Annotated in this window: 53 protein-coding genes (2 of these 53 only partly in view); 25 read left to right on the forward strand and 28 right to left on the reverse strand. The window is 58.5% G+C overall.

What is annotated here, in order from left to right; genetic code table 11:
- A protein-coding gene (gene rpmG / locus FO268_RS05640) for a 50S ribosomal protein L33 (protein WP_007153739.1) crosses the window boundary here: on the forward strand, window positions 1-2 show a 2-nt sliver of it. 154 nt of this gene lie to the left of the window's left edge; a 2-nt sliver of its 156-nt coding sequence is all that appears in the window; its start codon lies beyond the left edge, outside the window; its stop codon straddles the left edge of the window (only 2 of its three bases are visible, at window positions 1-2).
- A 68-nt stretch (window positions 3-70) separates the two neighbouring features.
- Here rpmG and FO268_RS05645 read toward each other — a convergent pair whose 3' ends face one another.
- From FO268_RS05645 to FO268_RS05655, 3 genes are all read right to left on the reverse strand, one after another.
- Entirely contained in the window at window positions 71-931 is an 861-nt protein-coding gene (locus FO268_RS05645; RefSeq protein ID WP_150990591.1) for an endonuclease/exonuclease/phosphatase family protein, read from the reverse strand.
- Between the two features lie 61 nt (window positions 932-992).
- Window positions 993-1,631 (reverse strand): thiol:disulfide interchange protein DsbA/DsbL, encoded by a 639-nt coding sequence (locus FO268_RS05650; RefSeq protein WP_150990593.1) that lies wholly within the window; start codon window positions 1,629-1,631, stop codon window positions 993-995.
- 141 nt (window positions 1,632-1,772) lie between these two features.
- A complete protein-coding gene (locus FO268_RS05655; protein WP_150990595.1) occupies window positions 1,773-2,381 on the reverse strand; it encodes a c-type cytochrome in 609 nt (202 codons plus the stop codon).
- Between the two features lie 174 nt (window positions 2,382-2,555).
- Here FO268_RS05655 and yihA point away from each other — a divergent pair, with 174 nt between their 5' ends.
- On the forward strand, window positions 2,556-3,197 hold the full coding sequence (yihA, locus tag FO268_RS05660; protein ID WP_150990597.1) for a ribosome biogenesis GTP-binding protein YihA/YsxC: 642 nt from the start codon (window positions 2,556-2,558) through the stop codon (window positions 3,195-3,197).
- Between the two features lie 141 nt (window positions 3,198-3,338).
- Here yihA and FO268_RS05665 read toward each other — a convergent pair whose 3' ends face one another.
- On the reverse strand, window positions 3,339-4,043 hold the full coding sequence (locus FO268_RS05665) for a TetR/AcrR family transcriptional regulator (RefSeq protein WP_150990599.1): 705 nt from the start codon (window positions 4,041-4,043) through the stop codon (window positions 3,339-3,341).
- 203 nt (window positions 4,044-4,246) lie between these two features.
- On the opposite strand from FO268_RS05665, the gene FO268_RS05670 reads away from it, so the two are divergent.
- From FO268_RS05670 to coaD, 4 genes are all read left to right on the forward strand, one after another.
- The gene (locus tag FO268_RS05670) at window positions 4,247-5,692 is read left to right on the forward strand and encodes a coniferyl aldehyde dehydrogenase (RefSeq protein WP_150990601.1); all 1,446 of its coding nucleotides are present in this window, start codon (window positions 4,247-4,249) and stop codon (window positions 5,690-5,692) included.
- Window positions 5,693-5,894: 202 nt separating this feature from the next.
- The gene (locus FO268_RS05675) at window positions 5,895-6,539 is read left to right on the forward strand and encodes a hypothetical protein (RefSeq protein WP_150990603.1); all 645 of its coding nucleotides are present in this window, start codon (window positions 5,895-5,897) and stop codon (window positions 6,537-6,539) included.
- Window positions 6,540-6,567: 28 nt separating this feature from the next.
- The gene (locus FO268_RS05680) at window positions 6,568-8,160 is read left to right on the forward strand and encodes a GMC family oxidoreductase (RefSeq protein WP_150990605.1); all 1,593 of its coding nucleotides are present in this window, start codon (window positions 6,568-6,570) and stop codon (window positions 8,158-8,160) included.
- A 274-nt stretch (window positions 8,161-8,434) separates the two neighbouring features.
- Window positions 8,435-8,917, forward strand: a complete 483-nt coding sequence (coaD, locus tag FO268_RS05685; RefSeq protein WP_150990607.1) for a pantetheine-phosphate adenylyltransferase — start codon at window positions 8,435-8,437, stop codon at window positions 8,915-8,917.
- A 52-nt stretch (window positions 8,918-8,969) separates the two neighbouring features.
- Here coaD and FO268_RS05690 read toward each other — a convergent pair whose 3' ends face one another.
- From FO268_RS05690 to FO268_RS05710, 5 genes are all read right to left on the reverse strand, one after another.
- Complete coding sequence (locus FO268_RS05690; RefSeq protein WP_225316506.1) at window positions 8,970-10,262, reverse strand: DUF945 family protein; 1,293 nt, start codon at window positions 10,260-10,262, stop codon at window positions 8,970-8,972.
- A gap of 67 nt (window positions 10,263-10,329) precedes the next feature.
- On the reverse strand, window positions 10,330-12,468 hold the full coding sequence (gene ppk1, locus FO268_RS05695; protein ID WP_150990609.1) for a polyphosphate kinase 1: 2,139 nt from the start codon (window positions 12,466-12,468) through the stop codon (window positions 10,330-10,332).
- 59 nt (window positions 12,469-12,527) lie between these two features.
- Window positions 12,528-13,544, reverse strand: coding sequence for a porphobilinogen synthase (hemB, locus tag FO268_RS05700; RefSeq protein ID WP_150990611.1), 1,017 nt, complete (start codon window positions 13,542-13,544; stop codon window positions 12,528-12,530).
- A 121-nt stretch (window positions 13,545-13,665) separates the two neighbouring features.
- Entirely contained in the window at window positions 13,666-14,694 is a 1,029-nt protein-coding gene (locus tag FO268_RS05705) for a lipase secretion chaperone (RefSeq protein WP_150990613.1), read from the reverse strand.
- A 160-nt stretch (window positions 14,695-14,854) separates the two neighbouring features.
- Window positions 14,855-15,076 carry a hypothetical protein gene (locus tag FO268_RS05710; protein WP_150990615.1) on the reverse strand — a complete coding sequence of 74 codons (222 nt, stop codon included), beginning with the start codon at window positions 15,074-15,076 and terminating at the stop codon, window positions 14,855-14,857.
- Between the two features lie 269 nt (window positions 15,077-15,345).
- On the opposite strand from FO268_RS05710, the gene FO268_RS05715 reads away from it, so the two are divergent.
- The 4 genes from FO268_RS05715 (at window position 15,346) to panP (ending at window position 20,097) form a co-directional block, all read left to right on the forward strand.
- Entirely contained in the window at window positions 15,346-15,978 is a 633-nt protein-coding gene (locus FO268_RS05715) for a TetR/AcrR family transcriptional regulator (RefSeq protein ID WP_150990617.1), read from the forward strand.
- A gap of 2 nt (window positions 15,979-15,980) precedes the next feature.
- Complete coding sequence (locus FO268_RS05720; RefSeq protein WP_150990619.1) at window positions 15,981-17,684, forward strand: isovaleryl-CoA dehydrogenase; 1,704 nt, start codon at window positions 15,981-15,983, stop codon at window positions 17,682-17,684.
- 200 nt (window positions 17,685-17,884) lie between these two features.
- Window positions 17,885-18,226, forward strand: a complete 342-nt coding sequence (locus FO268_RS05725; RefSeq protein ID WP_150990621.1) for a DUF503 domain-containing protein — start codon at window positions 17,885-17,887, stop codon at window positions 18,224-18,226.
- Window positions 18,227-18,420: 194 nt separating this feature from the next.
- The gene (panP, locus tag FO268_RS05730; RefSeq protein WP_150990623.1) at window positions 18,421-20,097 is read left to right on the forward strand and encodes a pyridoxal-dependent aspartate 1-decarboxylase PanP; all 1,677 of its coding nucleotides are present in this window, start codon (window positions 18,421-18,423) and stop codon (window positions 20,095-20,097) included.
- 156 nt (window positions 20,098-20,253) lie between these two features.
- On the opposite strand, the gene FO268_RS05735 is transcribed toward panP, so the two are convergent.
- Together FO268_RS05735 and FO268_RS05740 are read right to left on the reverse strand one after the other, a co-directional pair.
- Entirely contained in the window at window positions 20,254-20,520 is a 267-nt protein-coding gene (locus tag FO268_RS05735) for a hypothetical protein (protein WP_150990625.1), read from the reverse strand.
- 104 nt (window positions 20,521-20,624) lie between these two features.
- Complete coding sequence (locus tag FO268_RS05740; RefSeq protein ID WP_150990627.1) at window positions 20,625-22,184, reverse strand: inorganic phosphate transporter; 1,560 nt, start codon at window positions 22,182-22,184, stop codon at window positions 20,625-20,627.
- A 204-nt stretch (window positions 22,185-22,388) separates the two neighbouring features.
- Here FO268_RS05740 and FO268_RS05745 point away from each other — a divergent pair, with 204 nt between their 5' ends.
- The 3 genes from FO268_RS05745 to FO268_RS05755 all read left to right on the forward strand — a co-directional run bounded on the left by FO268_RS05745 (window position 22,389) and on the right by FO268_RS05755 (window position 26,640).
- Entirely contained in the window at window positions 22,389-23,495 is a 1,107-nt protein-coding gene (locus FO268_RS05745) for a GGDEF domain-containing protein (protein WP_150990629.1), read from the forward strand.
- Window positions 23,496-23,550: 55 nt separating this feature from the next.
- Window positions 23,551-24,009, forward strand: coding sequence for a flavodoxin (locus tag FO268_RS05750; protein WP_150990630.1), 459 nt, complete (start codon window positions 23,551-23,553; stop codon window positions 24,007-24,009).
- A 105-nt stretch (window positions 24,010-24,114) separates the two neighbouring features.
- On the forward strand, window positions 24,115-26,640 hold the full coding sequence (locus tag FO268_RS05755; protein ID WP_150990632.1) for an EAL domain-containing protein: 2,526 nt from the start codon (window positions 24,115-24,117) through the stop codon (window positions 26,638-26,640).
- Here FO268_RS05755 and tesB read toward each other — a convergent pair.
- The 4 genes from tesB to FO268_RS23205 form a co-directional block, all read right to left on the reverse strand.
- Window positions 26,637-27,494: an acyl-CoA thioesterase II gene (gene tesB / locus FO268_RS05760; protein ID WP_150990634.1), complete on the reverse strand. Its 858-nt coding sequence runs from the start codon at window positions 27,492-27,494 to the stop codon at window positions 26,637-26,639. The two genes, FO268_RS05755 and tesB, sit on opposite strands and share 4 nt — an antisense overlap.
- Window positions 27,495-27,574: 80 nt before the next feature.
- The gene (locus tag FO268_RS05765) at window positions 27,575-28,729 is read right to left on the reverse strand and encodes an NAD(P)/FAD-dependent oxidoreductase (protein WP_150990636.1); all 1,155 of its coding nucleotides are present in this window, start codon (window positions 28,727-28,729) and stop codon (window positions 27,575-27,577) included.
- A 37-nt stretch (window positions 28,730-28,766) separates the two neighbouring features.
- Window positions 28,767-28,934 carry a rubredoxin gene (locus FO268_RS05770; protein WP_135803992.1) on the reverse strand — a complete coding sequence of 56 codons (168 nt, stop codon included), beginning with the start codon at window positions 28,932-28,934 and terminating at the stop codon, window positions 28,767-28,769.
- A gap of 47 nt (window positions 28,935-28,981) precedes the next feature.
- A complete protein-coding gene (locus tag FO268_RS23205; protein ID WP_263645054.1) occupies window positions 28,982-29,107 on the reverse strand; it encodes a hypothetical protein in 126 nt (41 codons plus the stop codon).
- A 90-nt stretch (window positions 29,108-29,197) separates the two neighbouring features.
- Here FO268_RS23205 and FO268_RS05775 point away from each other — a divergent pair, with 90 nt between their 5' ends.
- The 5 genes from FO268_RS05775 (at window position 29,198) to phoR (ending at window position 33,425) form a co-directional block, all read left to right on the forward strand.
- Window positions 29,198-29,755: a hypoxanthine-guanine phosphoribosyltransferase gene (locus FO268_RS05775; protein WP_150990638.1), complete on the forward strand. Its 558-nt coding sequence runs from the start codon at window positions 29,198-29,200 to the stop codon at window positions 29,753-29,755.
- Entirely contained in the window at window positions 29,736-30,278 is a 543-nt protein-coding gene (locus FO268_RS05780) for a chorismate--pyruvate lyase family protein (protein ID WP_150990640.1), read from the forward strand. The genes FO268_RS05775 and FO268_RS05780 overlap by 20 nt, the downstream gene beginning before the upstream one ends.
- A 91-nt stretch (window positions 30,279-30,369) precedes the next feature.
- Window positions 30,370-31,257: a 4-hydroxybenzoate octaprenyltransferase gene (gene ubiA / locus FO268_RS05785; protein ID WP_150990642.1), complete on the forward strand. Its 888-nt coding sequence runs from the start codon at window positions 30,370-30,372 to the stop codon at window positions 31,255-31,257.
- Between the two features lie 101 nt (window positions 31,258-31,358).
- Window positions 31,359-32,051, forward strand: coding sequence for a phosphate regulon transcriptional regulator PhoB (phoB, locus tag FO268_RS05790; protein ID WP_150990644.1), 693 nt, complete (start codon window positions 31,359-31,361; stop codon window positions 32,049-32,051).
- Window positions 32,052-32,108: 57 nt separating this feature from the next.
- On the forward strand, window positions 32,109-33,425 hold the full coding sequence (gene phoR / locus FO268_RS05795; RefSeq protein ID WP_150990646.1) for a phosphate regulon sensor histidine kinase PhoR: 1,317 nt from the start codon (window positions 32,109-32,111) through the stop codon (window positions 33,423-33,425).
- A 17-nt stretch (window positions 33,426-33,442) separates the two neighbouring features.
- On the opposite strand, the gene FO268_RS05800 is transcribed toward phoR, so the two are convergent.
- Window positions 33,443-34,294 (reverse strand): response regulator, encoded by an 852-nt coding sequence (locus tag FO268_RS05800; RefSeq protein WP_150990648.1) that lies wholly within the window; start codon window positions 34,292-34,294, stop codon window positions 33,443-33,445.
- Window positions 34,295-34,522: 228 nt separating this feature from the next.
- Here FO268_RS05800 and FO268_RS05805 point away from each other — a divergent pair, with 228 nt between their 5' ends.
- From FO268_RS05805 to FO268_RS05820, 4 genes are all read left to right on the forward strand, one after another.
- Complete coding sequence (locus FO268_RS05805; RefSeq protein ID WP_202336570.1) at window positions 34,523-35,749, forward strand: lytic murein transglycosylase; 1,227 nt, start codon at window positions 34,523-34,525, stop codon at window positions 35,747-35,749.
- Between the two features lie 164 nt (window positions 35,750-35,913).
- Window positions 35,914-36,624 (forward strand): THxN family PEP-CTERM protein, encoded by a 711-nt coding sequence (locus tag FO268_RS22810; protein WP_191966849.1) that lies wholly within the window; start codon window positions 35,914-35,916, stop codon window positions 36,622-36,624.
- A gap of 84 nt (window positions 36,625-36,708) precedes the next feature.
- Entirely contained in the window at window positions 36,709-37,740 is a 1,032-nt protein-coding gene (locus FO268_RS05815; protein ID WP_150990651.1) for a metal-dependent hydrolase, read from the forward strand.
- A gap of 2 nt (window positions 37,741-37,742) precedes the next feature.
- Complete coding sequence (locus tag FO268_RS05820) at window positions 37,743-38,435, forward strand: pseudouridine synthase (RefSeq protein WP_150990653.1); 693 nt, start codon at window positions 37,743-37,745, stop codon at window positions 38,433-38,435.
- Here FO268_RS05820 and FO268_RS05825 read toward each other — a convergent pair whose 3' ends face one another.
- Both FO268_RS05825 and pbpG read right to left on the reverse strand, forming a co-directional pair.
- Window positions 38,436-38,915 (reverse strand): asparaginase domain-containing protein, encoded by a 480-nt coding sequence (locus tag FO268_RS05825; protein ID WP_150990655.1) that lies wholly within the window; start codon window positions 38,913-38,915, stop codon window positions 38,436-38,438. It lies immediately after the preceding gene.
- 26 nt (window positions 38,916-38,941) lie between these two features.
- Entirely contained in the window at window positions 38,942-39,859 is a 918-nt protein-coding gene (gene pbpG, locus FO268_RS05830; protein WP_225316507.1) for a D-alanyl-D-alanine endopeptidase, read from the reverse strand.
- A gap of 252 nt (window positions 39,860-40,111) precedes the next feature.
- On the opposite strand from pbpG, the gene FO268_RS05835 reads away from it, so the two are divergent.
- Window positions 40,112-41,740, forward strand: a complete 1,629-nt coding sequence (locus FO268_RS05835) for a putative bifunctional diguanylate cyclase/phosphodiesterase (protein ID WP_225316508.1) — start codon at window positions 40,112-40,114, stop codon at window positions 41,738-41,740.
- Between the two features lie 5 nt (window positions 41,741-41,745).
- Here FO268_RS05835 and ilvD read toward each other — a convergent pair whose 3' ends face one another.
- Window positions 41,746-43,422: a dihydroxy-acid dehydratase gene (gene ilvD, locus FO268_RS05840; RefSeq protein WP_150990658.1), complete on the reverse strand. Its 1,677-nt coding sequence runs from the start codon at window positions 43,420-43,422 to the stop codon at window positions 41,746-41,748.
- 210 nt (window positions 43,423-43,632) lie between these two features.
- Here ilvD and FO268_RS05845 point away from each other — a divergent pair, with 210 nt between their 5' ends.
- On the forward strand, window positions 43,633-44,028 hold the full coding sequence (locus FO268_RS05845; RefSeq protein WP_150990660.1) for a glutaredoxin family protein: 396 nt from the start codon (window positions 43,633-43,635) through the stop codon (window positions 44,026-44,028).
- A gap of 126 nt (window positions 44,029-44,154) precedes the next feature.
- Complete coding sequence (locus FO268_RS05850; protein WP_150990662.1) at window positions 44,155-46,563, forward strand: phosphoketolase family protein; 2,409 nt, start codon at window positions 44,155-44,157, stop codon at window positions 46,561-46,563.
- Here the strand turns inward: FO268_RS05850 and FO268_RS05855 are convergent.
- From FO268_RS05855 to FO268_RS05895, 9 genes are all read right to left on the reverse strand, one after another.
- Window positions 46,544-49,300 (reverse strand): cation-translocating P-type ATPase, encoded by a 2,757-nt coding sequence (locus FO268_RS05855; RefSeq protein WP_150990664.1) that lies wholly within the window; start codon window positions 49,298-49,300, stop codon window positions 46,544-46,546. The genes FO268_RS05850 and FO268_RS05855 overlap by 20 nt on opposite strands.
- 136 nt (window positions 49,301-49,436) lie before the next feature.
- Complete coding sequence (locus FO268_RS05860; RefSeq protein ID WP_150990667.1) at window positions 49,437-50,048, reverse strand: Yip1 family protein; 612 nt, start codon at window positions 50,046-50,048, stop codon at window positions 49,437-49,439.
- 131 nt (window positions 50,049-50,179) lie between these two features.
- Window positions 50,180-51,142, reverse strand: a complete 963-nt coding sequence (locus FO268_RS05865) for a carbohydrate kinase family protein (protein WP_150990669.1) — start codon at window positions 51,140-51,142, stop codon at window positions 50,180-50,182.
- Window positions 51,139-52,203, reverse strand: coding sequence for a LacI family DNA-binding transcriptional regulator (locus FO268_RS05870; protein WP_150990672.1), 1,065 nt, complete (start codon window positions 52,201-52,203; stop codon window positions 51,139-51,141). Before FO268_RS05870 ends, FO268_RS05865 begins: the two co-directional genes overlap by 4 nt.
- Before the next feature lie 18 nt (window positions 52,204-52,221).
- The gene (locus FO268_RS05875; RefSeq protein WP_150990674.1) at window positions 52,222-53,358 is read right to left on the reverse strand and encodes an ABC transporter ATP-binding protein; all 1,137 of its coding nucleotides are present in this window, start codon (window positions 53,356-53,358) and stop codon (window positions 52,222-52,224) included.
- A gap of 49 nt (window positions 53,359-53,407) precedes the next feature.
- The gene (locus tag FO268_RS05880; protein WP_150990676.1) at window positions 53,408-55,024 is read right to left on the reverse strand and encodes an alpha-amylase family glycosyl hydrolase; all 1,617 of its coding nucleotides are present in this window, start codon (window positions 55,022-55,024) and stop codon (window positions 53,408-53,410) included.
- A 16-nt stretch (window positions 55,025-55,040) separates the two neighbouring features.
- The gene (locus FO268_RS05885) at window positions 55,041-55,817 is read right to left on the reverse strand and encodes a carbohydrate ABC transporter permease (RefSeq protein ID WP_404802911.1); all 777 of its coding nucleotides are present in this window, start codon (window positions 55,815-55,817) and stop codon (window positions 55,041-55,043) included.
- Window positions 55,818-55,879: 62 nt separating this feature from the next.
- A complete protein-coding gene (locus tag FO268_RS05890; RefSeq protein WP_150990680.1) occupies window positions 55,880-56,872 on the reverse strand; it encodes a carbohydrate ABC transporter permease in 993 nt (330 codons plus the stop codon).
- Window positions 56,873-56,877: 5 nt separating this feature from the next.
- Window positions 56,878-57,671 carry the 3' portion of an ABC transporter substrate-binding protein gene (locus FO268_RS05895; protein WP_150990682.1) on the reverse strand. The gene runs 478 nt beyond the window's last position, so 794 of the gene's 1,272 nt are visible here — the last part of the coding sequence; its start codon lies off the right edge, out of view; it ends in the stop codon at window positions 56,878-56,880.

Raw genomic sequence — 57,671 nt, forward strand, 5'->3', positions numbered from 1 at the left:
AAGATCATGGCGACCGCAAAAAACCCGGCCACGGCCGGGTTTTTTAATGCCTGTGGCCAGGACAAAAATGCTAGAAGGTTTCCAGGTAACCCTGGGGCAGCTTGATGTCCATGGCGATTGGCAGATGATCCGATACCGGATAGCTGACAACCTCCGAACGCCGTATCTCCAGGCTCGGGCTTACCAGAATATGATCCAGTGCGCGCTCGGGGCGCCAGCTAGGGAAGCTGTGGGCAGTATCCGGCAGGGGGACCAGATTGGAATGCTTCAGAGGAGTGTTGCTGAGCAGTTCCTCCGCATGATTGTTGAGGTCACCCATCAGCACCACATGCTGATACTCGGCAATCAACTCCTGGATGTAAGCGAGTTGACGCTGCTGGGCCGACTTGCTCAGGGACAGGTGCATCATCACCAGAACCAAAGGATCTTCCTCTACCCCGTAACGGGCAACGATGGCGCCCCGCCCCGGAATAAGGCCGGGCAACCGGTGCTCGGTAACATCCAGCGGCCGGTAGCGGCTGAGCAAGCCATTGCTGTGCTGGGCCAGTTGCCCCAGATTGCGATTGAGCTGCTGATGCCAGTAAGGAATCCCCGACGCTTCTGCCAGATACTGCACCTGGTTGATATAACCGCTGCGCAGACTGCCGCCATCGCATTCCTGCAGTGCGACAACATCGTAATTGCTGAGCAATGTGGCAATACGGTCGAGATTCTGGATGCGTTTGCCATGAGGGAGAAAGTGCTGCCAGCTACGGGTGACGTAGTGGCGATAAGAAGACGTATTGATGCCGACCTGGATATTGAACGTCAGCAGGCGGATATGGCGGTGAGGCTCAAATTCCGGAACATGGGCATCACCAGAACAGGTCCCGCGAGGCCCATTCGTTGATTTGAGAATACCATTCAGCTGCTTGCGAATACGGTTATACATGTGATGGCAGCTCTGACTCAAGATATGGCCCGGCTAACGTATCGTAGCCGGGCCCTGGCAATTACTGGTCCTGGCCTTCACGTTCCTTCTCAACCAGGTAGTCAACAACCTCCAGCACCTCTTCATGGCCACCGGCCATTGAAGCAGTGATACGATACTTGCCATTAACAATCATAGTCGGTGTACCGGTTACGCGCGCGCCCCGAATCTTGGCCTGGGCCTGCTGCATTTTTGCATTCACACCAAAGCTATTGTAGTTCTTGAGAAATTCTTCGCCATCCACACCGTGATTTGCCACGAAGTCCGCCAGGGCTTCACCTGAGTTCAGCGGGCGGCGCTCCCCCGCCAGCGCCTCAAACAGGGCATCATGAACCTTGTCCAGTTCGCCCATCGTCTGCAGTGCGTAAAAAGCCTTGGCATGGGGCTCCCAGGAGCTACCCAGGGCAGCAGGGATGTTTACGTAATTGACGTACTCCGGGCTATTCTCAACCCAGCTTTCGATCAAGGGCTTGAAGGTATAGCAGTGAGGACAGCCGTACCAGAACACTTCAGCCACCTCGACACCACTTTCACTGGCAGTTCTGACCGGGTTATCCAGTTTTTGATAATGCTGCCCCTCTTCCCACGTGGCAGCGCTTGCCTGGGCCACGAAAAACAGGGCCAGAATGGATAATGCGGCGTTCCGGACTATTCCGATCATTTATTATCTCCGGTTTTCAAGTTGGACGATTTGAGAGGATTATGACCCAGCAGACCTGAAAAGTTCCACAAGGGCGGGATTAAAGAGCGGCAACCAACAAAAAACCCCGCCAGAGCGGGGTTTCAGCGTAACCGGAATCGATCAGTTGAGGCCGGAAACGTAACTGGCCACTGCTTCGATCTCGGCATCCGTCAATTTGGCAGCAACGTCCATCATGACCGAAGCGTTACGACCGCCATCGCGTTCGCCGTCACGGTAGGCCTTGAGCTGCTTTTCCACATACTCAGCAGTCTGGCCGCTCAGCCTGGGATAACCCGCAGGTTCGTTACCCGTGCCCCGTGGATTATGACACCCGGCGCAGGACGGAACACCAGAAGCCATGTTGCCACCACGGTAGAGCGCCTGCCCTTCATCCACCAGGTCAGGGTTGGCCTGGGCAACTGTAATATCCTGCTCATTGAAGTAGGCAGCGAGGTCCTGAAGATCCTGGTCGGACATGTTGTCCAGCAGACCAGTCATCTCTGGAATTTCGCGTTCCTTGTCCTTGATCAGTACCAGCTGCTGGTGAAGGTATTTTTCGCCAACACCGGAAAGCTTCGGATACACCGCCATGACCGGCTTTGCTCCGCCTTGCCCGTGACACCCGGCACACACCGCTGCATTTGCTTCGCCTGCTTCAGGATCTCCTGCCCCGTGAGCCATCGCTGTGAGGCCAACACCGAGAACAACTCCTGCGATCAGTTTCTTCATGCTCGCTCCGCTTCTCTCATCCAAAAGTATTCTTCGTTATGCAGCCGGCAGGCACTGGCCTGGAAGGCACAAACCGGGGCTGATCAGCAGCAACGCGAAGCGTGCTGCCCGGATTTGGTGTAGCATTATACATTAATCCCTGACAACTGAAATCCAATAGGAATATCAACACCCGTGTCATCTGATCTGACTCAAAAAAGCATCTCTTTTAACAGCGCCCGCTTTCTGACCAGCGCCTCGCGCCTGGAGGAATGTCCACCGGACCATGGCGCCGAAGTCGCCTTTGCCGGGCGCTCGAACGCGGGCAAATCCAGCGCGATCAATTGCATCACCACCAACGGCAAACTGGCCCGCACCAGTAAAACCCCGGGGCGCACCCGCCTGATCAACTTCTTCTCCCTCAACCGGGAACACTGCCGCTTGGTGGATCTGCCCGGCTATGGCTATGCCAAGGTGTCCCGGGACATGAAAGATGACTGGCAAAAACATCTGGGCCACTACCTGAACGACCGCCGCTGCCTGCGCGGGCTGGTGCTGGTCATGGACATCCGACACCCGCTGACCGATTTCGACCAAATGATGGTGGAATGGTGCGAACATAACAAGCTTCCGTTGATGATTCTGGCCACCAAAGCCGACAAACTGAAATTCGGACAGGCCAAGACGGCAATGCTCAACATTGCCAGGAAGCTGGAAGGGCTGGAATGCCTGCATCACCTGGTCATGTTCTCCGCCACCTCCAAGCGAGGTCTGGACGAAGCCAGGGATGCGCTTACCCAGTGGCTGGACGACGATCAGCCGGAGGCGCTAGATTAACCCTTCGCCCATAAAAAACCGGCCTGCATGACAGGCCGGCGAAACGTCAGGGTTTGCGACGTGCTAAAACCTGAGAACTCACTCAGGCGACACCGAGAATGTCCGAATTCCCGATGTCGTTATTAGTGACATGCCAATTGATCAAAAGTTCCTCAATTTTTCATCTTTTCCAGAAGCGCCGTCTGAAGCGTCTGCAGACTCTGGCAGACTTGGTCGGTATTTCTCCCGCAACGCCATCACTCGCTCCCGATAATCTGCCGTCAGATAGGGGATTTCGAGCGTGAGCACCTGATAGATGCCCTGCTTCAACTCCTTCAGAGTCAGGCTGGTGGACTCCTCAAGAGCGTGGGCCGTTTTCAGAAAGGCCATCCAGTTGGTGATAACCAGCCATACGTTCAGCGACATCGCCGAGCGGAGCTCGTCGGGCTGAGGCTGGATAATCCCCGCATCGGCCAGTTTCTCGAATATCCTGCTGATTGCTGCCAGGCAGCGGTTGGTGAATTCCCGGTAGTCCTGGCGCAGGCGGCGGTCGCTGTCGAGCAGGTATTCCAGGTCCCTGTGAAAAAAGCGGTAACTCCAGAGCCCGTCAAACACAGACTCAAGATAAAACGTCAGGTCTTCCAGGGTAATAGGCCGGTCTTCCGGAATATCCAGATAGAAATCCACCAGCTTTTCGTACTCGAGAAAAATCTCATAGATGATGTCGGACTTGTTTCGAAAATGGTAGTAAAGGTTTCCCGGCGAAATCGCCAGGTGAGCAGCAATATGATTGGTGGTGATATTGCGCTCTCCCCTCTCGTTGAACAGCTCCAGGCTCGAAAGAAGAATCTTGTCTCGGGTTTTCATAGGCTCTGCAATGCGTTGTTGTGTGTGGGATGGCCCGATCCGCCATCCGGTCGCCTTGACTCACTAGAGTATATACTCTAATAATAGCCTCAAGCGCAAACTGAATACTTTTTCGCCAATGCTATTTCCGGCCCCACCGGCGGGCCGCTGACGATGAACAAGATGCCCCGGCCATGAGCCCGGCGTCGCGAGGAGAGAGCGATATGGTTGCCACCGTTGTCCAGCTTACCGAAAGCAAGAAGCAGATCCAGCATACTCACCGTGTGTTCGACGACCAGAAGAAGGCCTTCCGCAATAATCCGATGCCGTCACTGACTGAACGCAAGGAGAATCTGAAACGGCTTAAACGTGTGCTGATGACCAACCAGGACAAACTGTTGGACGCCATTGATCGGGATTTCAGTTGTCGCTCGAAGGATGAATCGCTGATTGCAGAGGTTATGCCCTCCATTCAGGGCATCAACTACGCCCTGAAAAACCTTGAGGGCTGGATGAAGCCCTCCAAGCGGCATGTGTCTGTATTGTTCCAGCCTGCCAGCAACCGTGTTCACTACCAGCCCAAGGGCGTTGTGGGTGTAATCGTACCCTGGAACTACCCGTTGTATCTGGCGGTAGGCCCACTGGTGGCGTCCCTGGCAGCGGGCAACCGCACGATGATCAAGATGTCAGAATTTACGCCCCACACCTCTGCCCTGTTCCGGGAGATTGTCGAGTCCGCATTCCCGGAGGACCTGGTCAGTGTGATCAATGGGGAGGCGGATGTGGCAGCGGATTTCTCCAGCCGGCCCTTTGACCACCTGCTATTCACCGGTTCCACCTCGGTAGGAAAGCTGGTGATGCGTGCTGCAGCGGAAAACCTGACACCGGTAACCCTGGAGTTGGGTGGCAAATCACCGGCCATCGTTTCACCGGATGTGCCCATGGAAGATGCCGCCCAGCGCATTGCCTTCGGCAAGGCGCTGAATGCGGGCCAGACCTGTGTGGCACCAGACTATGTACTGTGTCCGGCTGACCGGGTGCAGGCGTTTGTGGACGAGTACCGCAACCAGTTTGCGAAGATGTACCCGAGCCTGCGCGACAATGACGATTACACGGCGATCATCAATGAGCGCCAGTACGACCGGTTGCAGGGGTATCTCGAGGACGCCCGCAACAAGGGCGCGGAGCTGATCGAGATCAACCCGGCCAGTGAGAACATGAAAGACGGCACTCGCAAGATGCCCATTACGCTGGCGCTGAAGACGACGCCGGATATGAAGATCATGCAGGATGAAATTTTCGGGCCGATCCTGCCGGTAGTCAGTTATGGCAACCTGGATGAGGCGATTCACTACATCAATGACCGCCCTCGCCCCCTGGCACTGTATTTCTTCGGCTACGAGAGGTCGATGCAGGAGCGCGTGGTCGACAATACCCACTCTGGCGGTATGTGTATCAATGATGCGCTGATGCACGTTGCCCAGGATGATCTGCCGTTCGGTGGCGTCGGCGACTCGGGCATGGGTCATTACCACGGCAAGGAAGGCTTCCTGACGTTCTCCCATCATCGGGCGATCTTCAGCAAGCAGAAATTCAACAGTGGCAAGTTTGTATATGCGCCTCACGGTACGAAGGCGCACAAGATGGTATATAAGCTATTCATTCGGTGATTGGTCCCAGCGCCTGATAGTTTGGGTGCTGGGACCCGGTGAGAACGACCGCCCGGGACACGCCGTGAATACGTCCATGTAGGCTCCTAAAAAACATCCCTGTTTTTTAGGGTCCCGGACGGCCGTTCTCTCCGGTTCCTGTCAGCCTGGAGCTGGCTGGCCGAAAAAATAAACAAAAGACAATAAAAACAAGAGAGTCGTTATGTCTGAAACCCTTCCTCAATCCGTGCAAACGGAAGCCCCTGCTACTGCTATGGACCGCCGGAGTTTTCTTCGGACGGGGCTTGGTGGGGCGTTGTTTCTGGGCACGGTCAGTGTCACGGCCGGCCTGTCGGGGTGTGCGTCCGCGCCGGCGGGTCGGGACTACCCGATGCCGGAGGCGATGGACCAGAGCTATGAGTTCCGGTTTCTCACCCGAGACGACATTGTGCTGTTCAAGGCCCTGCTACCAGCTATGGTCGGTCCGGGGCTGGCCGAGGAGCAAGTGGTCCGGCGACAACAGATTCAGGCTACGATCGAGCGTATTGATGCTGGCATCCACCAGTTTGGTCCCGCCAACCAGAAGGAACTCCGCGGGCTGTTTGATCTGCTCAATTTCGGGCTGACACGGGTAACGGTTGCGCGGGTCTGGTCAAGTTGGGAGAACGTCAGCCCGGAAACCGCCCATGCGTTCCTTGAGCGCTGGCGTACCAGCGGCATTGGTCTTTTCAACAATGGCTACATCGCCCTGACGAAGGTCAGTAATGTGGCGTTTTATGGCCACCCCGACCACTGGCACCTTTCCGGATATCCCGGTCCTCCCGGGTTTGCCGTGGATTCCCTGCCCCAGTTTAAAGACAACGCCTGAGCGCCCACCCGCATATCGGAGTATTTCAATGTCATTAACGGATCGTATTGCTCGTGGGCTTGAAGCCGGCTGGAAGGTCACCGACGGCGCTACCCTGACGCACAACCAGACCCACGAAGCGGATGTGGTGGTCATCGGCACAGGCGCCGGCGGCGGCACGACCGCCGAGATACTGGCGCGGGCCGGGCTGTCGGTGATTCTGGTGGAAGAGGGCAGGCTGTATTACCAGAAAGATTTCAAGATGAACGAGCTGGATGCCTATGCGTCCCTGTATCAGGAGGGCATGAGCCGGGTTACCAAAGACGGGGCGATTGCGGTGCTGCAGGGTCGCTGCGTGGGTGGGTCTACGACGGTGAACTGGACATCCAGTTTCCGTACCCCGGACCCGACCCTGAACCACTGGGCCAGCCGATTCGGGCTCGATGACCTCAGCCCGGACGCCATGAGGCTCTGGTTTGACGGCCGGGAGGAGCGCCACAATATTGAACCCTGGGTAACCGACCCCAACGTCAATAACGACATCCTTCGCCAGGGCTGCGAGGCCTTGGGGTGGTCCTGGGAGGTAATCCCCCGCAATGTCAAAGGCTGCTGGAACCTGGGCTACTGCGGCGTAGGCTGCCCTACCAATGCCAAGCAGGGGGCACTGACCACCACCATTCCCGGCGCCCTGGATAACAATGCCCGCCTGTTCCACGGTTTGCGCGCCGACAAGCTGGTGATGAAGCAGGACCGGATTGACCATCTGCAAGCCTCCGCCATGGCGGCCGACGGGGTAACGCCTTCCGGCATTACGGTGGAGCTGAAAGCGAAGCATTTCGTGGTGGCCGCCAGCGCCATCGGCTCACCGGGCCTGCTGCTGCGCTCCGACATACCCGACCCCCACAACCGCATCGGCAAACGCACCTTTCTGCACCCGGTCAACGCCACCATTGCGGAAATGCCGGACACCGTCGACCCCTATTACGGTGCACCACAATCGATCTATTCCGACGAATTCAACTTCTCCCGGGGCGTCGACGGCCCGGCCGGCTTCAAACTGGAAGTCCCGCCCCTGCACCCGGCCATGTCCGCCGGCGTGGTTCCCGGCCATGGCGAACAACAGGTCAGCGACCTGTCGAAGCTGCCGAGAATGAACTCCGTCATCGCTCTGCTCCGCGACGGCTTCCACCCCGATAGCCCCGGCGGCACCGTCAGCCTCCGCGACGACGGCAGCCCGGTGTTGGACTACCCCGTCACCGACTATCTCTGGGCCGGTCTCAAAGACGCGTTCTACAAAATGGCTGAAATCCAGTTCGCCGCCGGCGCAAAACAGGTTCGCCTCATGCACCTGGATTCCCCCTGGTACACCACCTGGGCCGACACCAAAGCCGGCATCGACAAGCTCACCATGGCACCCCACCGCGTCCGCCTGTTCACCGCCCACCAGATGGGCGGCTGCGGCATGGGCAATAACCCCGAGGAATCCGTGGTAAACGGCTTCGGCGAACACCACCAGGTCACCAACCTCAGCATCCACGACGCCTCGGTCTTCCCCACCAGCATTGGCGCGAATCCACAGTTGTCCGTTTATGCGCTGGCGGCGAGGAACAGTACGAGGTTGGCGCAAAAGCTCAGGAGCTGAACAGCAGCGCAATTGGCATTTCAGTATGAGTCTTCATAGGCGGGAACATTGTCGGAAGTGCCGCGTGAGGAGGGCTTCCCAGGATTGTGTAAAGCCATGGATGGCTTTACACAAGCGCACATGGATGTGCTCGTAGCGTATCCTGGGGAGCCCTCCTCGCGCGGCACAGACACACAAGTCAGCAATCCAGCGCGAGACCCAGCACCAAAGCCGAACATTTTGGTTAAGGAAGAAGGCTGCTATCCTGTGCGCTTCCGGTGAAAAGGAGCTCCGAATGCCAAAAGTCATCTACCCGGGTACATTTGACCCGATCACCAACGGCCACACCGACCTCATCGAACGCGCCGGCCGCCTCTTCGACGAAGTGGTCGTCGCCATAGCCTACAACCCCAAAAAGTCCCCACTGCTGACCCTGGAAGAACGTTGTGACCTGGTTGCCCAGGCCACCTCCCACCTGCCCAATGTCAGCGTCACCGGCTTCAGCAACCTGCTGGCAGACTTCGTCAGGGAACAGGGGGCAACCGTTATCCTTCGCGGCCTGAGAGCGGTCTCCGACTTCGAATACGAGTTCCAGCTTGCTGACATGAACCGACGCCTGGCCCCGGAAGTGGAAAGTATCTTCCTGACACCGGCCAACCACCTGTCCTATATCTCTTCCACCCTGATCCGGGAAATTGCCTCTCTGGGAGGGGATATATCAGAGTTTGTCGACCCGGCCGTGGAAGCGGCACTCAAGGAAAAGTTTGGCAAGCATTAGAAAGGGGAGGGATAGCGACTGCTGCCCTCAAAGGGGCAGCGGTCCGGAAAAGTCAGAACAGCGGTGGTAACGGGATGAGGTTGCCATTGATGTCCAGAGCAAGATCTTCCAGTTTGCCCTGAACCCGCACACGGTCGCCTTCCTGCACCACCATTCCCTGTTTTATCAGCGGCGCTACCTGCATTCCCAGCTCCGGATACTGTTCTACCAGCGCCAGCGGCATACTCAGGTCCAGATCGCCCGTGAGCCGCTGCATCACCATCATCATCTGATCCTTCTCGTCCTCTGGCAAAGACGGATGCTGCACCATGATCTCACCGTTCACCGGCCCATGCGGTGTGGCAAACGACAACTCCGGAAAGCCAAACGAGAAACCTTCCCCGGCAAGACCCAGCAATGCCTGATTGATACGGGTCATAGAGGCCATCTGTTGCTGCATAACGGCACGGGAATCAGTGCCGGAAGCGGTCAGGGCAGCGGCCTGCATCTCCGTCATCGCTGTAGTCAGGTCATGCCAGCTCTGCACATCCAGACCGCGGAACACGAACTCCATGCGATGGGGGCCGAAGTTCGTATCGTCTGCGGTGACAGTCTCCAGGGTCATGACCGTCTCCGAGCCAATGCTGTCGCCCTCCTCCTCGGTAAACGTCTCGCTGCGGATGGCCAGATCGTCAAACCGCAGTGTGGGCTCGTCCCGCGCAGCCATTTCAAAACCACTCAAGGACATATCGCCGTCACCCACCCAGACATCCCCGGTGAGATGCTCCATGGTCTGCTCAAAGCGGAAATCTTCGATACTGATACGAAGATCCGGTGCCCGGATTATGGCCCCCGGCCAGAGCATGAGAATGTCGGCCTGGGAGCCGTTGTCCGTGATTTTGGCGCGGCTGTAGCTTTCCGACATATCGAAGGACTCGCCGGTATCCTCATTGATGACGCTTATCGCTGGCACGGACAGCTCCACGATTGCCGTGCCCCAAAAACGGGTTTCGAGAGTCAGCTTCGGCTTCTCATCCGGAAAGACTTTCTCGACCTCGGAACCAAGCTCACTGGAGGGCGAAAAGTCCAGCAGGCTCCCGGTGACGCCGTGGCTCACCCTCGCCTGGTAATCGAACTCATGCTCTTCGCCGGTCTCCGGGTGCTGAACCGAGAGAGTGCCGCTAAAATCAGCACCCAGATAACCCCGGTTGTAATCCCGCGTTTCCAGCTGGAACAGCGGTTGGGCCTGATTCACTTCCGTGGTAACGGCCTGCCACTGCTGTTCTGTTACATAGCCCACCAGCCAGGGGGCGACCACACCAACCGCCAGCACTGCCGCGCCGGCAACCATCCATTGTTTTTTCAACTGCCTGTTCTCCACTGCAACACCCGCGAGCCCCGGAACAAAGGTTGCCGGGCGGCACGGGTGATCATTATTTACCGGTCAGGCGTTCCAGCAGAACCAGTTGCGATGCCAGACGGTCTTCGTTTTCTGCCGGCTGATTCTGAATGTAACTGCCGTCGGGCTGCAACACCCAGGACTGGCAATTGTCCGCCAGGTAGGTATCCAGGTCTTCACGCACCCGAGCGATCAGGGCCGGATCTTCGAGCGGAAAGGCGGTTTCCACCCGACTCAGCAAATTGCGCTCCATACCGTCCGCACTGGAGCCATAGACTTCCGGGCGGCCATTATTACCGAAATAATAAACCCGCGTATGCTCCAGGAACCGCCCGATAATGGACCGGACCCGGATATTATCCGACAGCCCCGGCACTTCCGGGCGCAGGCAACAGATACCGCGAATGATGAGGTCTATTTTCACCCCGGCCCGGGACGCCCGGTAAAGCGCCTTGATGAGCTCACGCTCGGTCAGTGCGTTGAATTTGAGAATAATACGCCCTTTTTCACCCAACTCCGCTTCCCGGTCTACCAGCCCGAGCAAACGGCTGTGCAGGGTAAAGGGGGAGTGGAACAGCTTCTTGATCTTCAGGGCCTTGCCCATCCCCGTCAGCTGCTGGAACAGCTTGTTGACGTCGTCACCAATAGACTCATCACAGGTCATAAAACTGTAATCGGTGTACAGGCGGGCATTCCCGGCATGGTAGTTACCCGTGCCCAGGTGGACATAGCGCCGCAGCTTTCCTTCTTCGCGTCGCACAATCAGGATCATCTTGGCGTGGGTTTTGTAGCCCACCACACCATAAACCACGATAACCCCCGCTTCCTGCAGGCGGCTGGCCAGTTCCAGGTTCTCCGCTTCGCTGAAACGGGCCCTGAGTTCGATAATGGCGGTCACTTCCTTGCCTCGGCGGGCCGCGTCCATCAGCGCTTCAACAATCTCTGAATCGGCGCCGGTACGGTACAGGGTCTGGCGAATGGCCAGCACCTGGGGGTCCTTGGCCGCCTGACGCAACAGATCGACCACCGGGCTGAAATTTTCAAAGGGATGTAACAAAAGCAGCGGACGTTTGCGAATGGCGTCAAACATCGTCTCTTTGGAGCGTATCTGGCGCGGAATCGACGGCGAAAACCCGGAATAGGTCAGGTCCTGACGATCCACCAGGCCGCCCACCGCCATCAGGCGTGTGAGGTTAACCGGCCCGTGCACCTGATAAAGGTCCCGATCCGTAAGACCAAACTCACGCAGCAGGAAATGAACCAGCTCTTCCGGACAATTGTCTGCGACTTCCAGCCGCACACCATCACCAAAGCGACGGCTCAGAAGCTCACCGCGCAGTGCGGAGGCCAGGTCTTCGAGATCATCTTCCAGCTCGAGGTCGGCGTTGCGCGTCAGACGGAACTGATAGCAGCCTTTCACCTCCATCCCCGGGAACAACTCATCGGCGTGGGCGTGAATCATGGAGGACAGGAACACCAGGTTATCGCCGCCGTTGCAGACATCGTCCGGTAAACGCACCAGGCGTGGCAAGGAGCGGGGTGCCGGCACAATGGCCATACCGGTTTCCCGGCCGAAAGCGTCCTTGCCGTCCAGTTCAACAATGAAGTTCAGACTTTTGTTCACCAGGCGCGGGAACGGATGTGACGGGTCAAGTCCGATGGGACTGACAACGGGCAGAATTTCCTCGTCGAAATACCGACGCACCCAGTCCGCCTGAGCCTCCGTCCACTCACGGCGACGGACAAAATGTATATTCTCCTGCTCCATCTCGGGAATCAGTACATTGTTGAGAATGTCGTACTGTTCCCGGATGTACTCGTGCGCCACACGGCTGATCTCACCCAGCACCTGTTCCGGCATCATGCCATCGGAGCCCAGGGTTTCCCGGCCGTACTTGATCTGCTGGCGCAGGCCGGCCACACGGATTTCGAAGAACTCGTCCATGTTGCTGCTGAAAATGCAACAGAACATCAGCCGGTTGATTAGTGGATGGGTGGTGTCCAGGGCCTGCTTGAGCACGCGGTAGTTGAACTGAAGCTGGCTCAGTTCGCGGTTGAAGTAATTCTCCTGGGCGGCCACATCAACGTCATTGTCCGGGGCCGGCACTTCCACCGGCGCCGGTACGTTCTTGTCGTCAACGGCTTTCAGGTTATTTGCAGAATCGGTACTCATTGTTGACTGTTTCCATTGCCAGGACGCCGGTACAGCACCCTGATTGTGACTGGCGCCTGTCAGGTGCGGCTACTGCGCATCAACCGGGCAGCCCTGACGGCAAAATAGGTAAGAATGGCGTCGGCACCCGCACGGCGCATAGCCATCAGGCTTTCCATCATCACGGCATCGCCATCAAGCCAGCCATTTTCCGCCGCCGCCATGTGCATGGCGTACTCACCACTGACCTGGTAGACAAACGTCGGCACCTGCAGCTCGTGCTTTACCCGGTGGACGATATCCAGGTACGGCATACCCGGCTTGATCATCACCATGTCCGCCCCCTCGGCGATATCCATGGCCACTTCGTGTAGCGCTTCGTCGCTGTTGCCCGGGTCCATCTGATAGGTGGCCTTGTTACCCTTGCCCAGATTCCCGGCCGAACCGACTGCATCCCGGAACGGCCCGTAATAGCTGGAGGCATACTTTGCAGAATAGGCCAGAATCCTTGTATTCACATAGCCGGCAGACTCCAGGGCCTCCCGGATGGCGACAACGCGGCCATCCATCATATCCGAGGGAGCCACGATATCCGCTCCGGCATCCGCATGGGACAACGCCTGGTTCACCAGCGCCTCCACGGTCACATCATTCAACACGTAACCGTCGTTATCGATGATGCCATCCTGACCGTGGGTGGTGAACGGATCCAGCGCCACATCGGTGATAACACCCAATTCAGGCTGGGCCTTTTTCAGGGCTCGCACGGCCCGCTGAGCAAGGCCATCGGCGTCCCAGGCGCCGGAGCCGGACAGGTTCTTGTGCTCTGCCGGAACCACCGGGAACAGCGCGACTGCCGGAATACCCAGGTCGACCAGTTCCGCTGCCTGCTCCACCAGCAAATCAATGCTCAGTCGTTCCACGCCAGGCATCGAAGGCACGGCTTCCCGCTGCCCATCACCTTCGAGTACGAAGACCGGGAAAATCAGGTTATCAGCACTGAGCTGATTTTCCCGCACCAGCCGGCGAGAAAAACTGTCAACCCGGTTGCGACGCAGACGAGTGGCAGGGAAAACACGGTTTACCGACGAGCTCACGGAACACCTCCTGTGGCAAATGGAGCACAATACTGCTCTATCATACACGCCCGCAAGCAGCGGTGGCAGGGCCCGCGACTGAACATGGGACTCAGAGTGTCATGGCCGGATGACCGGACTGTTACCGGATGGAATCCAGGGCTTCCGCCCGCAGCTTTTCCGCACCTTCGAAGTAATGGTCCCGGAGTGCGTCGATGGCGGCTTCGCGTTCAGGCCCCGCAACACCGAGGCTCTCGATCTCTGCCAGCTCCTCGCTGTAGGCCTGCCATTTATTGTCCCACGCCTGCTGTTCGGCTTCCGCCTGTTCCAGCCGCCGGGCAGCTTGTTCTCCAAAATGTGCTTTTCTCCAGTCGCTCAGTGCTTCCGGGTCATCCGCAAGCTCCGATCGCGCCTTGTGGTAATCCGTAAATTTCCGGGTTTCCCGACGGGCCTCGCGTATCGGTTCAGGTAATGCCCCCTCGGCTCGAGCCAGAGCCTGCTCCCGTTCATCATCGGAAAGACTGTCGTCAGTCCGGATGCGCAACTGCTCTACCTGGAATCGGTCTAGGGCCTCATCGCTCGCAAAAAAAGCCTCGGCGGTCTGCGCATCCATCCAGGCGCGCCGCAAGGCACGAATCTCAGCCATTTGCTGCTGCATTTCTTCAGGGCTCGAGGCCCCTGCATTGGCGTAGCTGGTTTCCAGCTCCCCTACCGCCAGCTTGTAGTCCAGATAATTCCCCAGGATAGCCATGGCTTCAGAACGGGCTGGCTCCTGCAGCCTGGCAAGCGCCTGTTCTATGCGGGCCACCAACTGGGGCAGAGTTTCCTCTCCCAGAGCGGCAAGGTAGTACTCGAACAACTGGCGTAATTGGGGCGTGGGAACCAGAGAACCATTGCTGTCGGTTTCGGCCCAGCCGCCAGGGACACTGGTGCCCTCCAATGAAGCCGGCAACGCGTCCGGTATGGCGACTCCAGGGTCTCCAACCAGCTTTGAGGGCGCTGCACCCTTTTCGGTCAGGCTCTGTGAAAAATCAGACTGACTACCAGACACGGCGGAAGCAGCACTGTCAGCCGGTGTCGCGGACTCGTCGCTGAAATAAATCAGCATGCCTGCAAACAGCGCGGCTATGGCGAGTAGCGCCACAGTTGCAAAACGAAGGAGTCCTCTCATTTAAAAAACTGCCTGCCTTGGGGTTAAGAGCTATTCTGCTGATGGCAGCATAGAGGAACGAAAGGTACTGCGGTGAGACCGGTGTCAAAACAACCACAAAACTACAGCATTAAACTACAGCCTAAACTGGCCGCAGCCCGGGAGGCTGCGGCCTGAGAATTCAGAGAGAGCGATTATTGAAACCGACCTCCACCTTTCGGGGGGAATCCGAACGGAATGCCGTATCAACTTCCTCAATTCTGCCACCCTGGCTCAGGAATGATTCAATATCCTGCTGTAGCTGGGCACGAATACGTGCTCGGCCGGCAATGGAATGTGTATCATCACTGTCATGTGTCCAGCTACCGGATTGCTCCAGATTGCTTTCGTCGAATTCACTCATGATTTTCTCCATCAACGAAAACAGCACACCGAGCGCGCCAAGCCAGTTCCGGCGGGCCGCCCCATCTCGGTGGGTATGCCTTGCGACCCACCTTGGCGTCTTTATAATCCGCTTTCGGTTGCAACGCTATTTCTTCACAACTATTTTTTTGTAATTTTTTGTATCAAATTTCAAGACACTGTTTTATAAGAATAATATTGGCGCGCCTGCGTGAGCCAGTTGATTGACAGAAAGAATGAATAATGATTCACTGCTTATAAGGAACCTGCATGCCATATCGGGAAACGGAGAAAATGCGCAACCGCAAGGCGGAGGCCCGCAAGCGCATCATTGAATGTACCTACGAATGCGTGTCCGACGGCGGCTTCCGGAGCGCTCAGATCACCCGAGTTGCAGCTTGCGCCGGTGTCGCCACAGGAACTATCTACCGGCATTTCGAGTCCAAAGAGCACCTGTTTGCAGAGATATTCAGAATTGCAACACAGCGGGAAGTCGACAAGGTAGCTGAGGCACTGGCAACCGAAGGCAACGCAGTAACCCGACTGGAAACGGCCCTGCGCCAGTTCGCAGAGCGCGCACTCAGAGGCCCGGTAATGGCGTGGTCGTTGATCGCCGAGCCGGTGGATCCGAAAGTCGAAGAAGAACGGCTGAAGTTTCGCAGGGCCTACGCCGAACTGTTCGAGCAGGCTATAAAAGAAGGCATCGGGGAAAACAGCCTCCCCGATCAGGATGCCAGACAAAGTAGCACCTGCCTTGTAGGGGCCATTGCCGAAAGCCTTGTTGGGCCGCTTTCACCGGCCCAGACGGGCGGCACAGACCAGACAGACAATAATGACCATGATCCGCTGGTCGACTCCATCATTTGCTTTTGCATGCAGGGGTTGACTGGCACCAGGAGGTAAACATGAACGCCCGCCAGCCCCTGCCCCAGGATAATACAGAAGATGCCGGTGACGACCGCTACCTGGCCGTCACCCACGAGGTCATCAACCAGCCACCGGCCCTGGAGAACTACAATCTCTTTGAGCAGGACAAGGCCCTGCAGGAAGCCGTGGCCCGGGAAGGCGCGGCGGCAGCGATCAGTGACCTGAAACAGTTCGGTGCCCTGGCCGGTTCAGCGGAAACCATTGAACTGGGGTTCCGCGCCAACGAGAACAAACCGGCATTCAATACCCACGATCGTTTCGGCTACCGGATTGACCAGGTGGATTTCCACCCCGCCTACCACCAGCTCATGGCCACCGCCATGGAAAACGGTCTGCACAGCAGCCCCTGGACTAACCCGGGAGCGGGCGCCCATGTCACAAGAGCTGCCAAATATTACCTGCACTCCCAGGTGGAAGCGGCCCACTGCTGCCCTGTCACCATGACCTTCGCGGCGATCCCGTCGATCCGCAAGCAACCGGAACTGGCTGCCATCTGGGAGCACAAGATTCTCGCCAACAGCTACGACCCCCGCAACCTGCCTGACCGCGAAAAACAGTCCGTTACCATTGGCATGGCGATGACCGAAAAACAGGGCGGCAGCGATGTCCGGGCCAACACCACCCGGGCCTACGCCATTGGCGCCGAAGGCCCGGCGCAGGCCTATGAGCTTGTCGGCCATAAATGGTTCGTGTCAGCGCCCATGTGTGACGCCTTCCTGGTACTCGCTCAGACCAGAAGCGGCCTGTCCTGTTTCCTGATGCCACGCTGGCGTCCGGACGGCAGCAAGAACCCCTGGCAGGTCCAGCGCCTGAAGAACAAGATGGGCAACGTCGCCAACGCCTCCAGTGAAGCGGAGCTGCGGGGCGCCCTGGCCTGGATGGTCGGCGAAGAAGGCCGCGGCGTGCCTACGATTATTGAAATGGTCGCCATGACCCGCTTCGACTGCATGATTGGCAGCTCCGCTGGCATGCGCCAGGCTCTTGCCCAGGCGACACATCACTGCCGCCACCGCAGCGCCTTCGGCCACCGACTCAGCGACCAACCGTTGATGCAGAACGTACTGGCCGACCTGGCACTGGAAAGCGAAGCGGCGCTCGCCTACACCATGCGCATCGCCCGTTCACTGGACAACCAGCACCTGGAACACGAACGCCTGCTGGCCCGGCTGGCGACCCCCGTTGGCAAGTACTGGATTTGCAAGCGCACACCCAACCACGCCTACGAAGCCATGGAATGCATTGGCGGCAGCGGCGTGATGGAAGACTGCATCATGCCGCGCCTGCTGCGCGAATCCCCGGTCAACGCCATCTGGGAAGGCAGCGGCAACGTCCAGTGCCTGGACACCCTGCGCGCCCTGCAGAAAGAGCCGGACACCCTCGACGCCTTCTTTCACGAAGCCGCAGAGGCGCGGGGCAGTGATGCCCGCTTCGACCGCTTCCTGGCACAACTGCAGAACGACTTCGCCGACATCAGCGACTTCGAATACCGCGCCCGTAACCTGGTGGACAGGCTGGCGTTGCTGATGCAGTCCTCACTGCTACTGAGAAATTCTGACCCCGCCGTTGCCGACGCCTTCTGCGCCTCCCGGCTCGAACACAACGGCGGCCTAAACTACGGCAACCTCCCCTCCGGCACCGACCCGGCGGCAATTATCAAACGGGCAACGCCTGTAGTAGGCTAGAAAGCAGGCCGCCGGACACTAAACAATGTTCGGCGGAGGCGGACTCTAACTGAAAGGTTCGCGAACCGGCGGGGGATGGCTTTCCAAAACTGTGCGGAGCCAAGGATGGCGGAGCTCAAGCGCCACATGGATGTGCCGAAGGAGCGTGTTTTGGAAAGCCATCCCCCGCTGGTTCCTGCACCATAGCCGGAAGCAAAGAAATGTCTGAAGCCCTGAGAAAACTCCTGAACCAAGGCAACCCGCAGCAGCCAGTCATCACGCCCCATGTGGGCATCCTGACCCTGCACTTCCAGCTCTATGGCTGCGAAGACCTGAAAGCCAAACGCAAGGTCTTCACCGCCCTCAAAGCCGTCTGGGGCAAAGAACCCGACCTGGCCGTCGCCGAAACCGCCGACCAGGACGCCCTGGACTGTGCCACCTGGACTATCGCAGCCCTTGGTGGAACCTCACAGCAGATCTCCCAGCGCCTGGACCAGATCGAAAAAGCGATACAGGAACGCGTCGACGCCGCCATACTGGACGTACACCGGGAGATCCTTTGACCCGCCCCGCGGGCAGGGACCATGCTGTAGCGTATGGTATCGCGACACCGTATACTACGGCCCCTCAGGGAGAACAGAGCGCCTGGCAGTAGCCCGGTGGCAAGTTATCGACGTCGGAACCCCGTGTGTCCGACCATATCCGCAGAGTATCCGGGACAGGCCCTGTGGATGACCACTGATAGTGTGCGGCACCTATGACCGGAAAGAAAAAATCCGCCCAGGCCTCAGTAGAGGCCATGTACCGTGTATTCACAGTGCCTGAGGCACCTGAATCCACACTGAGCCGGATTGACCAGAACATCTCCCGTAACCTTGCCGGGTTCCTGCAGGAACACATCGTTGCGGTCGAACGGGATCTTTCCGACGTGGAGAAAGATTTCTCGGACTACGCCATTCCCGAAAAACCCATCTTCGTCTCGGAGCAAGCCCAGTTCCTGCTCGACAAGCTGGTGGCCAACTCCGTACACACGGCTTCTCCCAGCTTTATCGGCCATATGACATCGGCACTGCCCTACTTCATGCTGCCACTGTCCAAGATCATGATTGCCCTCAACCAGAACCTGGTGAAGACCGAAACCTCCAAGGCGTTCACGCCCATGGAGCGCCAGGTGCTGGGCATGATCCACCGGCTGGTCTACGAACAGGACGGTGCCTTCTACCGCAAGTGGATGCACGACCCCCGCTATGCGCTGGGCGCCATGTGCTCCGGTGGCACCGTGGCCAACCTGACGGCACTCTGGGTGGCGCGCAACAACGCCTTCCCCGCCGAAGGCAGCTTCCGCGGCATCCATCAGGAAGGCCTGTTCCGCGCCCTGCGTTACTACGGCTGCGAAGGCGCCGCCATACTGGTCTCCCGCCGCGGCCATTACTCCCTGCGCAAAGCCGCCGATGTACTTGGCCTGGGCCGGGACTTCCTGGTGCCCGTGGACACCGATGACGACAATCGGATCAACACCGACGCCCTGCGGGAAAAGTGCCTGGAACTGCATCGCCAGAAGATCCGGGTCATGGCCATTTGCGGTATTGCCGGCACCACCGAAACCGGTAACGTCGACCCTCTCGATGCCATGGCAGATATTGCCCGGGAATTCGGGGCCCACTTCCACGTGGACGCAGCCTGGGGCGGGCCGACCCTGTTCTCCCGCACTCACCGCCATCTGCTGCGGGGCATTGAAAAGGCTGACTCGGTGACCTTCGATGCCCACAAGCAGCTCTACGTGCCCATGGGCGTGGGGCTGGTGGTATTTCGTGACCCAAGCCTGGCCAGTGCCGTGGAGCACCACGCCCAGTACATTATCCGTAAAGGCTCACGGGATCTGGGCAGCACCACTCTGGAGGGCTCACGGCCGGGCATGTCCATGCTGATCCAGTCAGGGCTGCGAATCCTGGCCCGGGAGGGGTACGAAATCCTCATCGACCAGGGCATCGACAAGGCCAAAACCTTTGCGGAAATGATCGAGGGAGAGCCGGATTTCGAACTGATCACCAAGCCCGAGCTCAATATCCTCACCTACCGTTACTGTCCGGAGAAAGTGCAAAAAGCGCTTTCCGTCGCGGACCCGCTGCAGGCCGAGCGACTAAACACCTCCCTGAACCGAATCACCAAGTTCCTGCAGAAAACCCAGCGTGAGCGGGGCAAAGCGTTTGTATCCCGGACGCGCCTGGAGCCGGCATGCTATTTCAACTTCCCCTGCATCGTATTCCGGGTGGTACTGGCCAACCCGTTGACCACAAAAGAAATCCTGGCAGACATATTGAAAGAGCAGCGGGAACTATCAGCGGACGAAGGTATTCAGGATGAAATGGAAATTCTGGATCAGATGGCGGATGCCGTTCTGAAATTGCATCAGTCCGGGGCCCAGCAGGCCTGAATCAGCTTCCTCCCTCAGACACCGCGAGGGGCGGGGGAACTCTTCCAAAACACGCTGTGGATACGTCCCTGTACGCTCGGCTCCGCCATCCATGGCTCCGCACGGTTTTGTAAGAGTTCCCCCGCCCCTCGCTCAGTGCAAGCCTGGACTCGCAACCTAGTAAAGCGCCTCTTCATCATCAAGCACTTCGTCCAGAATTTCTAAAAACATATGGTCCGCCCGACTCCAGCTTTCCGGAATGCGGATCGTGGTGTTGGCACTTATTTCCCGGGCAATAAGCTCGTTGGCATTGGGCTGATTACGGTATTTACGCGCAATTTCCACCGACTTCACGGCTATCGTGGGGTCGCTGAGAACCTTCTTGATAAATACCCTGAGCTCGTCAATGACCTTTGCCTGGCGGCTTTCTTCTGCTGAACTCATGACTCAATCCCCGGAAAGGTTTGCAATAGTGGGGGAGGCAAACGCCTCCCATAGGAAGAATAGTATGGGCCAAACCGGCAGCTGACAACCAGCGCGGGTGATCCTTACATCAGGAAACCGCGCAGGGTGAAGAACAGGATGGCCGCCAGGCAGGCCGACACGGGCACTGTGATGATCCAGGCAGCAACGATACGGGTAAGGTGTGAACGCTTGACCATCTCCTCGCGGTAGATCTTCTTGAGGCGCTTGCGCTCCTTCTTGGACAGGGGAACCTGCTTCTTTTTCTTGGCCTGGGTGAGCAGGTTTTCCATCTCCTCGACGGAGGCATTGCGGAAATCTTCGAGGAACGGACGCAACCGCTCGCGCTCTTCCTCCTCATGGCTGTCCATGATGTTGTGTAGCTGTGTTGCGTAGTTGGATTTCAGGTATTCCCGAAGGAAGCCCACGCCGAAAACTCCCCCTACGGCAATGTGGGTTGAACTCACAGGCAGCCCCAGCTGTGAGGCAATGATGACGGTCAGCGCCGCTGACAGCGCAATACAGAAAGCGCGGGTTTTATCCAGCTCGGTAATCTCGCTGCCAACAGTCTTGATCAGCCTCGGCCCGAAGAGCATCAGCCCCACCGCCAGACCGATGGCACCCACCAGCATCACCCAGAGGGGAATGGCAGCAGAGGTAACCACTGCTTCGGCAGACAGTGCGTCGTTGATCGCAGCAAGCGGGCCGATGGCGTTGGCCACGTCGTTGGCACCATGGGCAAAACTGAGCAGTGCGGCGGCGAAGATCATGGGCCAGACAAAGAGTTCATTCACCCCCGCAGAGCTGTTCTCCATAGTGGCCGCGCGGCGCCCAACCAGCACCTTCATGGCGATGAAAACGACGATTGCCACACCCAGACCCACCAGAGAGGCACCCAGGAAGTCGACACTGACAATCTTCTTGACCCCTTTTACCATCAGGTAGGTACCAAAGGCCCACGCCATAATGGCCACCAGCCAGGGCACGAACGTTCGGGCAGCCGGCACCACGTCCTTTCGATACAGTACGGTCTTCTTGATGGCGTACAGGAACAGGGCAGCCAGCACCCCACCCAGCACCGGCGAAATCACCCAACTGGCGACAATCTTGCCCATCACGGCCCAGTCAGCGATGCCCCAACCGCCAGCCGCAACCCCGGCCCCCAACACACCCCCAACGATGGAGTGGGTAGTGGAGACCGGCGCCCCCATCCAGGTAGCCAGATTCAGCCACAGGGCACCAGCGAGGAGGGCCGCTGTCATCAGCCATACGAAGGTGCTCACATCCTCCAGCCGATCAGCGGCGATAATGCCGCCCTTGATGGTGGAAACCACATCCCCACCAGCGATAATGGCGCCGGCTGCCTCAAATACCGCAGCAATAACAACCGCGCCCCCCAGTGACATGGCCCCTGACCCTACCGCAGGCCCGACATTGTTGGCGACGTCGTTAGCTCCGATATTGATGGCCATATAACCGCCAATAACCGCAGCGGCCATCAACAACATGCTGTTAGGCATACCACTACTGATCTGGCCGACCACCAGGAAGACAACGAAGAGAAACAGGAAGCTGATGCCAACACGGTAACGCTCGGTGGACGGGCTGGTCAGGAGAGTATCAAGGAATCCGTTTTTGCTGGCCATAACGCGTCAGGTCTCGCAACAGGGAACACGGGGAGCTGAATTTCAGCCTTCATACGGCGGCAACTATAAATTTTTTGACATTAAAATGAAACAAAACCGGCCTTGTCACGATTGCTTGACCGAAGTCTCTGTGCAGGCTGGCATGATTAGTTAACCTGACGGGCAATTGTGCGGCTCACGCACAGCAAAAATAACAAGAGCGCCATGACCCGACTTCCCGACCCCAGCCAGACCATCGCCAACGCAAGTGACGAAGAGCGGGTTTCCCGTCTGCTGACCGGCCTTTCGGCCATGGCCATCCTGTTCCTGCTGGGCATCGGAGCGAAAGCCTGGTTCGCCGGCCATACGACCCACGCCGGGGCGCTCTGGTTCTTTGCCGCCCTGGTGGCAACAAACATGTTGATCTATGCCTGGAATGGTAATCGCCAGCAGCAGAAAGTCGGCATGATCGCCATTGTCGGGCTGCTGTTCGGATACCTGATCGTCACCGGCGGTGAAAGCAACACCGGCCCGCTCTGGTTCTACGTGTTCCCGCCCTTGCTGTTCTATCTTACAGACCTGAAAACCGGCACGGCGGTACTTCTGTTCTGTTGCCTGCTGGCGGTGGTGGTTTTCCAGTTTCCGCAACTACCGCTGGTAACGGCAGAATATACCACTGACTTTAAAATTCGCTTTTTCGCCACCCTGACGTTCGAGTCCATTTTCTGCTTTGTACTGGAAGCCAGCCGGCTGAAGGCCCGCAACGAGCTGATGGAACTGGCCCGGGCACACGAACACGCCGCCCGGACCGACGAACTGACGGGGCTGTCCAATCGCAGAGACATGCAGCATCGACTGAACGAAGAATACTCCCGGTATCGCCGCTCAGGTCACCACTTTTCAGTTGCACTGATAGACCTCGACCTGTTCAAGCACATCAACGACGAGTACGGCCATGATGCCGGGGACGAGGTACTTCGTCGCTTTTCGGGGCTCATGCAGACAGTGATCCGCCAGACCGATGTGGCGGCACGCTGGGGTGGCGAGGAGTTCCTGATCCTGTTGCCCGATACATCGTTACTTCAGGCCCTCACCCTCGCTGAGCGCTTGCGCTCCGAGGTAGCCAATGCCGAGTTCGCTTTTGCCGGAAAGCGCCTCCCCATTACTATCAGTGCCGGCATCTGCTCCATTGCCAAAGCCAGCTCTGTCAACGAACTGCTGAAACAGGCCGACATTCACCTCTACAACGCCAAGGAAGACGGTCGCAACCGCATTGCGCCGCGGGTACGCACCTCCACCACCGAGCAGACTTCCCCCCGCACCCGCGCTTGAGACGCGGGCGTGCACTCGCTATGATCGTGCCGCAATTCAACGAGCAGGGCGACTTATGGCATCAATCCGGATTCTGGTTGGCAGCGTCTATGGTGGCGCATTACTGACCGCGCGCGCACTGAAAAAGACCATGGAGCAGGAGGGACATCAGATCATCGTGCTTGAAAATCCTGCACTGGAAGACATAACCGGCAACAGCGACCCGGTACTGATCTGTACATCCACCACAGGCCAGGGCGAGGTACCGCCTAACCTGCTGCCATTCTACCTGAAGCTCCGCGAGGAACTGCCCCAGCAACCAGGGCGTCCTTTTGGTGTCATCGTGCTGGGTGACAGCTCCTACGGCGATACTTTTTGCGGTGCCGGCGAGCTTATGGAAGAGGCCTTTTATGAGACCTCGGCACGGAAAGTCGGTGACACGCTTCGGATCGACGCGCTGGAAACGACAGAACCGGAAGTGGAAGCGGAGCGCTGGACGCGCCGGTGGGTGGAAAACCTGGCATTTGTTCCTTGAGCAGCTGAGTAGTTGGAGCCATACTGAAACGGACACTCCAAACAAAATTGGTACTACGTGCGCCATATTGTTCAGCTTTTCGCCCTCGTGGGCGTATTGATCATAATGGCTTTCGGAACCCAGGCAAGCCCTCCTGAATCCGGGTTTGCAGAGCCGGATATGGACTACATCCGGGTGACTAGTTCAGAAGATCTGGATTTCAGGGAAGCACTTGCTTCTGATCGTTGGCAGTCACTGGAAGGCGAAAGTCCTAACTTCGGCTACATCCGCGATACCGTGTGGCTCCGCCTTCCTGCGTCAGCCCTTTCAGAAGTGCCTGGCCCCCGGCAGGTGCTGGAAATCCGCTATCCTCAGCTCGACCATATTACCTTCTACCTTCTTGAAAACGGCGTGGTCCGCGAGCGAATACTGACCGGGGACCATTTCCCATTTGACCAGCGCCCGGTCCAGCACCGCAACTTCCTGTTTACCTATGACATAGATCCCGACAATAAGTACGAGATACTGCTACGGGTTCGCAGCCAGGGGGCCATGCAGATTCCAGTCCGACTCTGGAAGCCGGCTGCGTTCTTTGAGGCCGCGTCAGTCGAAGATCAGATGCATGCGATTTACTACGGCATCCTGATCATGGTGATTTTCTTCAATCTGTTCATTTTTCTGGCGCTGCGCGAGCGCATGTATTTGTTGTATGTGCTTTCCACCCTGGGGTACCTGTTGTTGATTGGCGGCCTGAACGGCAGCACTTACCAACTGCTCTGGCCAGGGCTGCCCTGGTTACACAACCAGGCAATGATGCTGACGGTACCGATTGCCCTGATCTTCACCCTGCTGTTCTCCCGCGCGTTCCTTAACCTCAGATCCACCAGCCCCAAAATGGACAAACTGGTCTGGTATACCGTGCTGGTGAACCTTGCGGTGGTCGTGCTCACCTTTATTACTGATTACAGCATTGCCAGCCGGCTTACCGTTGCCCTGGCGATTCCCAGTTGTCTTTTACTGACAGCGATCGGGCCACTGCAGTGGATCCGGGGTAACCCTCAGGCCAGCTATTACACCATTGCCTGGGCATTGCTCACGGTGGGCAGCGCCGTAACTGCTGCCAACAAGTATGGGCTGATTCCCACCAATTTCGTGACTGTTTATGGCATGGAAATCGGCTCGGGGCTTGAAGCCATTCTGTTGACCATCGCCCTCGCAGCCAGGCTGTATCAGGAACGCGAAGACAAGGTGCGGGCACGGGAAGCGGAGATTGCCGCCATGGCGGCAAGACGGTCGGCGGAACTCAGGCTGATTGATCAGGCGCTGCACAACCCGCTGACTGGCTTGCCCAATCGCGCCTGCCTGGAGATGATGATTAACGAGTTGATCGCCCGGGAAACGGACAAACGTTTTTCCATATCCGTGATCCACCTTACCAACCTTCCGTCTATCACCAAAACCCTCGGACATCGCAACACGGATCGCCTGATCGAACTGGCGGCCCGGCGTTTTAACAGTATTGTGGGAGACCTGCCCGGCATCTGTGCGGTGGAGACCACAGAACACCAGTCGTTCTATCTCGCCTCGCTGGAATCGTCCACCTTTGGCTTTGTGGTAGAGACCGACACATTGGCAGAGGTTCCACGGGCCGTGGCCCATGCCCTGCAGGAACTCCGCGAACCGCTGGATTACCTGGGCATGCAACTACCCCTGGACCCGCGCACCGGCACTGCCATCTCTCCTGACCACGCCACGGACGCCAACACATTAATCCGCAGGGCTTTCATTGCCCAGGGATCGGAAGAAGCCAGAGACCGCGGGCTGGCCTTTTACCACCCATTGCGGGATTCTTACAGTGCGGACCGCCTGACAATGGCTTCTGACCTCAGGCACGCCCTGAAGAACGACAAGCTTGCACTCTACCTGCAACCCAAGATGTTACTGAAAACCGGAGAGGTGGTCGGGCTTGAGGCCCTGGTACGTTGGCCGGGCCATAAAAATCCTGTTCCCGCTGACGAAATCGTTGCCCTGGCAGAACAAACCGGCCTGATCAAACCGCTGACCCGCTGGGTGCTGGAGCAGTCTCTGGCCATCCGCAGCCGCCTGCTCGAAAAGGGACACAGGCTTGCGATATCGGTGAATATCTCACCAAACAACCTGAGGGAGCGGGACTTCCCGATGTTTGTGCAACGTTTGATGAGCAGTTACCACTCCCATCAGGGCGCTATTACTCTTGAGGTCACCGAAACCTCGATGATGCAGGACCCGATCAACTCCCTGGAGGCGCTCAAATCATTGCACGCTACAGGGATCCCGCTGTCCATTGATGATTTCGGTTCCGGTTACTCATCGCTATCGTATATCAAGCAGTTGCCCGCCAGCGAGATCAAGATCGACCGCTCCCTGGTGACCGACCTCGCCACCGAAGCCGGGGACCAGGTGATCGTCAAAACCACCATCGACATGTGCCACAGCCTGGGCTATGCCGTGGTTGCCGAAGGTGTGGAAAAACAGGAAACACTGGACCTGCTGGAGCAGATGGGCTGCGACATGATCCAGGGCTATTTGCTCACGCCACCGCTGCCTTTCGATGAATTGACAGCCTGGCTGGACAAACGGGCCCGCCAGGAGAAAAACCGACAAATTGGCTAACCACGGTGGCGAATCAAGGCTTCCTGTGTGGTTGAGGCCACCAGCCTTCCCTGCTGGTCAAAGAAGTTGCCACGATTGAAGCCGCGTCCGCCGGACGCACTGGGGCTGTCCTTATCGTAGAGCAGCCAACCGTCCATACGGAACTCACGGTGGAACCAGATGGAATGATCCAGACTGGCTATCTGCATCTTCTTGCTCATGAACGTCACGCCATGGGGATTCAGTGCGGTTCCCAGGAACGAGAAGTCTGAGGCATAGGTCAGCAGGCACCGGTGCAGTACCGGGTCGTCCGGCAGATGCCCCTGGGTGCGGAACCAGCTTTGTTTATAGGGCGGGCGGGGTTCGGGCTTTAACGGATTGACCGGATCCACCGGCCGGATTTCGATGGGGCGATCCCGCACCAGAGTATCTCGCAGGTGCTCCGGCACATGGGGCGCAAGCATCTTGCCATAGTCCTGTTCTGACTTGAGGCTGTCAGGATCCGGGGCAGACGGCATGTCCAACTGGTGCTCGAACCCCTCCTCGGCGACCTGGAACGACATGGAGCCGGTCAGTATTTCCTTGCCGCCCTGGCGTGCAATTACCCGCCGTACGGAAAAACTGCCCCCGTCGCGGACCCGCTGCACTTCGTAGTCGATGGGCATGCTGTGATTGCCGGGGCGGAGGAAATAGGCGTGCAGGGAATGGGGCAGGCGCCCCTCCACGGTGCGGCTGGCGGCCATCAGGGCCTGCCCGAGAACCTGCCCCCCAAATACATTGGGAAAGCCGAGGTCTTCGCTGTCCCCCTGAAAGTGGTCGTCACCCATCGGGGAAAGATCCAGCAGATCCACCAGTTTTCTGGTTACTTCCAGCATGCCCGCTCCTGTCAATTTCGTTAGCTCACGAATGAGTTTCTACCGTAAGCCGGGGACTTTCGCAATCCCGATGCCGCTGATTAATCGTGGATAGGCGGCACTTCTTTTGACAGGGCCTGTTTCTCCACCGCATAACGGCCGGTTACCGCAAAACCCAGAACATCGCCGGAATCGCCCCTGAACAGCGCCCGGACGTCCTGGCCTTCAGCATCCACTTCCCAGCTTCCGGGGGCCTCTGGCGGTGGCGGGCAGACCGCCGTCGGGCAACAGGGTGTCTTGATCATGACCGGCATGGTGCCGTACTTCACCTCGGTTCGTTCCCCTGCCAGGGTTTTCGCCAGGGCACGGGCACAGGTCATCAGTGGCATGACATAGAGCAATACGTGGCCATCCACTTCGGCGCAATCACCCAGGGCATAAATGTCCGGAGCGGACGTTTCCAGTGCCCTGTTCACCACAATTCCGCGACTGGTCTCAAGACCCGCTGCAGCCGCCAGCTCTGTGCGAGGCCGCAGCCCGACGGCAGAAATCACCAGATCAGCATCCAGTTTCTCACCATTGGCCAGCGTCAGCTCCACGCCCTTCCCACTGTCGGCGATGTGCTCCACCACGGTTTCCAGATGAAACCGAACCCCGAGGTCTTCAAGACCACTGCGAACTGCTTCTGCGGCAGGTGAGGGCAACAGCCCCGGCATCAGAGTATCAGAAGGGGCAATCACGTCGACCTCGTAGTCGCCATTGCGCAGGTCATTGGCAAACTCACAACCAATCAGGCCAGCCCCCATAATGGCCACTCGCTTTTTGCCCTTCAGGGCGTTACGAAAAGCACGGTAATCCACCAGGTCGTTAATCGAGAACACGTGTTCCTGCCCATCGCCAGCGATGGACAGGCGTATCACATCCGCGCCCCAGGCCAGCACCAGCTTGCTGTAAACCAGCCGTTCATCTCCCAGCACCAGTTCATGGGCATCCGGATCAATACCGGTGACGGTGGTGTAGGTGCGCAGCTCCAGGTTCAGTTGCTCGACCATGGCGTCGGCCGAGGCCTGAGCCAGTTCGTCGGCTTCCTTACCCTTGGTAAAGCCGGTTGAGAGCATGGGCTTGGAATAGCTGAAGCCATCGTCCGCCGTCACCATCACAATGGGCGTATTCGTGTCCTGTTTACGAATTTCCTTCGCCAGGGTGTAACCCGACAACCCGCTTCCCACAATCACAATGGGTGCATCTGTGCTCATTACCTGCTCTCCGACTCTGTCATCTGTACCGGGATCATCAACCGATTTCGATCATCTCAAAATCTTCCTTGCCCACGCCGCAGTCCGGGCACTCCCAGTCCTCTGGGACATCTTCCCAGGCAGTCCCGGGCGCGATGCCGTCGTCTGGCCAGCCCTCAGCTTCATCGTAAATAAATCCGCACACAACGCATTGCCACTTCTTCATAGCCTTCCTCCGAAACTCATCAGGGCGCGATGATAATTGTCAGACAATCAAGCGCGCAAGTCTTTCTGTGTCAGCCGGACACCGCACAAACCGGGAACCATCATACCCACCGCTGCCCCGTTGACCAATGCCAGTGCCGACGGACGTTTGGCAGGTTTTGTGCCAATAGCCATAAATACCGACCTGCCGCAGCCCGAACGCCCCCTCCCTTCGGCGCGCCTCCTCCGGTATAATCCCCCGTTTTACGACAGGACCCGACCTTTATGACCGATACCGTCGCCGAACTTAACCAGGTAATGGCCGAGGCCGACTGCCTGGCAAGCGAAGAGCAGGTACAGGCCGCCGTACAGTCCCTTGCGGACGATATTACCGGGCGCCTGAAAGACACCAACCCCCTGCTGTTCTGCGTGATGAACGGCGGCCTGATCCTCACCGGCCAGTTATTACCGCGACTGAAGTTCCCGGTACAGGCGGAATACCTCCACGCCACCCGCTATCGGCAGGAAACGACCGGCGGGATACTGGAATGGAAACTGAGGCCGGATGCCGACATGAATGGCCGCACCGTTCTTATTGTCGACGATATCCTTGATGAAGGTACGACCCTCTGTGCCATCGCGGATTACTGTCTTGCCCATGGCGCCAAAGAGGTCCTGACGGCGGTGCTGGTGGACAAACAGCACGACCGCAAGGCAAGGCCGGATCTCAAGGCCGACTTCACCGGGCTGGAAGTGGAGGACCGCTTCCTCTTCGGCTACGGCATGGACTACAAAGGCTACTGGCGCAACGCCCCGGGAATTTATGCCGTCAAGGGACTGTAACCCTGTTGGCATCCCCCCAACGGACTGGTACCGCTCGTTTTCAGCAGCCGGACTGAGAAACCCGGCGGTTCATGGCACGCTTGGCCACTGGCTGAAACTGGAGGGTTCCCTGACCCGGGCCCTGCAGCTTCAGTGTCGCGAGAGCTTTCGTGTGGACATTCTTCAGGAAGGCTTCGCCCGCCCCACCGCGGAAGAAGCCCGCACCCTCGGTATCCCGCTGCGCCAGAACACCTGGGTGCGGGAGGTCTGCCTGAACGGCGACAACACGCCCTGGGTACTTGCCCGCACCATCATCCCCCTGGCAACGCTGGCAGGACGCGGTCGTCGCCTGCGCAATCTCGGCCGCAGGCCGCTGGGAGCTTACCTCTTCAGCAACCCCGAGTGGCAACGGGGTCCGTTCGAGACAGGGCTGTGCCACCGCCACAACAATGCTCAACCACTGGCGGCACGCCGGTCCCGATTCTTCAGTGGCAACCACTCACTGCTGGTGGGCGAATACTTCCTTCCCACCCTGATCGGTTGACACTCCAGCCACCGAGCCTTTAACCGGGGCGCCACCGCTGGCTATAATCCCCGCTCAGTCACTTGCACTTTACCCGATACGGATCAAGCCCATGCTGTCCAATGCTGTGCCCACCCACATACAGGCCCGCCTTGCAGACTACGCACGCCTGTTGCGCCTCGACCGTCCGATCGGCAGCCTGCTTCTGCTTTGGCCGACCTACTGGGCCCTCTGGCTGGCTGCAGACGGCTTTCCCGGCATCGGCAACTTTATCGTGTTTACCCTCGGTGTTTTCCTGATGAGGGCCGCTGGCTGCGCCATCAACGACTTTGCCGACCGCAAAGTGGACCGCCACGTAAAACGCACCAAAGACCGCCCCCTCACGTCTGGCCGGATCGAAGCCTGGGAGGCCGTTGCGCTGTTTGCCGGCATTTGCCTGATCGCTTTCCTGATGGTGGTGCTGTTCACCAATACCCTGACGCTGTACCTCTCTTTCGGCGGCGTGATACTGGCGTTCATTTATCCGTTCATGAAACGCTACACCCACCTGCCCCAACTGTTCCTGGGTGCAGCCTTTTCCTGGGCCATCCCCATGGCCTGGGCTGCCGAGGCCGGTGAGGTTACCCGCATGGCCTGGCTGCTGTTTACCGCCAACGTACTCTGGACCGTCGCCTATGACACCCTGTACGCCATGGTCGATCGCGACGACGATATCAAGATCGGCATCAAGTCCACGGCCATTCTCTTCGGTGAGGCAGACCGGGCCGTTATCGCGGTCCTGCAGGGGCTGGTCGTACTGATCCTGATACTGGTGGGCCAGCAAGCTGAACTGGGTGTGTTCTACTACCTGGGGCTTGTCGCCATGGCCTGCCTGTTCGTTTTCCAGCAACATCTGGCCCGTGACCGGGAGCGGGACGGTTGCTTCAAGGCGTTTCTCAACAATAACTGGGCGGGCTTCGCGGTGTTTACCGGCCTGCTGGTGGATCTGATGATCGGTTGAGCCAACAAATCCTGTTCCAGGCAGATCCTGTCATATACTTGTAACACTATCCGGGTGTAATAAGGCAGCAACAAAACAAGGTCTGACACAGGTTAATGCTCATGACTGGAAAAACTGTCCTGATCGTCGATGACGAGGCGCCTATTCGCGAGATGATTGCCGTTGCCCTCGAAATGGCCGACTACGACTACCTTGAGGCAGCGGATGCCCGCGAAGCGCATGCCCTGATTGTCGATAAACAGCCCGATCTCATTCTGCTTGACTGGATGCTTCCCGGTACCAGCGGTGTTGAACTGGCGCGTCGCCTTAAAAAAGAAGAGGCCACCGCTGAAATTCCCATCATCATGCTCACCGCCAAGGTTGAGGAGGACAACAAGATCCAGGGCCTGGAAGTGGGTGCCGATGACTACATCACCAAGCCCTTCTCGCCCCGGGAGCTGGTAGCCCGGCTCAAGGCCGTGCTGAGGCGCACCACACCTGCCGGCGTGGAAACCCCCATCGAGGTAGATGGCCTCACCCTGGATCCGGTGGGCCACCGTGTTACCACCGAGACCGGCGCACTGAGTATCGGACCTACGGAATATCGGCTGCTCCAGTTCTTCATGACACACCAGGAACGGGTTTATACTCGCTCCCAACTGCTGGATCAGGTATGGGGCGGGAACGTCTATGTTGAGGAGCGCACCGTTGATGTGCATATCCGCCGCTTGCGCAAGGCGCTTGGGGACCAATACGATCACCTGATCCAGACCGTGCGGGGCACCGGCTACCGGTTCTCTACCAGGGCCGCATAACCGCAAACCGGCGCCCTCAACCCCGCAAGGGCCGGAACTGACTCAGGGGCAGCAGTAATGCAACACAACTGGTCAAGGTATGTGCGGTGGATCATCGCGTTCCTGGTCGCCTGTACGGCGATCGGGCTTTTCTTTGGCGAGCCGCTGTACGGGCTCACCGTGGGCCTGCTTGCCTACCTCTGGTGGACCCTCGCCCAGGCAAAGCGCCTTTATCAGTGGCTGGGCAACCCTGGGGGCAGCGACGAAGCCCCGCAAAGCGTCGGTCTCTGGGGCGACATCTTTGACGGCCTTCACAAACTCCACCAGACCCACCTCCGCACCCAGGACAGGCTTCGCGCCCAGATAAACCGGGTTCAGGAATCCACCAATGCGATGCGTGATGGCGTCATCATGACGGATTCACGGGGCGCCATGGAGTGGTGGAACGGCTCGGCGGAGAACCTGCTGGGTTTTCGTCGCGGCTCGGACCAGGGCCAGTTCATCCACAACCTGATCCGCAATCCCGCGTTCAAGGCCTATTTCGACTCCAGGGACTACCGCGAGCCGCTGGACCTGAATTCCCCAGCACGTCCCCATATACGTCTGCAGATCCAGATCAGCCTGTTTGGCGATGATGACCGACTGATCGTGGCCAAGGATGTCACCCGACTCTACCAATTGGAACAGATGAGACGGGACTTTGTCGGCAACGTGTCCCACGAAATGCGAACACCACTGACAGTGATCAGCGGCTATCTGGAAACGCTGGTAGACAACGCCGACGACCTGCCCCCGAAGTGGCGCCGGGCTATCAATACCATGGCGCAGCAATCCTCTCGCATGGAAGCACTGATTACCGACCTGATATTGCTGTCAAAGATTGAAACCGGCGAACAGTCCGTCAGCGATGCGATCACGGACGTCAAGGCGCTGATCAACCAGATCTGCCATGACGCCAGGGCCCTCAGTGGCGAGCAGGGCCATGAGTTCGATATCACCATTGCCGAACGCCACCTGCTCAGGGGCGACGAGAGCCAGTTGCGCAGTGCGTTTTCAAACCTGATATTCAATGCGGTGAAATACACCCCGGCAGGCGGGCAGATCAGTGTTACCTGGCATACCGATCGTGACGGTGCGCACCTGGCCGTGAAAGATACCGGTATCGGTATTGATCCGGTCCACATCCCGCGGCTCACCGAGCGCTTCTATCGCGCCGACCCCAGCCGGCACAAGGAAACCGGCGGCACCGGCCTGGGGCTGGCGATCGTGAAACATGTTCTGCTGAACCATGACGGCCGGCTGGAAATACGCAGCCGTATTGGCGATGGCAGCGAGTTTATCTGTCACTTTCCCCGTCAGCGACTGGCGGAAAGGCTCCCTGAAACCGCTTCCTGAAGCCTTCCCGTTCAGGCCTAGCCCCCGCTTCGGAATCGGGCGATAAAGCGGGACAGGTCTTCCAGTTTTTGCGGGTCTTCGTCCACAAATCGGATCGTTACGCTGACAAAATCCGTATCCTGCCGCTTTTCTACCGCCTGCAACTGATGCACGTAACCGTTCAACCGTGCCACCTGACCCTCGGCTACCTCGATATCCACCACTGCCTGATCGAGGATGCCGGGGAATTCCTGGTCCCGCTTGGCGATTACCCGGACTTCTGTGAGCGTAATGTCCTTGACCACCGAGCGCAGGGTGCTCTCCGCAAAACGAACCGAGGCCACACTCATGGCCGGACGGGCTGACCCACCAGGGGCAGTGGCTGGCTTACCAGGACGAGTCGGCGTGGGAGAAGACGGCTCCCGCTTCTGGGTCAACAGGGTGGCAGACTCCTTGAAGGCATCGGCGGGGCCGCCCATACTCTTGCCGCTACGGTCCATAGCATCCTTGAGCCGCCGCCCCATTACCTTGATGATTTTGTTGCTCAGCCCCTCGGGGCTGAAGGGCTTGCCCAGGTATTCCGATACCCCGCCCTTGACGGCCTCCACTACATGATCCTTGTCGCCGCGACTGGTAATCATGATAAACGGCACTTTTTCGTACTGGGGTTGCTGGCGCATCCACTGCAGCAGTTCCAGGCCGGACATCTCCGGCATTTCCCAGTCACACAGGATCAGGTCAAAAACCGTACGAGACATCAGTGACTGGGCCCTCCGCCCGTTCTGGGCGTCGGTAGTTTCGATCACCGGGAAGCGCTGGCGCACTGTCCGTTTGACCAGATCCCTAACAAAACTGGCATCATCCACCACCAGCGCCTTAAGCGTTGCCATGATTCGGACCTTTTTATTCAGAAGTTAGTCGTTATATCCCCAAACTATAGAACAAGCCGATACCCGGGAATAGCAAGGCTACAAAAAGACGACACAGGCAGGGCCGCAGGAAACTTCAGGTTAAAGAATTGTCACCGAAAGCGGCCAACAACGGTATTTAAGGGCAGCAAAAACAGGCTACCATGGGCCGGTAATATCCACTCCAGACCGAGGTTAAGCGTGCCGACCATATTCAGAGGGACTTTTGCGGGCAAACGGACGATTCGCCACCTTTCACTCGCCGGACTATTGGTAACCGGAAGCCTGCCCGGCGCTGCCTACAGCGACGCCCTGGAGGAGTTTCCCCAGTGCATTGAACGGCTGGAAAGCCAGGCAATTGATGCCGGCGTGTCGTCGGAAACCGCCAGCACCGTACTGGCAAGCGCCGAGTACCTGGAGCGAGTTATAGAGCTGGACCGGCAACAGCCGGAATTTACCACCACCTTTGCCGACTACCTTAACCGACGGGTAAACGAGCAGCGTGTCAGTAAGGGGCGTGAACTGCTGCAGGAACATCGTGAACTACTCGAGCGTGTTACCCGCGAAACCGGCGTACCGGCCCCCTACCTGGTGGCCTTCTGGGGCCTGGAAACCAACTTTGGGTCTTACTTTGGCAAGATGCCGGTACCCAGCTCCCTCGCCACACTGGCCTGTGACCCACGCCGCACTAAGTTCTTCACCGAACAGCTGATTGCCGCGCTGCAAATCATAGATGAAGGCTCCATTAAACCGGAACAGATGGAGGGTTCCTGGGCCGGCGCCATGGGACACGTGCAATTCATGCCAACCGTCTTCCTCCGGCATGCCGTGGACGGTGACGGTGACGGCAAGCGGGATCTCTGGAACAGCCTCCCGGATGCCATGATGTCAGCAGGCAACTTCCTGCAGGACCTGGGCTGGAATGGGGACTACCGCTGGGGACGGGAGGTTCTGCTGCCAGACAATTTCGATTACGAATTGGCGGACGGCCGCAGGCTTGAGCTCGACGAATGGCGCCAGCTGGGCGTTACCGATGCTTTCGGCAACGCCCTTGCAAAGGAGCCCATCAAGGCTTCCCTGGTCGTCCCGTCCGGCCACCGCGGGCCGGCCTTTCTGGCTTACCACAATTTTGGCGTAATCATGGGCTGGAACCGGTCTGAATTCTATGCCATCGCCGTAGGGCACCTGGCCGACCGTATAGCCGGAGCGGGAACATTGCAGAATCCCCCCCCGGAAGATCTCCCGGCCCTGTCGCGGGACAACATCCTCGCTATCCAGGAAGCGCTGAATGATGAAGGCTTCGACACCGGGGAACCGGATGGCATCATGGGCCCCAACACCCGGTCCGCCATACGGAACTATCAGGCTGACAACGGCCTGGTAGCAGACGGCTATCCTGGTGAGGCGGTTCTGGAATCGCTTGGCGTATTGCTCTGAAACCGGAGGAAGTGTCAGCGTTTTAGACACACACGCTCGGTAGAATATTTAACGCACTGTTATAACTAGGGATTTTTATCTGGCACGCATTTCGCTTATCGTGTCTGAAACCGCTACAGGTCGCCCTGTATCGAATCCAGACAATTGAAATTGCAGGCTAGATTATGACGTTATCCTTGAGAGCAATCACAGGCAGTGCGTTGCTGGCTCTGGCTACCAGTGTCGCGGCATTCCCAGTCAACCTGGAAACCATTGAAGGGGCGTTCGAGAACCCGACTGGCGCCATCGTCAGTGGCGAGGGAACAAACTCCATCCGGTGGGGCATACCGAAGTATCACCACTACCAGAGCGGATACGATTTCACCGCTTATAGTCCGCTCCCCCTACAGATCAATGATGACCAGCCGTTTGTGCTGGGAAAATTCACTCATATCAACGCACCCATCTATGGGGACACCCTGACTGGTGTCGATCTCAACGTTCAACTCGGTTTTGAAGGTGGCGCAGCCACTGAGGGTCGCTTCGTCTTCTCCCATGAGGAAACGCCCAACAATGCTTCCAACCCGTTTGAAATCTGCCTGTTCGGCCACTGCTTCACGCTCTGGGACACGCACAATGGTCCTGTTGACGACGTCGTCACTTTTGAAGAATCCATCATTTCCAGCTCCGGGTTCACTTACGGTGGCCAGATTTATTCACTGGAACTTATCGGTTTTGAAAATGGCACGAACGAATTCCACACTGCCGAGAAATCGATCAACTCAGTGGACTTGCTGGCAAAACTGAACGCCCGCTCAGTACCTGAACCCGGCACGCTCGCACTGCTGGGGCTCGGCCTGGCAGGTTTGGCTCTGACACGGCGCCGGAAAATCTGAGGCCCCATCAGACCTCACCCGTGATCCAAAAGCCGTTTCCACGCATAATACCTGTCGGATTCCACTGACAAGGTTTTATTAGCGATGGACTCGATAACCCAGGCTGCATTGGGCGCCTCGCTGGCGGGCGCGGTTGCCGGAAAAACCCTTGGCCGTTCGGCACTGTTGATCGGTGCGGCCCTGGGCACCCTGCCTGACCTGGACGTGGTTATCGACTACGGCACGGCAGTGGCCAACTTTACCCAGCATCGGGGCTTCAGCCACTCTCTGTTCATCCTGTTTCCGCTGTCGTTTTTCATCGCTTATGCACTGCATCGGTGGCGACCGGTGCTGGGTTACAAACGCTGGTTCGCTGTCACGGCCCTGATATTGCTGACACATCCGCTGCTGGACGCTTTCACCACCTACGGCACCCAGTTATTCTGGCCCTTCGGTCCACCGGTTGCCATCCACAGTATCTTCATTATCGATCCCCTTTACACGTTGCCCTTGCTGGCCGGCATACTCGCCTTTCTGTTCCGTGTCCCCAGTACAAGGGCCGTCATGGCGGGGCTGGTGTTATCGTCACTGTATCTAGGTTGGAGCGTGACTGCCCAGCAACTCATTTCGGACCGTGTAGAGCCGGCCCTTGCGCAGGAAGGCCTTGAAAACGCCCCCAGGATGGTCCAGCCAATGCCCTTCAACACGGTATTGTGGCGGGTCACCGTTATGGGTGAGAACCGCCGGGTGGAAATCGTCACCGGATTTCTCGACGGCGAGGGGCCGGTCATCCTGGAAAACTTTCCCCGCGACCCCGGTCTGGCCAGGGCGGCAGCCTCTCTCGAAGAGGGTCGACGTCTGGAATGGTTTACCGATGGTTTCCTGCATTACGATCAGGCTAACGGCAAGCTGACAGCGACGGATATCCGCCTTGGCATCCCCGGCGCTCATCCGTTTACCTTCATTCTGGCCAGTGATAATGGCAAGGGGATTACACCCGAGCCCAGTTCCCGTCTGGAACGTCCGGCTGTCGCAGGTGAGCTTCTGGGCGTATTGTGGAGCCGGATGACGGGTTCTGCCGAGGTTCTGTGCCTGGCCAGCCTGACCGTGCCACCACCAGGAGAGGGCTGCACCTGAGCATGCGTCTGGATTATTTCATAGCCAACGCCACTGCCCTGTCGCGCAGGGATGCGAAAAAGGCCATCAGTGCTGGTCTGGTGAAGGTAGACGACAAGACCTGTCGCAAAGCCGGCACACTGGTAGCGCCCGGGGCCGGAATCACCCTGGAAGGACAGCCCCTTGTGCTACCGGGCGAGCGCTACCTGATGCTTAACAAACCCAAAGGCGTCATCAGTGCCACCACGGACAGCCAACAACCAACCGCCCTGGATCTTCTGCCTGTCGGCGAGAGGCAGGGGTTGCATATCGCAGGGCGGCTGGATGCAGACACCACCGGGCTGCTGCTGCTCACCACCGACGGTCAATGGTCCCATCGAGTAACGTCGCCCAGGGTCCATTGCCCCAAGACCTACAGGGTAACCCTGAGCGAACCCATCGATGCTGCAGCCATTGCCCGGCTGGAACATGGCCTGGAACTGCGTAACGAATCCAGGCCCACTTCCCCCGCCAGGGTCCACAGGCTGGATGATCGGCTGATTGACCTGACCATTTCAGAGGGGCGGTATCATCAGGTACGGAGAATGCTGGCGGCCGTGGGGAATCATGTGGACGGCTTGCATCGATGGCGGATCGGGAGGATCGTTCTTGACCCGGCACTGGCACCGGGGCAGTACCGCGAGCTGAGTGCTGAGGAAGTGGACTGCCTGGCCTGATCAGGTTCGTTCGAACCGTTGGGCCTTGAGGTTCTTGCGAACGGAGCCTGCCTCGAAAACCTCTCCGTTCATGGCAATATAGACACCATGGGGTAACAGCCTTACCGCTGCCCAGGCAAAACCGATGTTGAAAACCGCGTCAGTGCGCCGCATGCGGGCCGGCTGCATGGCACCGGTAAGAACGATGGTCTTAGCCTTTACTGATAGCAGTGCTCGCGCCGTTTCAGCCATGGTGTCGGTACCATGGGTAATAAGAACATGTTCTGCGGCACAGCGGCTGACGGCGCTCCTGACTGCCTCGCGGTCTTCGTCCGTCATCTCCAGACTGTCCTTTCGCATCAGGCCCGACACTGAAAACCCTTCACGGATATTCGACTCCGCGAGCAGTTCTCCCACCAGGCTGTCTCCAATTTCAAATTCGCTATTGGCGTCGAAATACACTTTGTCGATGGTTCCGCCCGTGGTGAAGATTTCGATCATCGCCAGAAGTCCCGATAAATGCGGCGTCAGTTCGCACTGACTGTGGTGCTTTCAGAGGAAGCATACGCAGCGTTCTTTTTCCGCTCATACGCCCGCGCGGCTGTGGCTACGCTGCCACCCGCTCCGGTGGTCAGCCAGCGTTTGATGCGCCCCGCATCGCCCATGGGCGAGCGGGTACCCAGGGAATCCAGCAGCACTGTAACCACCGGCTTGCCGTCCATTTCGGAGAGCATCACCAGACAGCGCCCGGCTTCCGAGAGATAACCGGTTTTACTGACGCCCACACCCCAGCTTTCACGGTGGACAAGAACATTGGTATTTCCAAACGCAAGGCGGTAGCGGGGCTGTCGAAAGTGCCCGCTGAAGTAGCGGGTAGTGGAGTACTCACGAATCTGCGGGTACTTGCTGGCCGCCTTGACCAGGCGTACCAGATCCGCCGCCGTGGAAAGGTTTTCCGCCGACAGGCCGGTTGGGTCCACAAACGTGGTGTTGACCATGCCCAGTTCCCGGGCACGGCGGTTCATGGCTTCCACAAACGCGTCGTAACCACCCGGATGATGGCGGGCAAGGGTATAGGCGGCAAAGTTCTCCGACGACATTAACGCAATCCGTAGCACATCGGCCCGTTTCAGCTCGGACCCCGTACGAATACGGGTATAAGCATTGGCCGGTGCCGGGATGTGGCGCTCCCTGAACTCCAGCCACTCTGTGAGCGGCTGTCCTGACTCCATGACGATCAGAGCTGTCATCAGTTTGGTAATGGAGGCTATGGGCACGGGGCGGTCGGCATTCTTGCCATAGACCAGCTCGTCTGTGTCCGCATAAGCCACTGCTGCGTTCACCGAAGCCAGCTGCAACTCTGCCCTTTCTACAGCGCTGACAGGAGAAAACGTCGCCAACAGCAGCACTGTCATCGCCACTAAACCGGCCGATCGGATCATCATCTCAACCCTTCTTGTATTTATCTGCACACACTTGCCTTATCTGACAAGGGTACAACTATACCAGCCAAAACGCCCGCTGACTCCGGGCCGGGACGGTAAATGCGTAACAGGCACACCCGAGCGTTTAAAACAGTAAATGCAAAATTTCTTTAAATCCCGTAAAATTACATATAAATCATATTGTTACCAATTGATTCACAAGGTAACCAGACTGTAACAGGCATGCCGGAAAACCGGCAGGACACCAACAGAATGGATTCTTACACAACCGCATCAGACAGAACCCCGCCACCAAAAAACGCCAGCGTGCGTGGGGGCGGCATGTTCCGGTGGTGGTTGCCACTGATTCTGATCGTACTTGCCATCGCCTACGCGGGCCTGCTCGTCGGCCTACTGCCCCAGGCACTCGACGCCTATGCCCTCGAAACAAGTCAGGCGCTGATCCGAAAGGCTTTTATCGGCGGTGTCGTGGTATTTGCCCTACTGCTTCTGACCGGGGGTGGCTATCTTCTCAGGACTGTCAGGCGGCAGGAGCGGCGCAAGCGCCTGAGCGTTGATATGCGGGTTCGCCAGGAACAACAGGTTCGTTCCCAGATCGAACAGGACTATGATCGTCTGCTGAAATCCCACCGGGTCACAGGCAAGCCCACCCGGGCCATACTCGAGGAAACCCTCGACACTATCGACACCAGCCAGACCCCCTATACACTCTGCATGGTCAGGCTCTGCCGGTTCAATGAAATTGAACAGGCATTGGGATACCGTGCCGCCGAGGAACTGCTCAAGAGTTACCTCCGACAGCTGAACAGCTATCTTAAACGCCGCGTTGGCGCCCGCCTGGTGATCATCAATGGTTACGGGGTAGCTTCGGTAGACACCATTAACCACGCGTTCGCATTGTATCGCGAAAACGAGACTGATCAGATTCAGGATCTGCTCTGCGAGATAAGAGCCTGGCTGGACGATAACTTCCGGGAGGGCCGGTTTTCTTTCTCCTGGGGGCCCTCCCTCGGAGTGGCCCATGCGCCGGAGCACGGAGCCGATGCAGCCGGCATCCTGTCCTCTGCCGGTGTTGCCTCATTGAGTACCGGGCAGCGACTCACCGTCTACGACCCGGCTATCGCCGAATGGCAGTACCGCCAGCAGGTGCTGATGCTGGATGTGGAACACGGGTTGGCCAGCAACGCAATGTGGCTGGAATACCAGCCCAAAGTAAGCATACGCGACTCAAAAGTACGCTCTGTGGAGGCACTGATACGCTGGCGTCACCCGGAATTCGGGTTGGTGGCGCCTGACCAGTGGATCCCCCTCGCCGAACAGGTGGGCGTGATTCACCCTGTGACCCTGTGGGTCATCGAGAGGGCGTGTAGCGAATACCGTCATCTGACCTCCCGCTATGGGACCGGGGTCTCCCTGGCCGTCAATATTTCCGCCGTTGACCTGATTCACCCCGGCTTCGAAGACGAAATCTCTGACATCCTTGCACGCCATGGCATGAAGCCAGAGGATCTGATTCTGGAAATCACGGAAACAGCCATGATGACCGATCCTGAAGGGTCCGGAAGGGTTATCCACACCCTTAGCCGCAGGGGGTTCCGGATAGCAATGGACGATTTTGGGACCGGCCACTCCTCACTGGGCACGCTGGCAAGCTTTGACCTGGATGAGCTCAAGATCGATCGCAGCTTCCTCAAGGACATACTGGCGCATCCGACTCGCCAACGTATCTTTCGCGCCACTCTGGAACTCGGCGAGGCGCTGGATCTGAATGTGGTGGTCGAGGGTGTGGAGGATGAGGCCGTGGTTTGCTGGTTGCAGCAGTTCCCGGGCCTCTTTGGACAGGGTTATTTCTGGGGCCGGCCCGAACCGGCCAGCCCCTGAAGCAGTCAGGGGTTATCCGTCACCGCTCCTTCCGAAGCCGAGCCTACCGTTCGCGCATACTTGGCCAGTACCCCACGAGTAAACCTCGGAGCTGGTGCTGACCAGGCGTTCCGGCGATGCTCCATCTCCTCGTCGGACACCTCCAGTTCGATACGGTTGGCAACGGCATCAATGGTAATGGTGTCACCATCCTCCACCAGCGCCAGTGGTCCGCCTTCTGCCGCTTCCGGTGTGATATGGCCGACCACAAAGCCGTGGCTGCCACCAGAGAATCGGCCATCGGTAATCAGCGCCACATCGCTGCCCAGGCCCTTACCCATAATCGCGGATGTAGGTGTCAGCATCTCCCGCATCCCAGGGCCGCCTTTCGGCCCCTCATAACGGATGACCAGCACATCCCCGGCCACCACCGTGCCATCCATGATCCGTTCCTGGGCTTCTTCCTCGGAGTGGAACACGCGGGCCTGACCGGTGAAGTGGGTTCCCTCCTTGCCGGTAATCTTGGCCACGGCGCCTGTGGGTGCCAGGTTGCCGTACAGAATCCGCAGATGGCTGTCGGCCTTGATGGGGTTATCGAAGGCATGAATGATGTCCTGGTTTTCCGGATAGGGCGCCACATCCCTCAGGTTTTCCGCCAGGGTCTGCCCTGTTACGGTCAAGCAGCCCCCGTGCAGCATTCCCTTCTCCAGCAACATTTTCATCAGTGGCTGAATGCCACCGATCGCCACCAGTTCCGACATCATGTAATGGCCGCTGGGGCGCAGATCTGCCAGCACTGGCACCCGCTTGCCGATTTCCACGAAATCGTCCAGCGACAGTTCAACGCCGACCGTACTGGCCATCGCCAGCAGGTGCAGGACGGCGTTGGTGGAACCGCCCAGGGCAATAACCACGGTAATCGCGTTCTCAAAGGCTTCCCGGGTCATGATATCCGAGGGCTTGATATCCCGGTCGAGCAGATTGAGCACGGCGGCACCCGCCGCCCGGCAGTCCGCGGCTTTGGTGTCGGAAATGGCATTCTGGGCCGAACTGCCCGGCAGGCTCATCCCCATGGCCTCAATGGCCGACGCCATGGTGTTGGCGGTATACATGCCTCCGCAGGAGCCGGGCCCGGGGATCGCGGTTTCCTCGATCTGCTTCACGTCGATCAGTTCCAGGTCTCCTCGGGCATGAGCCCCGACCGCCTCGAACACAGATATGATATCGGTATGGTTCTTTCCGGGCATGATGGTGCCGCCGTAGACAAACACCGAGGGGCGGTTCAGACGCGCAAGGCCCATCATGCAGCCGGGCATGTTCTTGTCGCAGCCACCAATGGCAACGAGACCATCAAACCCTTCGCAACCGGCGACGGTTTCAATGGAGTCAGCAATCACTTCCCGCGATACCAGCGAGTACTTCATGCCCTCGGTGCCGTTGGCGATCCCGTCCGATACCGTTATGGTGTTGAACGTCAGGCTTTTGCCCCCTGCTTCGTCCGCCCCTGCGGCAGACTCTTCCGCAAGCCGGTTGATGTGCATATTGCAGGGGGTCAGGTTGCTCCAGGTAGAGGCAATACCGATCTGTGGTTTGCGAAAATCTTCATCACTGAAACCCACAGCCCGCAACATGGCCCGGCTTGCTGATTTCCCCAGACCATCCACAACCGGGGACGAGTAACGGCGGCGCTTGTCTTCTGTCATCGCGTTGTTCTCCTGTTAAACCACCGGCAGACCCGGCCTTGTTTCTGTTTTGAACATGAGATTGGCAGAAACACCCCCACACAGCAACATACCAGCGCCCCACGGCACACCTGGCCTGGCTCCGCCTCGGGCTGAATGATACTGTACGCCCTCCCGTATCTGGTGAGGCCTCTATCGGCCCACCCCTTCAACCGGAGCCTTATCCCGTTCATGAGAATTATTATCCGTTATTTTTTCCGTACCCTTCGGCTGATCCTGACGCCGTTCATGTTGATCAGTGAAAAGATCAGCACTCCGAAGAGCGTCGAGCGGTCCCCGGACGACCAGGGCCGTGTGGATAAAGCCTGCGAGAACCTGGCACTCTACCAGTTCAGCGCCTGCCCATTCTGTATCAAGGTCCGAAAGGAGATGGCCCGCCTTGGGCTGAACATCGAAACCAGGGATGCCCAGCATGACGAGACTCACCGCGAAGCCCTTGCCGCCGGCGGCGGCCGCGTCAAGGTCCCCTGTCTGCTGATCCAGGAGAACGGCAACGAGCAGTGGCTGTATGAGTCTGACGACATCAGGTCCTGGCTGCAGCAGCGGTTTGAACCCGCCACCAGCTGAGTACCGCCTCCCCTGCCAGGTGAACAAACGGTAAAACAAGATGCAGGTCCGAATGATCTGCATCAACGGTACTTCAGGTTCTCGCCTCTATAATCGCTTCATCCATTGAAGCCAAGGAGGCCCGTCATGTCATCCCCCAGAGATCCGGAATCAGTCGAGCAGCCCGTATCCGACTACGAGCGCTGGCGTCGGGGCTATGGCGTCATTCGGCACATCGAAACCACGTGCGTCCAGGCCCGGGAAATGGCCAGCGCCCTGGTTGCCGAAGGGCTTCAACCGGACACGGACACCGTCTATCGCAAGCTGGCCAGCCTCGACCGCCTGGCCAGCGCCGGCCTTTGGCTGGTGGCGCACATGACCTATACCAAACGGGTAGACACCAGTGGCACTCCCCTACTGCCCAATGACTTCAAAACCAATCCAGAGGGTCATACGGGCGGGGCGCTGAACATGGTTCCGGCCTATGCCGCTTACCTGGCGCTGAACAATCTCAGCGGCCAGACCCGAAGCTGGCTTATGGGCCAGGGCCATTGTGTCGCCGCCATCGACGCGCTGAATGTTCTGACGGGCAACCTGCATCCGGAACAGCAGGACCGTTACCAGGGCAAAGACGGGCTTTCCCGCCTGGTGTCTGACTTCTATAGCTACCGGCAGAGACCGGACGGGGGCATGGAGGCGCCGCTGGGGAGCCACGTCAGTCCTCACACCGCCGGCGGTATCAGCGAGGGCGGGTATCTCGGTTTCGCAGAACTCCAATACGCCCACATGCCGCTGCCAGGTGAGTCGTTGGTGGCCTTCCTGTCGGATGGCGCCGCTGAAGAACAGCGCGGCAGCGACTGGGTGCCACGCTGGTGGCGAGCGGAGGACTGCGGCTCTGTGCTTCCCATCATGATTGCCAATGGCCGACGGATAGAGCAGCGGACAGAACTGGGGACCCGCGAAGGCCTGGAACGGTTTGGCGAACACCTGGCGCACTGTGGCTTTGAGCCACTGCGTTTTGATGGCCGGGATCCGGCCGCCTTTGTTTGCGCTCTGTTCAGTATGGAGCGCAAGCTGAAAGACTATCGTCAGCAGGCGCTGAGCGGAGAACGGCCCTATCCTGTCCCTATCCCCTACGGCATTGCCGAGACGTCCAAGGGGTATGGCTTTTACGGCGCCGGCAGCAACCCCGCCCATAACCTGCCACTGCCGGGGAACCCCAAGATCGACACCAGGGCCAGGGAACTGTTCCATCATCATGCCGGTTTATTGTGGGTACCCCCTGAACAGCTGGCCAACGCAGTGAGTGAGCTCAACCAGCACTGGCAGCAGGACCGCCGTCTGGAACGGGACCACGCGCTGGCGACACGAAATCCGCCAGATCCCGTCATCCCAACACTGGCTTCCTCTCATGATTCGTGTTCACCCATGCTGGCAGTGGACGATTTTTTCACTGCCCTTGTCGAGGCAAACCCTGCCTTGAGGGCACGCGTTGGCAACCCGGATGAACTGGCGAGCAATCGTCTCGAAGGCGTGCTTAATGCCCTTAAGCACCGGGTAAATGACCCGGAGAGTGAACAGGAATCCGTTCACGGACAGATCATTACCGCTCTTAATGAAGAAGCCGTGGTGTCGGCCTGTCTCGCCAACAAGGCGGGTCTGAATCTGGTAGCCAGCTACGAGGCCTTCTGTGTGAAAATGCTGGGGGCTATCCGCCAGGAACTGATCTTTGCGCGCCAGCAAAAAGAAGTGGACAGGCCGGCCCGCTGGCTCGGCTTTCCGGTAATTGCCACCTCACACACCTGGGAGAACGGCAAAAACCAGCAGTCCCACCAGGACACCACCTTTTGCGAGTGCCTGTTGGGTGAAATGAGCGATGTCAGCCGCGTACTTTTCCCCGCCGACTACAATAGCACCCTGGAGGCGCTGCCCGGTGTCTACCTGGGCCGGGGACAGCTCACCTGCATGGTGATACCGAAACGTGATCGACCGATAGTGTTCGACAGGGATGAAGCACGGGCTCTGGCAAAAAATGGGGCATTGGTGGTAGATGAGGACACGTCCCCTGGCGAACCTGTCATGTTGATTGCCAACGGTGCCTACCAGCTCTCCGAAATGATCCGGGCCAGTGAGCGCTTGCGGGAAACAGGTACGCCCTTCCGGCTCGTGTATGTGCAGGAGCCGGGCCGCTTCCGTGAACCCCGGGACACCCTGGAAGCGGCGCAATGTGTTCGTGACCTGGAACAGGAGCGCCTTTTCCCCAGGCGGATGATGCGTCGCGTGGCCCTCACGCACATGCGCCCTGAGGTCTTCCGCGGCCACCTGGCGCCCTTGTTCCCCGAGCCTTCGACGTCCCGCGTCCTCGGCTACATCAACCGCGGTGGCACCCTGAACGAAGCAGGTATGCTGTTTGCGAACCGATGCTCCTGGGCCCATGCCCTCGCTGCCTGTGCAGACGTTCTGGAACGCCCCCCCGGGGAATGGCTGTCCAGCGCGGAGCTGGCAGCCGTTGAGGGGCGCGGTGATGCGGGGATTGTTACCCGGAGTCCGTGCTGACGGACTCTGAGGCTCCCCTGCCCAACCGACGCCTGAGCCAGGTTTCCAGTTCAAGAATCACCAGCACGACCACCCCGGCGCTTGCTGCAAAGGCCAGCGCGCCAGGAGTAAGCGGAGCGCTGGCGAAGGTCTGGTGAAATAGCGGCAGGTAGGTAAACAGCAGCTGCAGCAGAATCACAGCACCCACTGCCAGCAACACGATGGGGGTGCCCAGCACACCCCTCAGGGTAATGGAAGCGCTATCCAGGTAACGCACCGCGAATAGGTAGAAAACCTCCATAGCCACCAGTGTGTTCACCGCCAGCGTACGTGCGACCGCTTCATCCTCAAACTGAGCCATGGCCCAGTACCAGGCGGCGAAGATACCAATCAGGAACAACAGGGACAGAAAAGCGACCCGCCAGACCACGAACCCTGCCAGCAGAGACTCATCCCTTGGCCGCGGAGGTCGCTTCATGACATCCGGCTCGGTAGGCTCGAACGCCAGTGTCATGGCCAGAATCACTGAGCTTACCAGGTTGACCCATAAAATCTGCAATGCTGAAATTGGCAGCGCCAGCCCCAGCAAAAGCGCTGTAATAAGGCTGACGGATTCGCCGCCATTAATCGGCAGCATGAACGCAATGCCTTTCTTGAGGTTGGTGTAGACCGTACGCCCTTCACGAACGGCAGCCGCAATGCTGGCAAAATTGTCGTCCAGCAGTACCACCGAGGCTGCCTCTCGGGCAGCTTCAGAGCCTTTTACCCCCATGGCGATACCAACATCGGCCCGCTTGAGGGCGGGGGCATCATTCACGCCGTCTCCGGTCATGGCGACCACACCGTGCATGGCCTGCAGCGCCTCTACCAGACGCAGTTTGTGTTCAGGACTGGTGCGGGCAAAGATATCCACCTCGCTGGCCACCTGCTTCAGCTCGTTCTCGTCGAGCTGGTCCAGCTCCCTGCCGGTTATCACGCGGGCGGTATTCTTCAATCCCAGCCGTGCGCCGATGGCGCCGGCCGTCATGGCATGATCTCCGGTGATCATCTTTACCCGGATACCAGCGTCATGGCAGTCCTGGATAGCCTGGATAGCCTCCTGTCGCGGTGGGTCCAGCAGCCCTACCAGCCCCAGCAGTTCAAGGCCATCCTCAACATCCTCCACTGCAAGGGTGGTCTGTGAAGCATCCGCGGGTCTTCGTGCCAGTGCCAGCACCCGAAGACCTTCTGAGGCCAGCTCAGAAACGGCATCGGTCCAGGCCTCCCGGTCCAGCGACGTGGTATCACCGCTGTTGGTTACCATACTGGTACACATTTCCAGTATCCGTTCAGGAGCACCCTTTACATAAACGACGCCATGGCGGTGGTGATCATGATTGAGCGTCGCCATGAAACGGTATTCTGCGTCAAAGGGCACCTCGTCCGCCCGTGACCAAAGCCGCCCGTCCGTTTCCGGGTCAAATCCGACCTTCTGGGCGAATACCTTCAGTGCTCCCTCCATAGGATCGCCGGCCACCCTGATCGTGGCCTCATGTCGCTCCAGATGGGCGTCGTTACACAACGCGGACGCCCTGGCCAATTGGTCCAGCAACTCACTGCCAGACGCCAATTCGTTACCTTCCCGAATATCCCCCTCCGGCTCGTAACCTTCGCCCTCTATGTCCAGCCGTTGGCCGGCCACCACCGCCGCAGTCACCATCATTTCATTGCGGGTGAGGGTTCCGGTTTTATCAGAGCAGATAACCGACACGGCCCCGAGGGTTTCGATCACGGGCATGCGGCGTACAACCGCGTGACGGGTTGCCATCCGTCGCACGCCGATGGCCAGTGTAATAGTGAGAATTGCCGGCAACCCCTCCGGAATAGCCGCCACGGTCAGGCCCACAACCGCCATGAACAGGTCACGAACCGGTAGTCCACTCAGCGCGAGGCCACCACCAAATATCGCGATACCGGCAACAATGATGATCATGGACAGGTAGCGGGCAAAGCGGTCGATCTGCTCGAGCAACGGTGTTTTGAGGGTGGTGGTGTCTTGCAGCAGGCCGGAAATCCGGCCGATTTCAGTGTGTTCTCCTGTCCTCACTACCACCCCTCGGCCGGTGCCCGTTGCCACCATAGTGCCTGAGAAGGCCATGTTGAGCTGATCACCGAGAACAGCATCGGCGGGCTGCACATCGGTGGTTTTATCCACGGGCTCGGATTCACCGGTCAGCACCGCCTCTTCAATTTTCAGGTTATGGCAGCGTTCCAGCCGGAGATCCGCTGGCACCCGGTCTCCGGGTTCCAGCACTACGGTGTCACCGGGCACCAGGTCCGCGGCGTCGATTTTTTTCTGCCCCTCTTCACGGATCACCACGGCTTTGGGGGCCAGCATATGTCGAATTGCCGAAAGTGCCTGTTCGGCCTTACCCTCCTGAATGAAACCAACCAGGGTCTGGATAACCACCACCGCCATAATCACCGTGGTGTCCACCCAGTGGCCAAGCAAGGCGGTGATTACCGCAGCTGTGATCAGCACGTAGATAAGGAAATTTTTAAGCTGGTTGCCAAGGCGGGCAAGAGGACCGCGGCGACGTGCTTCTGGCAGCCGGTTGTGACCGTACTCGTTCAGTCTCTCGGCCACCATTTGGGCCGACAATGGCCCGGTAACAGAAAGCTCGGAACGGGTTTTGTCGATATTCATGGCGTGCCAATGCACGCCACGATTACCTGCAGGTTCTTCCACTTGAGAGGGGGGTGCTTCAGAGGATGACATTGCCGGACTCCCTGGCTGTATACCTGCCGCTATTGAAACCGGACGCGGGCCAGGAAGGGTTGCTTCAGGTCAAGATTAGCCCGGATTGGCCGGGGTTACCGGCCACTGAGTCAGCTTATCGAATTACTGCCTTCGCCTAGCCGTGAATAAACACCGGCCCGAAACCATAGTTCCAGAGGATTACGGAGCCTACCCGGGTAGATACCAGAATCACCAGTGCCACGGTCAGCAGTGCGCCCACGTACATCACCGCCTGATCCTTGGGGATACCCATGACAATCGGCAGGCCTTCATACATCAGCCAGGCGCCATAGCCGGCTGCCAGCAGGAAAACCAGGGCGTTGAACCAGGGCACCGGGTACAGCAGAGCAAACCCTGCCAGAAACAGGGGCGTGCAGGAGTACGCCGCCAGTGCAATACCGTTGGATGGCATAAGCTCCTCTTTCGCGCCGTAGGTCTTGGCCATCCAGTTGATCGCATAACCCAGGGCAAATACGCCCACAAGTATGGCCAAATAGGTCAGAACACTCATCTGCAATGCGCTGATTTCTGTCAGCTTGATCACACGGTCGCTGCCCACCGTCCAGCCGAAGTGCGCCGTGGAGATATACGCACATATCGGCGCGATGGCCGCCAGAACTAACACGTAGGCAACATAGAGCCTTCTGGGCGGGGCATGTTCCTTGCGGATTTCCGCCCACTCACTGTCGGGGTGGGTAAACAGGCCAAACGCGTGATTCAAAAGCATAGCTCGACCCTCTTGGGTTGATATTGTTGTTCACCAATAAAATTACGCTGTGCGGGTCTCAACAGATCAGACCCTGCTGTTCTTAACTATAGTCAAGAATTGCAGAAGGAAAAGCCGCAGGGGTATGAAATTCAGATGGTTTCCGGAATCAGGCGGTGCAAAAGACCGGGCGTGGGCAAAGCGTCGAAAGCGCCGTAATGCATCGCAGTATAGGCCCCACAGCGGGACGCAAATCTCAGTGCTTCCTCAAGCTTGGCCGGCTGTCTCAGCCAATGGTCGAACGTCCTGCTGTCACTGCTCTGCTCGGCAAGTCGGTACAACAGCCCGGCAACAAAGGAATCACCTGCAGCGGTGGTATCTTTCGCTTCAACCGACGGTGGGCTCAAGGAAAACATCCGCCCCGGGCTGTATACCTGTAGCGGTTTCGCCCCGTCCGATACCACCACAAGCCGACCTGTTGCCGGCTGCAAGTCACCGGGCGGTTCGACCCCTTCCCCGAACAGAGCCTCCAGCTCTTCCCGACTGAATTTAACGATATCCGCCATAGTGGCAGCGGTCAGGATGTGAGGTGCCGGCGATTCACCAGTTGGCCAGAGCGGTGGTCGATAATTTACATCGAAACTGACCAGGCAGTTATGCGCTCTGGCACGCCTCATCAATGAAAAGGTGGTCTCCCGAATGGCCGGCTCTGTCAGGGTATTGGAACAGAAATGGACGATGCGAGCACGCTCCAGCGCGCTGTCCGGGCACATGGAAGCTTCATAGAGCAGGTCGGCAGTTCCGGTCCTGTAAAAGGCAAAACTGCGCTCGCCCTCCTGGTCGAGGGAAACCAACGCCAATGCCGTCATCGCGTCGGCTGTCTGGCGGGTAAGCGAGACATCAACGCCGTATTTCACCAGCGCTGTTACGATGTCGCTCCCAAAGACATCCGCGCCTACCTGGCCGATGAAACCAGAACGGCCACCCAGTCTGGCGACACCCACCGCAACATTGGCAGGCGCCCCCCCGGGCTGTGGAATATACAGCTGCCGGCCTGATACCGATTCCCCACGCATATCTATGAGTGCCTCACCAAAACACAGCACCTTGGTCACGGGCAACTCTCCCGCACCAATAAACACGTGGGCAACAACACGTTTGTGTCTTCCTTCTCCCCGAGAAATATCCGCGCCGCAGTACGACCTTTCTCGGCACTCTGCTGGTAAACCGTGGTCAATGACGGATGCAGGTTAGCCCCCTCCGGAATGCCGTCAAACCCGACAATGCGAACGTCCTCTGGCACCCTCAGACCCATTTGCAGGGCGGCCTGGATAGCGGCCAGTGCAATCCGGTCACTCATGCACAACATAAGATCCGGGCGCGGGCTACTGGTAAGTGCCTCGCGCGCGGCCTGGTAAGCATCCTGGTGGGTATTGGTGGGCGTGGTCCAGATTCTGTCGGAGGAAACATGATGGCCTGCAGCCTCCAGCGCATCCAGATAGCCGCGAAGCCGGCGCACCGAGATGGCCCGCGTTTCGTTAAACAGCTCCTGATCACGGATGCGGCATACCCGGTCGGTATCCAACAGCCGCAAACCCATGATAGCCACATTGGTCGGTGGCTTTTTCAGGGCATGTTCGGCACTACACCTCGCCCCCTCATAGTTATCGATGTTGACCCAGGTACATCCCTCCAGGTCAAAATCGACGGCTACCATCTGCTTGCCATGCTGCAGCAGACGGTCGTAGGTACGGCCCTTTTTCAACCACCCGTATACGATAAAGCCGTCGACCATGGCTTCCTGTACCCGGCTGCGGTGTTCATCATCTTCCTGGCTGGATAACAGCAGCATGTTCATTTGCCGCTGGTCAAACACTTCAGCCAGCCCGTGGAGAAATTCGCTGGCCACCGGGTCTGTCAAGCTGTAGGCCAGGTTATCCGCCAGCATCACGCCCACGTTACCGGTGCGGCCGGTTCTCAGGCTGCGGGCGGCGGCATTGGGCCCGTGGTAGCCATGGCGTTTGCATTCATCCAGAATCCACCGACGACGGGCATCGGACAGCTGGTCAGGCCGATTGAAGGCGTTGGAAATGGTCGCCGTGGACACATTGAGCTTTTCTGCCATCAGCTTGACGGTCAACCGTTTTGGACGGTGATCGGGGTTTATTGTTTCCATTGCATACTGGCCCGTGTTTCAGTTACTGGCGGCTTGCAGATCAGTCTCATCCACCCTGTGCGTCCCCACCCGCGGAAGACTGTGGCCATCGGCGTCGAAAACATGCAGGCGCTCAGGCTCGGCGTCCAGCGCCACCCTTTGGCCGGTCCGGATCTGACAGGGCACAGATTCACGAACCACCACCAGTTCATCCATACCGGGCATTTCCAGATACACATAAGCCTCGTTACCCAGATATTCCACGTTCACCACTTCCAGGCCTGCATCCGGCCCCGAGAGCGAGATCCGGATGTGCTCAGGCCTCAGCCCGACAGTCATCGCGGCTCCATTCGCCATGTGGGAGGCGTCCCGCTCCACGGTTACTGTCCCCATGCCACACACCTCGACATCGACAGATCGGCCAGGGCTTGTGGACTTTATCCTGGCAGGTATCAGGTTCATTTTCGGCGACCCGATGAACCCCGCCACAAACAGGCTGGCAGGGGTTTCATACAACTCATAAGGAGTGCCTACCTGCTCGATGTGGCCACCGTTGAGCACCACGATCTTGTCGGCCAGGGTCATGGCCTCCACCTGGTCATGGGTCACGTAGATCATGGTGGACTGCAGCCGGTCATGCAGCTTCGCAATTTCCGTGCGCATTTGCACACGCAGGCTGGCATCAAGATTGGACAGAGGCTCATCGAACAGCATGATCTGGGGTTCCCGGGCCATGGCCCGGCCAATGGCTACCCGCTGGCGCTGGCCGCCAGACAGTTCACGGGGCTTGCGTTGCAGCAGACTGGTGAGCTGGAGCACCTCCGCTGTCTTTTCCACCCACTCCCGAACCTTGCCCTTGTTGGCCTTATCCAGTTTCAGCCCAAAGGCAATGTTCTCATACACGGACATATGTGGGTAAAGCGCGTAGGACTGGAACACCATGCCCACGCCCCGTTCCTTCGGAGACAGGTCGGTGACCACTTCACCGGCGATCTCGATATCCCCGGCCGTGGGTTCCTCCAGCCCGGCTATAAGACGCAGCAGTGTGGATTTACCACAGCCCGAGGGGCCGACAAAAACCACGAATTCTCCGTCTTCAACCCGCAGGTCCACACTGGGAATGATTTCAATCTTGCCAAAGGTTTTGTTGATTTTTTTCAGTTCCACACAAGCCATGGTGGAGACTCCTCTGTTGGGCCCGGTTCACACACCGGGCCCGGGTGTTTTACGTTTCTGCGAAAAATGCCTGATACGGTGGCAGCACAAGTTCATCACCGTCCTGGTAGCCATGGAAGCCATGCCCCTCCAGCGCTCTGGACGTCCTGCAGGGACACGGCAGCCGTAGCTCTTCCCCGGTCAGGTTCAGTGCTACCAGCAAGGTCTGCTCACCGGTGCTCCGGGTCCAGCACAGGGCATTCCCCGTATCGTCAAGAACCTTCAGATCGCCACGAATCAGCGCAGGCTGCTGCTGTCGCCAGTGGATCAGCTGACGCACTGCATTGAGCGTGGAGTCCGGGTCCGCTTCCTGGCGGGAAACAGCGAACTCCAGATGGTCGCGGTCCACGGGCAGCCAGGGTTTCCCTGAGGTAAACCCACCATTCGGTAGAGGCTCCCATACAATGGGCGTGCGGCATCCGTCTCGGCCACGGAACTCCGGCCAGAAGCTGATACCGTATGGATCCTGCAACTCTTCATAAGGAACCGAGGCTTCCGGAAGACCGAGTTCCTCCCCCTGGTACAGGGAAACGCTGCCCCGTAATGTCAGCATCAGGGCCATCAGCACCCGTGGGTACAGGCGCAGGTCCTCGCCACCATCCGCCCAGCGGGAAACAACCCGCACCACGTCATGGTTGCTCAAGGCCCAACAGGGCCAGCCATCACCAAGCCCCTGCTGATAGTTCCGTACCACTTCCCGCACGTAGCCCGGGCCGTGGCGGTCAGACAACAGGTCAAATGAATAGGCCATATGAAGGCGATCATCGCCGGCGGTGTATTCCGCCATCCTCTCCAGGGGCTTATCATCGCCGATTTCCCCCACCAAAGTGGTTTCCGGGTATTCGTCCATCAGCGCCCGCAGGTCGTTAAGGAAGCCGATGTTCTCCGGCTGGCTCAGGTCATTCACATGGCGCTGGTAGGTGTAGGGGTTCACCCCTTTTGCCACGAATGTCTTGTTTTCACCCGCCGGTACCGCCGGGTTGTCCGCGAGGCTCTGGTTGTGGAAATAGAAATTGACGGTATCCAGCCGGAACCCGTCCGCCCCCAGTTCCAGCCAGAAGCGCATGTTATCCAGGTTGGCCTGGCGCACTTCCGGGTTATGGAAGTTCAGGTCCGGTTGGCTCGCCAGGAAATTGTGGAGGTAATACTGTCCCCGCCGTGTGTCCCAGGCCCAGGCACTGCCACCGAAGATGGACAACCAGTTATTCGGTGGCGTGCCGTCAGGCTTGGGATCGGCCCAGACAAACCAATCCGCCTTGGGGTTGTCGCGGCTGCGACGGCTTTCCTCGAACCAGGGATGGGCATCCGAGGTATGGCTGATAACCTGATCGATGATGACTTTCAGATTCAGCCGATGAGCCTCGCTGATCAATGCCCGGAAATCCTCCATGGTGCCAAAAAGCGGATCGACGCCCCGGTAGTCAGACACATCGTAGCCAAAATCCTTCATCGGCGAGGTAAAGAATGGCGACAGCCAGATGGCATCCACACCCAGCGATGCCACATAGGGCAGCTTTTCGGTCGCGCCTCTGAGGTCACCAATACCATCCCCGTTGCTGTCCATAAAGCTGCGGGGATAGATCTGGTAAATAATGCCACCCTTCCACCAGGGCTGTGACTGGCTCATACACGTAACTCCTTGGTTAACCTTTGACCGCGCCCGCCGTCAGGCCGGACACGATTCGACGTTGAAAAATCAGTACCAGGACCACCAGTGGCACGGTGACAATCACCGACGCCGCCATCAGGTGCCCCCAGGGCAATTCGTGCTGGGATCCGCCGGTAATCAGCGCGATAGCGACCGGAACCGTGCGTTGGTCGTCTGTCAGCGTGAAGGTCAGCGCGAACAGGAACTCGTTCCAGGCGGCGATAAACGCCAGCAGGCCGGTAGTGGCCATGGCTGGCCCCATCAGTGGTATGAACACCTTGAACAGGGTGACCATCGGCGACGCTCCATCCACAATGGCGGCTTCTTCCAGCTCCTTCGGCAACTGCCGCATGAACGTGGTCAGAACCCAGACAGTGAATGGCAAGGTGAAAATGGTGTAGGAGAAGACCAGGGCCAACGGATCGTTGTAGAGATCGAATGCCCGGATAACCTCAAACAGACCGGACAGCACCGCCACCTGGGGAAACATCGAGACCCCGAGCACAATCATCAACACCGTTCCCCGACCGCGGAAGTGCACTCTCCCGAGGGCGTAAGCAGCGGTCAGACCAAACGCCATGGCAATGGCAACGGCGCAGGTTGCCACCAGGATGGAATTCCAGATGCTGGATACGAACGAACTCTGCCCAAGCACTGCCTGGTAGTTCTCAAAATTGAAGGTGGTGATCCAGTAGTCGATGTTGAACAGTTCCGAGCCGCTCTTGAATGACGTCAGAATCGCATAATAGAAAGGAAACACCGTGAACAGCATGATCGCTGCCAGCAGCAGCCCAAACCCGGCTTTCGCCACAATTTTTCTGAGCAGTTTACGGTTCATGCATCACCTCCGAACTGTTTGCGTCCCAGGTAGAGGTAGGTAATGGTCAGCAGGGCAATGATCAGGAACAGGACGGTCGAAGCCGCCGAGCCGTACCCCACATCCTGGAATTCCACCAGTTGCTGGCGGGCATAGACCGACATCGACATGGTGTCCTCGCTGTTGGAGGTGAGCACGTAGATCACATCGAACACCCGCAACGCATCCAGCACGCGGAAGATGATGGCCACCATCAGTGCTGGATAGATCAGCGGCAAGGTGACGCGAAAGAACACCCGCACCGGATGGATACCATCCACCTTCGCCGCCTCGTAGCAGTCCGATGGCAGCATCTGCAGTGCGGCCAGTGTCAGCAACGCCATAAAGGGGGTGGTTTTCCACACATCCACCATGATCACCGCCCACATGGACAGGTCCGAGTTGGCCGTCCAGTTCAGCGGCTCAGCGATCACGCCCAGCGTCATCAACATGTCGTTGATGATCCCGAACTGGTCATGGAGCATCCAGCCCCACATCTTTGCCGATACAATGGTGGGAATGGCCCAGGGAATCAGGGTGGCCGCGCGGATCAGACCACGCCCCCGGAACTGGGCATTCAGGGTCAGGGCGATAATCAGCCCCAGCACCGTTTCCGCTCCCACGGAAACCACCGTGAAGAACAGCGTATTCCAGACCGCCCGCCACCAGCTCGGGTCCGCCAGCACGCCATACCAGGCACCGTTGTCGTACACCAGATAGTTTTCGAACCCGATCATGCTGTAGGTGCTGATATCCGAGAAGCTGGCGTCGGTAAAGCTGAACCAGATGGTGCGCATCAGGGGCCAACCGGCAACCGCTGCCAGTACCACCAGCATCGGGATCAGGAACATCCAGGCCGCGCGCAGGCGCTGGCGATGCACTCTGTTGTGCCGCCGTGTAGGGGGAGCGGACCGGGCGAGTGACTGCTCGCCCGCGTCCGCGTTTGCTGAGGTAACGGTCGGATCAGCCATGGTCATTACCAGCCGCGACGTCCGAGTCGCTTCAGTTGGGCGTCAAGCTTGTTCAGTGCCTGTTCCGGCTCAGCCTTGCCCGCAAGCACTTCGTGGGTGGCGTTGAAAAAGGCATTGCTGACCCGGCCATACTGATCGCCGGTAGCTGAAGAGGGCCGGGGAACACCATTCTTGAAGGTTTCGAACAGCTCGCCAAAGAACGGAACCGCTGAAAGCACTTCCTCGTCCTGGTACAGGTCCGGGATGGTCGGGTTATAACTGCCCTGAATGGCGCGACGCTTTTGCTCTTCATAGCTGGTCAGAAAGTTCACGAGATCGGCGGCTTCGTCCACATTGTCCGAGTACTTTGACACCGCCAGCTGCCAGCCGCCCAGCGTACCGGCGTGCTGACCGTCATCACCACCGCGAGGCAAAGCGACGACGCCCACCTTGCCCTTGACCGGACTGTCCTCGCTCTGGGCAAGACTCCAGGCGTAGGGCCAGTTGCGCATATACAGTGCATTGCCGGACTGGAACACACCCCTCGCCTCTTCCTCGGTGTAGTTCAACACACTGCGCGGGGAGATGCCCCCTATCCAGGTGCTGGCCAGGGCAAGCGCCTCGGCGGCCCGATCGTTGTTGATGGTCACCTCACCTTCCGAGTTAACAATAGTGCCACCGTTGAAGCTGCTGACCCATTCCAACGCGTTACAGGTCAGACCCTCGTAGGCACGGCCCTGCCAGACATAGCCCCAGAAGCGGTCATTACCCGCCTCGCGCTCTTTGTCCATCACAGTTTTGGCGGTAGACGTCAGCTGCT

The sequence above is a fragment of the Marinobacter denitrificans genome, from assembly GCF_008795955.1.
Lineage (GTDB): Bacteria > Pseudomonadota > Gammaproteobacteria > Pseudomonadales > Oleiphilaceae > Marinobacter > Marinobacter denitrificans.

Excerpts from the sequence above, each read along its gene's own strand:
- FO268_RS05645 (WP_150990591.1), bottom strand. The coding sequence starts at position 931 with ATGTATAACCGTATTCGCAAGCAGCTGAATGGTATTCTCAAATCAACG.
- FO268_RS05650 (WP_150990593.1), bottom strand. The coding sequence starts at position 1,631 with ATGATCGGAATAGTCCGGAACGCCGCATTATCCATTCTGGCCCTGTTT.
- FO268_RS05655 (WP_150990595.1), bottom strand. The coding sequence starts at position 2,381 with ATGAAGAAACTGATCGCAGGAGTTGTTCTCGGTGTTGGCCTCACAGCG.
- FO268_RS05665 (WP_150990599.1), bottom strand. The coding sequence starts at position 4,043 with ATGAAAACCCGAGACAAGATTCTTCTTTCGAGCCTGGAGCTGTTCAAC.
- FO268_RS05670 (WP_150990601.1), top strand. The coding sequence starts at position 4,247 with ATGGTTGCCACCGTTGTCCAGCTTACCGAAAGCAAGAAGCAGATCCAG.
- FO268_RS05675 (WP_150990603.1), top strand. The coding sequence starts at position 5,895 with ATGTCTGAAACCCTTCCTCAATCCGTGCAAACGGAAGCCCCTGCTACT.
- FO268_RS05680 (WP_150990605.1), top strand. The coding sequence starts at position 6,568 with ATGTCATTAACGGATCGTATTGCTCGTGGGCTTGAAGCCGGCTGGAAG.
- coaD (WP_150990607.1), top strand. The coding sequence starts at position 8,435 with ATGCCAAAAGTCATCTACCCGGGTACATTTGACCCGATCACCAACGGC.
- ppk1 (WP_150990609.1), bottom strand. The coding sequence starts at position 12,468 with ATGAGTACCGATTCTGCAAATAACCTGAAAGCCGTTGACGACAAGAAC.
- FO268_RS05705 (WP_150990613.1), bottom strand. The coding sequence starts at position 14,694 with ATGAGAGGACTCCTTCGTTTTGCAACTGTGGCGCTACTCGCCATAGCC.
- FO268_RS05710 (WP_150990615.1), bottom strand. The coding sequence starts at position 15,076 with ATGAGTGAATTCGACGAAAGCAATCTGGAGCAATCCGGTAGCTGGACA.
- FO268_RS05715 (WP_150990617.1), top strand. The coding sequence starts at position 15,346 with ATGCCATATCGGGAAACGGAGAAAATGCGCAACCGCAAGGCGGAGGCC.
- FO268_RS05720 (WP_150990619.1), top strand. The coding sequence starts at position 15,981 with ATGAACGCCCGCCAGCCCCTGCCCCAGGATAATACAGAAGATGCCGGT.
- FO268_RS05725 (WP_150990621.1), top strand. The coding sequence starts at position 17,885 with ATGTCTGAAGCCCTGAGAAAACTCCTGAACCAAGGCAACCCGCAGCAG.
- panP (WP_150990623.1), top strand. The coding sequence starts at position 18,421 with ATGACCGGAAAGAAAAAATCCGCCCAGGCCTCAGTAGAGGCCATGTAC.
- FO268_RS05735 (WP_150990625.1), bottom strand. The coding sequence starts at position 20,520 with ATGAGTTCAGCAGAAGAAAGCCGCCAGGCAAAGGTCATTGACGAGCTC.
- FO268_RS05740 (WP_150990627.1), bottom strand. The coding sequence starts at position 22,184 with ATGGCCAGCAAAAACGGATTCCTTGATACTCTCCTGACCAGCCCGTCC.
- FO268_RS05745 (WP_150990629.1), top strand. The coding sequence starts at position 22,389 with ATGACCCGACTTCCCGACCCCAGCCAGACCATCGCCAACGCAAGTGAC.
- FO268_RS05750 (WP_150990630.1), top strand. The coding sequence starts at position 23,551 with ATGGCATCAATCCGGATTCTGGTTGGCAGCGTCTATGGTGGCGCATTA.
- FO268_RS05755 (WP_150990632.1), top strand. The coding sequence starts at position 24,115 with ATGGCTTTCGGAACCCAGGCAAGCCCTCCTGAATCCGGGTTTGCAGAG.
- tesB (WP_150990634.1), bottom strand. The coding sequence starts at position 27,494 with ATGCTGGAAGTAACCAGAAAACTGGTGGATCTGCTGGATCTTTCCCCG.
- FO268_RS05765 (WP_150990636.1), bottom strand. The coding sequence starts at position 28,729 with ATGAGCACAGATGCACCCATTGTGATTGTGGGAAGCGGGTTGTCGGGT.
- FO268_RS05770 (WP_135803992.1), bottom strand. The coding sequence starts at position 28,934 with ATGAAGAAGTGGCAATGCGTTGTGTGCGGATTTATTTACGATGAAGCT.
- FO268_RS23205 (WP_263645054.1), bottom strand. The coding sequence starts at position 29,107 with ATGGCTATTGGCACAAAACCTGCCAAACGTCCGTCGGCACTGGCATTG.
- FO268_RS05775 (WP_150990638.1), top strand. The coding sequence starts at position 29,198 with ATGACCGATACCGTCGCCGAACTTAACCAGGTAATGGCCGAGGCCGAC.
- FO268_RS05780 (WP_150990640.1), top strand. The coding sequence starts at position 29,736 with ATGCCGTCAAGGGACTGTAACCCTGTTGGCATCCCCCCAACGGACTGG.
- ubiA (WP_150990642.1), top strand. The coding sequence starts at position 30,370 with ATGCTGTCCAATGCTGTGCCCACCCACATACAGGCCCGCCTTGCAGAC.
- phoB (WP_150990644.1), top strand. The coding sequence starts at position 31,359 with ATGACTGGAAAAACTGTCCTGATCGTCGATGACGAGGCGCCTATTCGC.
- phoR (WP_150990646.1), top strand. The coding sequence starts at position 32,109 with ATGCAACACAACTGGTCAAGGTATGTGCGGTGGATCATCGCGTTCCTG.
- FO268_RS05800 (WP_150990648.1), bottom strand. The coding sequence starts at position 34,294 with ATGGCAACGCTTAAGGCGCTGGTGGTGGATGATGCCAGTTTTGTTAGG.
- FO268_RS22810 (WP_191966849.1), top strand. The coding sequence starts at position 35,914 with ATGACGTTATCCTTGAGAGCAATCACAGGCAGTGCGTTGCTGGCTCTG.
- FO268_RS05815 (WP_150990651.1), top strand. The coding sequence starts at position 36,709 with ATGGACTCGATAACCCAGGCTGCATTGGGCGCCTCGCTGGCGGGCGCG.
- FO268_RS05820 (WP_150990653.1), top strand. The coding sequence starts at position 37,743 with ATGCGTCTGGATTATTTCATAGCCAACGCCACTGCCCTGTCGCGCAGG.
- FO268_RS05825 (WP_150990655.1), bottom strand. The coding sequence starts at position 38,915 with ATGATCGAAATCTTCACCACGGGCGGAACCATCGACAAAGTGTATTTC.
- pbpG (WP_225316507.1), bottom strand. The coding sequence starts at position 39,859 with ATGATGATCCGATCGGCCGGTTTAGTGGCGATGACAGTGCTGCTGTTG.
- FO268_RS05835 (WP_225316508.1), top strand. The coding sequence starts at position 40,112 with ATGGATTCTTACACAACCGCATCAGACAGAACCCCGCCACCAAAAAAC.
- ilvD (WP_150990658.1), bottom strand. The coding sequence starts at position 43,422 with ATGACAGAAGACAAGCGCCGCCGTTACTCGTCCCCGGTTGTGGATGGT.
- FO268_RS05845 (WP_150990660.1), top strand. The coding sequence starts at position 43,633 with ATGAGAATTATTATCCGTTATTTTTTCCGTACCCTTCGGCTGATCCTG.
- FO268_RS05850 (WP_150990662.1), top strand. The coding sequence starts at position 44,155 with ATGTCATCCCCCAGAGATCCGGAATCAGTCGAGCAGCCCGTATCCGAC.
- FO268_RS05855 (WP_150990664.1), bottom strand. The coding sequence starts at position 49,300 with ATGTCATCCTCTGAAGCACCCCCCTCTCAAGTGGAAGAACCTGCAGGT.
- FO268_RS05860 (WP_150990667.1), bottom strand. The coding sequence starts at position 50,048 with ATGCTTTTGAATCACGCGTTTGGCCTGTTTACCCACCCCGACAGTGAG.
- FO268_RS05870 (WP_150990672.1), bottom strand. The coding sequence starts at position 52,203 with ATGGAAACAATAAACCCCGATCACCGTCCAAAACGGTTGACCGTCAAG.
- FO268_RS05875 (WP_150990674.1), bottom strand. The coding sequence starts at position 53,358 with ATGGCTTGTGTGGAACTGAAAAAAATCAACAAAACCTTTGGCAAGATT.
- FO268_RS05880 (WP_150990676.1), bottom strand. The coding sequence starts at position 55,024 with ATGAGCCAGTCACAGCCCTGGTGGAAGGGTGGCATTATTTACCAGATC.
- FO268_RS05885 (WP_404802911.1), bottom strand. The coding sequence starts at position 55,817 with ATGCTGTTCACGGTGTTTCCTTTCTATTATGCGATTCTGACGTCATTC.
- FO268_RS05890 (WP_150990680.1), bottom strand. The coding sequence starts at position 56,872 with ATGGCTGATCCGACCGTTACCTCAGCAAACGCGGACGCGGGCGAGCAG.